Raw genomic sequence first — 54,940 nt, 5'->3', positions numbered from 1 at the left:
TGGTGATGATTCTGCTGGATTCGGCTGGGCGCATGACCCGCGTAGGCGATGCGATCCGGGTCCGGCGTTGGCTAGAGCGTAATCCGGCTGCCCTGCATCAGAAAGTAGCACTGGTCAAACCGCAGGCACCGCGCAGCTAAGTGCTTCACCCCGAGGCAGGCGCGGTTTAGCGGCGGTCGTTGGCGGGCTGGGCGCGACGCAAGCCTGCCAACCATAGCAATGCTTGAATAAGATGCATAAGGCCTCCCGTAGTGGAGGCCTTATTGTATTTTAAATGAGAATTATTTTCAAATATACCACTGCCGGCACAGTCGTGCCCTCTGGCATCAGCTGCGTGCATCAGATCATCTGGAAGAGCTGCTGGAAATTCACCACCTGGAACACTTCCAGAACAAAGCCGGTGCAGTTGGACAGCACCACGCTCTTGCCACTGACCGCCGCTTTTTCCTTCAACAGCAACAACATGCCCAAGGCCGAGCTGTCGACATACTCCACCTGTGAGAAATCAATGGTCAGCTGTTTGCAATCAGCCAGTTCGAGCGGTGCCTGATAGGCTTCACGGAAATCACGGTGTGCACTGAAGTCAAAACGACCAGACAGGTGCAGGATGGCAGTATCGCCTTGGGTCTGAGCTTCGATATGCATGGGCGGCTCCGGGGGCATTGCAGATAATGTGCTTCACTCTTATTGTGGCATGGATTCAGCGGATTGCCACTGCTGCACCACCAATTGCAGGCGGCTGCGTCCGGCATAGCGGTTGATGCTGATGCGATAGGCAATGCTGATACGGTCGGGCAGGAAGTCTACCTGGTTGAACAGGATGGCATCAAAAGCCTGACCGTCGGCACTGGTCAGTTGCAGCTTGAGGTGGCGTTCACCCACCACCCGCTGGCTGCTGACCCGGAAATACCCACGGTAAACGGGCTCGGCAAAGCCCTGCCCCCAGACTTGCGATTCCAGCGCTTCCGCCAGTGGCAGAGTCAATTCATGAGGCGGTAGTGTGCCATCGGTTTCCAGTTGGCGTTGCAACTGGGCGGGCTGCAGCCACTGCTGGGCAACGTCTTCAAAGCACGCTGCAAAGCGGGGAAAGTCCGCTTCCGCCAGGGTGAGACCTGCCGCCGCCGCATGCCCGCCAAACTTGTGCAGCAAGTCGGGATGCTGCTTGCTGACCCAGTCCAGCGCGTCGCGCAGATGGAAGCCCGCAATCGAGCGTCCCGAGCCTTTGAGCAGGCCATCCTGCCCGCGTGCAAATACCAGTGTCGGACGGTGAAAGCGCTCTTTCAGTCGGCCAGCCAGCAGGCCCACCACACCCTGATGCCAGTCGCGGTCATACAGCACGATGCTGTGTTGTTGGCCGAGCTGTTCCAGATCGACCCGGTTCAGCGCCACCTCCTGCATGTCGGCTTCAATGTCCTTGCGTGCCTGGTTCAATTGCTCCAGTTCACTGGCCCAGCGGCGGGTCTGCGCCGGGTCGTCAGATAGCAGACACTGGATGCCAATCGTCATGTCTTCCAGGCGGCCTGCGGCGTTCAGGCGCGGCCCCAGCACAAAGCCCAGCTCATAGTGTCCGGCAAAGTCCAGCGAGCGTCCGGCGGCCTCCGCCAGAGCCCGGATGCCGCTGCAGGCCTGGCCCGCACGCATGCGGCGCAAGCCCTGATAAACAAGGCTGCGGTTGAGCGCGTCCAGTGGCACCACATCGGCGACCGTGCCGAGCGCCACCAGATCCAGCAAGGTGGCCAGATTCGGTTGATTCTCCGGGGTGAAGTGCCCGCGTTCGCGCAAGGCCGCGCGGGTGGCCAGCAGCACGTAGAACATCACCCCAACGCCAGCAAGCGCCTTGCTGGGAAAGTCACAACCGGGCTGGTTGGGGTTAACGATGGCCGCCGCTTCCGGCAGCTGAGGCCCTGGCAAGTGATGATCGGTAATCAGGACCGGCAACCCGCGTGCCTGAGCGGCGGCCACGCCGTCCAGGCTGGCGATGCCGTTATCGACGGTCACCAGTAGATTCGGTTGGCGCTTGGCTGCCAGCTCCACGATTTCGGGGGTCAGGCCGTAACCATATTCGAACCGGTTAGGCACCAGAAAATCAACGATGCCCCCCAACATGCGCAAGCCACGTACCGCCACCGCACAGGCGGTGGCGCCATCGGCATCATAGTCGGCAATAATGAGGATGCGTTTGCCTTGCTGCAGACAGTCTGCCAGCAACTGGCCTGCGGCTGCAGCCCCCTTCATGCGGGTAAAGTCCGGCAGTTGTTGCAGCCGATAGTCGAGCTGTTCCAGCTGGGTCACGCCCCGGGCGGCGTATAGCCGAGCCAGTGCGGGCGGAATGCGGGCAGCCAGCAGACGCTGCAGGGCGTCGCCGGGAATGGGGCGGTCGATGAGTTGCATGGGCGGCATTGTACGGCAGAAGCTAGTGGGCTGCTCGTGCCGGCTTAGCTCAGGCGGTAACCTTCGGCACGCAAGGCGGCCTTGAGCCACTCGCAAGCGGCGTCGGCCTCGGCAGCAGGACCGGTGACGCCAAACTCGATGACCGGTGGCTTGGGCTGCTGCGGGTCGATGCTATGAGGCAGGCTGGAGAGCCGCAGAGCCGGGTAACGGGCGACAAACTGCTCCATCAGCGGCAGCAGCACGCTTTCGCGCGCGTCATGGCAGAGGAAACTGCGGGTTTGCTGCCGAGGTGCGTGCAGGTCCGGGTACACCTGTGCCAAGACCCAGCGCACCATGGGCCAGGCCATATTGGGGAAGCCGGGCACAAAATGGTGATGTTGCCAGGAAAAGCCTGGCACCCGGTTGACGGGGTTGGGAATCAGTCGCGCGCCTTGCGGGAATTCGACCATGCGCACCCGGTTGGGCCAGGCTTCTGCACCAAACTGTGCCTCCAGCTCGCGGATACCTTCCGGGTGCTGCAACAAAGGCACACCTGCCGCAAGCGCAAAAGCTTGTCGGCTCTGGTCATCCGGCGTGGCGCCGATGCCGCCGAAGGAGAACACGATGTCATCGGTTTGCAGGGAGCGGGCATAGGCGGCTGCCTGCTGTTCACGGTCATCACCCAGATACTGGCACCAGCCCAGCTGCAGCCCCCGCTCGCCCAGAATGTCGATCAGCGCAGTGAGATGTTTGTCCTGGCGGCGACCGGACAGAATCTCATCACCAATGATGTAGGCACCGATGGCAGGCATGGTAAAGCTCGTTCAAGTCAAGACGGCATAGCTTAGCGCATGAAGCGGGCCGCTGTCAGGACTTGGGTGTCGTCCAGGTGGGCAACAGTGCGGTGATGCCTTCAAGGGGCTGGATGCGGGTCGCTGATGAAGCCGATTTGCTTCACGCCCTGACGCGAGGCTTCGGCCATGATGTCGGCCAGCGCCTGGTAGCGGGTAGACTGGTCCGCCCGCAGGTGCAGGGCAGGCTGAGGTTGCTGCCGGGCCAGCTGCTGCAGGCGCGGGCCCAACTGCTCGCGCGGAATCTGCGCGCCATCCCAGAACAGCTGCCCCTGCGCATCCAGCGACAATTCCACCTTGGCGGGCTCAGGAGGCGTGGCACTGGATTGTGCGTTTGGCAGGGACAAGCGTACGGCGTGGGTCATCAGCGGGGCAGACAGCATGAAGATCACCAGCAGTACCAGCATTACGTCGATCAGCGGCACCATATTGATCTCAGCCTGCGGGCCTTGCGCTTGGCCGCCAAATCGTCCAAATGCCATGGCTAACTCCTCAGGCCTGACCGGCGACCAGTTTCAGCTCGGGATGCGGGGTAGCAGGTGCCCGCACCGGCTCGCCGCTGACCATGAAATTGAAAAGGTCATAGGCAAAGGAATCCAGCCGTGCCTGCAGCACCCGGTTGCGCCGGGTCAGGGCGTTGTAGGCGAGTACAGCGGGGATGGCGACACCGAGCCCGATACCCGTCATGATCAGGGCTTCACCTACCGGTCCTGCCACTTGCTCCAGCCCCACCATGCCGCTGCTGCCGATGGACACCAACGCCCGGTACACCCCCCACACCGTGCCGAACAGGCCCACAAACGGTGCCGTGGCGCCGACGGAGGCGAGCAGGGTCAGGCCGTTTTCCATGCGTGCAGTTTCTTCGTCGATGGACTTGCGTAGCGTACGGGTCAGATAGTCCCCCAGCGAACCTGCCTCCGCCAGGCGGGTAGCGCCATGGCGTTTGTGCTGGCTGCGTGCATGCAATGCGTGCTGGGTCATCAGGGTAAAGCTGTCACGCGCTGGTGCCTGCTCCAGCGTGCGAGCAACTTCATCCAGTGAGGGTGCTGCCCAGAAGCGCTCCAGGAATTGTTGCGCGAGCTGACGCTCCTGCCAGGTCTGCCACAGTTTCATCAGCACCACATACCAGCTGCCCACCGACATCAGCAGCAAGACCGCCAGCAGGGTGTGCCCCACCGCATCGGCCTGGGAGAGAAAATGCAGGATGCCGGTTTCCGGAGTGTTCATGAGCTGACCTCTTCTGCTGCTTCCAGCTTGAAATGAATGGGAACGATGGTCCACGCTGACTGGGCGCGACCATTGATGCTATAGGGGCGGAACACAGCCTGGGCTACCGCGCGGCTGGCGGCACGGTCCAGGCGGTTGAAGCCGGAGGAACGGTGGATCTGCACTTCGGCGGCGTGGCCTTGCTCATCCACCAGCACCTTGACCATGACGGTGCCTTGCTCCCCCAGCCGGCGCGAGGCAGCCGGGAATTCCGGTGCGGGCTCGCGCAGGTAGGCCACCCCACTGACCAGCCGCGGCCCAGGGGTTTCATCCTCGCTGCTGCGGTTGTTGCCTGCAGCCGAGCCTGGGGCGGGGCCCGTGGTGGGTGGTGTGGCGGGTTTGGCCACTGCGGTTGCAGCAGGCGCACTCTCCGGCGCGGGCGACGCAGCCGGAGGCGTGGCGGGTGCTGGTGCGGCAGGGTCCGGGGTGATACGAGTGGGGGGCACGACCGGGGAAACGGGCTCCGGGCGAGCAACTGGCGTAGCGGCCGTAGGGCGTGGTACGGGCGGATGCTTGACCTGCGGGGCCGCTGCCGGGGTGATGGTGGGGGCGGCGGCAAGGGGCGGCGCGGGTGTGGCTGGTTTGGGCGGATCTTCGACCAGACTGACCATCATCACACTGGCAGGTGAGGTTGCCGGGTGTGCGACCGTGAGCCGGGACATGCCATACAGCAGGGCCGCATGCAGGCTGATCAAAAGAGCCAGCAGTGCCGGTCTGCGCCACCCTGGCAGGGTAGGCAGACGGGGTGCGGTCAGGGCAAGGCTGGCATTCATATTTAAATGATAATGGTTTTTGTTAACCTTATCAATCGCATATCTTGCCCAAAAAAACAGGCCGCTTAACGCGGCCTGCCTGCCGGATCGAACTCAGCGGGTACGTCCGTCTGCATGCAGGCGAGCTTGCACGTAGCGCTGCACTCCTTCCTGCACAGTCAGGAATTCACCTTCATAACCGGCTTCACGCAGCAGTACGGTATCGGCCTCGGTGAAGCTCTGGTACTTGCCCTTCAGGGCATCGGGGAAGGCAATGTATTCCAGGATGCCTTGCGCCACCAGCTCGCCGAGCGGCAGTGCCGGTTTGCCCTCGGCTTCGCGGCAGGCATTGGCAACCGCCACGGCGACATCATTGAAGCTCTGCGCCCGACCGGTGCCACAGTTGAAGATGCCGCCCACTTCCGGGTGATCCAGAAAGTGCAGGTTCACCTTCACCACGTCTTCCACCGAGATGAAATCACGCAATTGCTCGCCATCGGCGTAGCCATCATTGCCTTCAAACAGCTTGATCTTGCCGTTTGCCCAGTACTGGTTGTACAGATGGAAGGCGACGGACGCCATGCGGCCTTTGTGCTGCTCGCGCGGGCCATACACATTGAAGTAGCGCAGGCCGACCACCGGAGCAGTGAGTTCCTCCATGCGGCGACGTACCACCTGGTCAAACAGGAATTTGGAGTAGCCGTAGACGTTGAGCGGGCCTTCAAACTCGCGATCTTCGCGGAAGGTGGTGGTTGCACCGTAAACCGCCGCACTGGAGGCATAGATGAAGGGGATTTCTTCCTGCTGGCAGAAGTCCAGCAGGTGCAGCGAATAGCGGTAGTTGTTTTCCATCATGTACTGGCCGTCGTGCTCCATGGTGTCGGAGCACGCACCCTGGTGCAGGATGGCGGTAAGTTGATTATCCAGCTCGCCGTTTACCGCCTTGATGATGAAATCATCACGGTCCAGATAGTCGGCAATGTCGCAGTCCACCAGATTGCGGAATTTGTCGCCTTCCTTCAGGTGATCGACCGCCAGAATGTCGGTAATGCCACGCGCATTGAGAGCTTTGACCAGATTGGAGCCAATAAAGCCTGCTGCCCCGGTAACCACATACATATTTGCATCCTTTCCATGGGCAGCGACTGCCCGTCGTGCCTGTCAGGCAAACAATTCATCCGGCAGTGCGACTGCAGTGCCCAGCTTGCCCACCACGATGCCTGCAGCGCGATTGGCCCACTCCACGGCGTCTGGCAGCGGTTGGCCTGCCGCCAGCATCAAGCCCAGGGTACCAATCACGGTATCCCCGGCACCGGTCACGTCGAACACTTCGCGCGCCACCGTTTGCTGATGCCAGCTTTGATCGGCGCCGAACAGGGTCATGCCTTCTTCGCTGCGGGTGACCAGCAGCGCATCCAGCCCGAAGCGCTGCCGCACTTCACGCGCCTTGTGGGTCAGCTCGGCCTCGTTCTGCCAGCTGCCTGCCACTTCGCGGAATTCGCTGCGGTTGGGGGTAATCAGGCTGGCGCCGTGGTAGCGTTGCCAGTCCGAGCCTTTGGGATCGACCAGCACCGGCTTGCCTGCGGCGCGGGCGGTCTGGATCATCTGCTGGATGTGGGCGAGCCCACCTTTGCCGTAGTCCGACAGGATCACCACATCATGTTTGGGCAGACGTGCTTCAAAATCGGCCAGCTTGGCGGCCAGGATCTCGTGGCTGGGCTGGGTTTCAAAGTCGATGCGCAGCAATTGCTGCTGGCGACCAATCACCCGCAGCTTGACGGTGGTGACAAAGTCACGATCACGCAGCAGGCTGGTATCCACTCCTTCTTCCAGCAGCAGGCGCTGCAGGGTGCTGGCGGGTTCATCATCTCCTGCTACGGAGAGCAGGCTGACCTTGCCGCCCAGTGCGGCAATATTGCGCGCCACATTGGCCGCCCCACCGGGGCGCTCTTCGCTGCGGTCCACCTTGACCACCGGTACCGGGGCCTCCGGCGAAATGCGGTTGACGTCGCCGAACCAGTAGCGGTCCAGCATCACGTCGCCAACCACCAGAACGCGCGCCGATTTCAACCGTTCGCGCAGTGCGGCTGCTTGCACAGTCATGCGTATCCTGCTTGAGTACGTCAAAAGAAGAATTGTAGCGCGAAAGCGGGTGCAGCGGCGCAGCACACGCAGTGGGTCACAGTGCTTGTCGCCAGCGGGGCAGGCCGGTAAACTCCGCCTATTTCAAGGCGTTATTACAATATGGCCCTTGCCCCGACTTCCAACGCACCTGCGCTGTATGAGCTGAAAAGCGCCACGCTGACCTTGATCGCGGTGGTGCTGAAAAGCGTCGATCTCGACTTGCTGGCCCGCGAGCTGGCCGAGCATCTGGGTAAAACCCCCAATTTCTTCAGCCACGATCCGGTGGTGATTGATCTGGGTGCCGTACGTGATGAAGGCGTGCCTGATTTTGCAGTCCTGCTGCCGCTGTTGCAGCAGTACAAGATGGTGCCGGTGGCGGCGCGTGGGGGCAATGACGCGCAAATGAATGCTGCGCTGGCCGCCGGGCTGACCGAAGCGCCGGAAACCACTGCGCCGCGTGGCGAGCCGGTGGAGGTGGTGCGCGAAGTGGTCAAGGAGGTGGTGAAGGAAGTGGTACGTGAGGTACCGGTTCCTGCTGCTGCCGCCACCACAGTGGTGGTCGACAAGCCTTTGCGCTCCGGCCAGCAAGTCTACGCCAAAGGGGCGGATCTGGTGGTGCTGGCCATGGTCAGCCATGGGGCGGAAGTGATCGCCGATGGCAGCATTCATGTCTATGCGCCCTTGCGTGGCAAGGCGATTGCCGGTGCGCGTGGCAATACGGAAGCGCGGATTTTCAGCACCTGCCTGGAACCGGAACTGATTTCGATTGCCGGTATCTATCGCACCATGGAAACGCCGCTGCCCGCTGACATTGCCGGCAAACCGGCCCAGGTGCGGCTGGAAGGTGAAAAAATGGTGATGCTGCCGCTCAACCTGTGAGCAGCATCCTGCCGGGTGAACCGGCGCTGGCAACCGGGCAAGCAGTCGGGTTGCATGTTTGATCTGGAAAGGAAGAAGATTCGATGGCCAAAATCATCGTGGTGACCTCAGGCAAGGGGGGGGTGGGCAAGACCACCACCAGCGCCAGTTTTGCCTCCGGTCTGGCCCTGCGTGGCTTCAAGACAGCGGTGATCGACTTTGACGTCGGCCTGCGTAATCTGGACCTGATCATGGGCTGCGAGCGTCGGGTGGTGTACGACCTGATCAACGTAATCCACAACGAAGCCAATCTCAACCAGGCGCTGATCAAGGACAAGCAGTGCGACAACCTGTTCGTGCTGCCCGCCTCGCAAACCCGCGACAAGGATGCCCTGACGCAAGAGGGGGTGGAACGGGTACTGAAAGACATGGCTGACACGGGCTTTGAGTACATCGTGTGTGACTCGCCGGCCGGGATCGAAACCGGTGCCTTGCTCGCCATGCATTTTGCCGATGAAGCGCTGGTGGTGACCAACCCGGAAGTTTCGTCGGTGCGCGATTCCGACCGCATCCTCGGCATGCTGGGCTCCAAGACCAAGCGTGCCATTGAAGGCCTGCCGCCGGTGAAGGAGCACTTGCTGATTACCCGCTATAACCCGCTGCGGGTGGAGGACGGCCAAATGCTGTCGCTGGAAGACATCCAGGAGATCCTGCGTATCGACCTGATCGGGGTGATCCCGGAGTCGGAGGCGGTGTTGCAGGCCTCCAACCAAGGGGTGCCAGCGGTGCACATGCATGGTTCCGATGTATCGGAAGCCTACAAGGATGTGGTGGCCCGTTTCCTTGGTGAAGACAAGCCGCTGCGCTTTATTGAGGCCGTCAAACCCGGCTTCTTCAAGCGACTGTTCGGCGGGAGGTAAGCATGTCCTTCCTGTCTTTTCTGCTTGGCGAGAAGAAGAAGTCGGCCAGTGTGGCCAAGGAGCGTCTGCAGATCATCCTGGCGCATGAGCGCGGCAGCCGCAGCGATGCCAGCCCGGATTATCTGCCTGCCTTGCAGCGCGAGCTGGTGGCGGTGATTTCCAAGTATGTGTCGATCAACCCGGATGACATCAAGGTGAATCTGGAGCGTCAGGACAATCTGGATGTGCTGGAAGTCAAAATCGAGCTGCCGGAAGTCAGTCGCTGATTCAGGCTTTGCCCCATGAAAAACGGCACCTGCGGGTGCCGTTTTTCATGGGGGGCGCCACAAAAGACAACGCCCCGCAATGCGGGGCGTTGCGTTACCGATTGCGGGCCGATCAGGCAGCGGCAGCCGGTTTGCGACGGGTGCTGCTGGTCTTAGCGGTTTCGCCTGCGGTGCTGACACCGGCTTCCACCAGATCGGTGGTGACCTTCTTGGCGGCCTGGCTCACGGTGTCGTAAGCGTTGCTGGCGGCAGCCAGGGCTGACTTGATGGCAGCCACGGCCACATCGGAACCGGCCGGCGCACCCTTCAGCAGACCATCCAGCGAACCGGTGAACTGCTTGTGGGCTTCCTGGGCTTCGCTTTCTACGAAAGCGCTGAACTGGCTTTGCAGTTCGGCCAGGGTTTCGTACACGGTGCGCGAAGCGGCAACCGACTTTTCCATGCTCGGCTGAGTCAGGTTACCCTGGAAGGCAAACAGGGCTTGCACGTCTTTGATATCAAACAGGGACTTGAACAGCTGGGCTTGATCAGCCAGAAAATCCTTCGACAGATTCAGCTGCAGCTGGGCCAGTTTTTCGGCGCCATTCAGGCCGATGTTGGCGAAGCGCAGGGTTTTGTCGAACTGGTTTTGGCCCAGTTGCACCCATTGTTCCAGCGAAGTAACAGCGTTAAACATGTCACACCCTTTCCTTGTTGGGGGGTCGTCATAAGGTTCGCACTTTGTGCAGTGCAATATTTGCTCGAATTGTATAGGTGTGGTCAACAATGTCAAGCGTTATTTTGCAATGCAACAATAATGCAGTGGGCTGATGATAAAGCACTTTTCTGAAAAGTACATGACAAATGTGTTGCGCTGCTGCTGTGCTTTAGTTCAGGCCGTGCACCGGGTCGTAGTTCAGCAGGATGACGCGGCGCACCTTGACGGTGGCACCTTGCATGGTGGCGGGAATGAAACAGCTGCTCTGAATGGCGTTGCCCGCGAATTCAGCAAACTCGGGGGGCAGGGTGCTGCTGAGGGTGCGGGTGGCAACCGCCTGACCAAACTCATTGATCAGGATTTCCATCTCCAGTACCCCGCTTTTGGCGCGCAGGGCAGGGTCATCCGGATAGAGGAACTGCAAGGTGCAACCCGGAATGATGCCACGGTCGACAAAGCGCGAGTAAACAAAGCCATCAGCCAGGGAGTCCCATGGCAGCTTGAGAAAATCCGGGTTGACGGCGGTATGGGCGTATGCGACGGAAGCTTCTGGCTGCGTATTGGCCTGGCCGGGCGTCGGCAGGCTGGCTGCCAGTGGCAGTGAATCTGGCAAGGGATCCGGCACGGAGGCGATCGGGTCGGGCAGGCTGCTGGCAATGTTGGGCCGCTCGCGACTCAGGCCTTGGCCGTTACCCGGTGTGGCGGTCCGTACGGTAGACGGTGAGGCCAAGGCTTCGGTGTTGGGGCGTTGCGCCAGCAGCACGGGGGCGGCTGCGTCGCCCGCGTGTTGGAGGGTGACCTGCATGGGGGCCAGCCGGACGGCCAGGCTCGGCGGGGCAGGGCGCAGGTAGCCGCCACTGGGCAGCAGCAACAGCATGTGCACTCCCCAGGATACCACCAGGGCGATGGCCATCCGGTTTTCATGCGGCTTGCTCTGCCACCAGCGTGCAGACATCAGCCTTCCTTTACCCTATCCATGTATGCCAGAGGTGCCCACCGCATGCCGGGCATCACTGGCCACTCAGGGCCTTCTCGATTTCTGCCAGCGGATACGCGCCCGGCATGATGCGGCCATCGGGCAGCACAATCGCAGGGGTGCCATCGACGCCCCAACGCTGGCCGGTTTCGGCAATGCGTGCCAGCGGGCTGATGCAGCTGGCAGCAGCCTCAGGTAATACCTTGTTGTCCATCCAGTTGCGCCAGGCGGCCAGCCGGTTGGGCTGGCACCAGATCAGGTCTGATTTGCGTGCTGCATCCGGATGCAGCTGGGGGATCGGGTACAGCAGCGTATAGATGGTCACGTCTGTCATTGGCTTCAGGTTTTGCTCCAGCTGGTGGCAAAACGGGCAATCCGGGTCGGAGAACACCACCAGCGTGCGTGCGCCTGTACCGCGTACCTCACGGATGGCCAGGTCCAGCGGCAGCTCCGAGTAGGCCGCCTTGCGCAAGCTGGTCAGCCGCTGCTCGGTCAGGCTTTGCTTGTGCTGGACATCAATCATCTCGCCCTGGATCAGGTAATTCACCTTGCTGTCCACATACAGCACGGTGCTGCCATTGACCACCACCTCATACAGATTCGGCAGCGGGGTGGTGTACACGCCGTTGACGATGGCACGGGGCATTTTTTGGGTGACCAGGGTTTTGATCTTGTCCAGGTTCGCATCCTGCTTGCCCGCAGCCAGCGCGGGAGCGGTCAACAGCAACAGGGGCAGGGAGCAGGCAAGCAGGGCCAGGCGCTGCAGAGGGCGCAGCGAGGTCAGAGACACAGTCATGAAAGAGATATCCAGTACGGGTTAACCGAGGGCGTGACGAATCAATTCCTGCTTCAACAGGGGCAGCCTGTCGGTCAGGGTCAGCCCGGTGTTGCGCAGCCAGCGGGGTAGCTGGCCCGGCTGATTGAACAAGCGGTGCAGGGATTTGGTCACACCATGCATGGCTAGGATATCGAAACGGCGCATTCGTTCATAGCGCTGCAAGAGAGACGGCAGGCCGGGGTCGACGGACGGGTGCTGCAACAGCACCTGCGCCAGATCCCGTGCATCCTGAAAGCCGAGGTTGACCCCTTGGCCCGCCAGCGGATGTACCAGATGCGCCGCATCGCCGATCAAGGCCAGACGGGGTGAAGTCAGCTTGGGCAGAACCAGCGCCCGCAAGGGGAAGGCCGCTGCCGGGGTGATCAACTGCAAGTCCCCCAACTGGTGTTGCCCTGCTGCTGCAACCTGTTCAGCCAGCGACGCCGGGTCCAGTGCTAGCAGCGATTGCGCCCGTTCGGGTGAACAGGACCACACCATGGACATGCGCTGCCCCGGTAGCGGCAGCCAGGCCAGAATGCTGCCATCCGGCTGGAACCACTGCCAGGCGGTGCCTTGATGGGGCTGGCTGCAACTGAAATTGGCCACCACGCCGGATTGACCATAGGCTTCGGCCTGTTGCTGGCTGCCGGACAAGCGTTGCCATTGCTGGCGTACCCAGGATTGCGCCCCGTCTGCCCCCACCAGCAGCTTGCCATGCAAGGTCTGGCCCTGGTCCAGCGAGAGGCTGACCCGGTCCTGGGTCATGTGCAATTGCTGGGGGCGGGCGGGCTGAATGAGTGTTAGCCGGTCACGGTCCAGGCCCTGCCAGATGGCGTGCTGCAGATGACGGGACTCGGTAATGATGGCCAGCTCGTTCAGGCCGGCGCCGTGTGCATCGAAACGCAATTCTGCACGCTGGTCGCCAAAAATGCGCATCTGGCGGATCGGCGCGAGTCGGGCAGGGTCCAGACGTTGCCAGGCACCACAGTCCTGCAGGAAGCGACGGCTGGCGCGGCTGATGGCGTAAATGCGCTGGTCCCAGTCGCCCACCGTTTCAAGGGATGAATGGCCTTCAATCAAGGCAACCCGGTGTTGACCTGCGCTCAGGCGACTGGCCAGACTGGCACCCACCAGCCCCCCGCCGACGACGATGATGTCAACCTGCAATTCACTCATACGCGACGGACTCCCAGAGCCAGATGCTGCAGCAAGCGGCGCTTGACGCCTGGCAACAGATTGAGGGCGCTGAGGCCCGCGCCGCGCACATGGCCCAGACCCGGTTGGGCAAACAGGCGGATCAGGCTGTCGGTAAAGCCAACCCCATTGAGCTTGTCCAGACGACGACACGCCGGGTAAGCGGCCAGCACCTGCGGGTGATCCAGGTGCGGGGGCGACAAGGGGGCCAGCAGCTGGGTCAGTTCCCAGGCATCCCGCAGCCCCAGATTCAGACCCTGCCCGGCGATCGGGTGCAGCGACTGGGCGGCGTTACCGATCAGCACAAAACGTGGCCCGATCAGCTGGCGGGCATAGCGCAGCTTGAGTGGCATCACATGCCTGCGTTGCAGCTGGCGGAACTGCCCGGCCTTGTGTCCAGCCAGGCGTTGCAATTCCAGACACAGGGCAGTCTCCGGTGCCTGCTGCATTTCCTGCAAGCGGTTGAGCGGCTGGCTCCAGATCACGGCATAGCCACCGGGCTGGGGCAGCAAGGCCAGCGCCCCGCCGGGCACGAAGCGTTCAAAGGCAGTGTCAATGGGCGTCTGATCTGCCTCCAGCAGGCCAACCAGTGCACACTGCTGGTAGTCCCGCTCGACACAGGGTACCCGCAGCTGCTGCAACAGGCTGCCACCATCGGCCAGTACCAGCAGGCGGCTGGTCAATTGCCGGGTTTGTCCCTGCCACTGGAACTGGACACTGGCGTAACCCGCATTGCTGTGTACCAGCTCAACGCGGGCACCGCCCAGCAGGGTGGCATTGTCCGGCAGGGCTTGTGTCAGCACGGTTTGCAGCGCCGGATAAGGCACCACATAGCCCAGCTGCTCGGCATCCATGTCAGTTGCCTTCAGGCGGGTATGGCCAAAAAAACCCTGCTGCGACACGTGCACATGACGAATGGGGGACTGCATCAGCGATGCAGACCAGCAGGCTTGCTGTTCCAGCAATTGCTGGCTGCCCACCGAGAGGGCCAGCATGCGCGGGTCATCACGAACCAGCGCGTGCTCTGCTTCCAGCACCACCACGCGGTGGGCGCTGTGTCGCAGGGTATGGGCCAGGAAAAGACCGACCGGACCACCGCCAATGATGGCGATGTCGCAGTGGCTGGGGGGCAGGGTCGCAGCAGTCATCTCGCGCGCTCCGGACGGCCCGGCTTGGGCCGCCATGTGATGGGCTCAGGCGGCCAAAGCCGCCCTGGCCTTATTCCTCGATGATCAGGGCCGAGGTGTAGACTTCCTGCACGTCGTCCAGTGATTCCAGTGCGTCCAGCAGTTTCTGCATGCGGACCGCATCGTCACCGGTGAACTCGGTGACATTGTCCGGCTTCATGGTGACTTCACCCATTTCCGCCTTGAAGCCCGCTTGCTCCAGCGCTTCCTTGATCTGCACGAAGTCGTACGGCGGGGTGATGACTTCAATCGAGCCGTCATCGTTGCTGATCACATCGTCCGCACCCGCTTCCAGCGCCGCACCCATCAGGGCGTCTTCATCGGTGCCGGGGGCAAACACCAGCGTTCCACAGTGCTTGAACAGGAAGGACACACTGCCATCGGTGCCGAGGTTGCCGCCGTATTTGGAGAAGGCATGCCGTACATCGGCCACCGTGCGCGTCTTGTTGTCGGTCATGCAGTCGACCATCACCGCCGCACCGTTGATGCCGTAGCCTTCATAGCGCAGCTCGATGTAGTCCACGCCTTCCAGCTCACCGGCGCCGCGCTTGATGGCGCGCTCGATGTTGTCCTTGGGCATGTTGGCGTCCAGCGCCTTGTCGACCGCCAGCCGCAGCCGCGGGTTGCTGCCGGAATCACTGCCACCCAGCTTGGCGGCGACGGTGATTTCCTTGATCAGACGGGTGAAGATCTTGCCGCGCTTGGCGTCCGTTGCGGCTTTCTTGTGTTTGATGTTGGCCCATTTGGAATGACCTGCCATGGTCCTTACCTCTGTAACTTGCCGGATTGAAAATCAGGCCGACATTCTAGCACAATGGCCTGCAGCCTACCCAGCCTTGCCGGTCAAACCAGCAGCATGGCCGCCACCACACGACGGCCTTCGCTCATCAGGATATTGTAGGTGCGGCAGGCGGCACCGATATCCATCACGTCGACGCCAATGCCCTGACTGCTGAGCGGTGCCAGCAGGCGCGGATGCGGGAAGCGCAGCTGGGTGCCGGTGCCGAGCAGTACCAGCTCCGGCTGCAAGACCAGGATGTACTCAAAGTGGGCCGCCTCCAGGCTGTCAAAGTCGCGGGCGGGCCAGTCGGTGTCGATCCGGTCCGGGCTGAGCAACAGGTTTTGCCGGAGGATCTGATCGTTGACCTTGAGGAAGTCCGGGCCGTAATCGGCGAACAGGTAGCCCTGTTCCCGTTGTTCGTGCAATTTCATGGATATGGTCCTGCGAAGTGACGGTGTCTGCCGAACCCGATGCGCTGTAGCTATTGCAGTGCAATAAACAAGCGTTGTCGGGGCTGGCTGCTTACAGTAGGATTATACCCAACACCGCCTTTTTCTTTGAAAACCATTGCGTTAGCAAACAGGATCGCCCACACCATGTCTGACCTTGGCCTACCTTCAGGAATCTCCACCATGCGCCCGCTCGTCAAGTCCAGCAAACTGGCCAACGTCTGCTACGACATTCGCGGTCCGGTGATGGCGCAGGCCAAGCTGATGGAAGAGGAAGGTCACCGCATCATCAAGCTGAACATCGGCAATACCGCACCTTTCGGGCTGGAAGCGCCAGACGAGATCCTGCAGGACATGATCCGCAACCTGCCGCAAGCCAGTGGATATTCTGATTCGAAAGGCTTGTTTTCAGCGCGTAAGGCGGTGGTGCATTACACCCAGCAAAAGCAGATCAAGGGTGTGGGCATTGACGATGTCTATATCGGCAACGGCGTGTCCGAGCTGATCGTGATGGCCATGCAGGCATTGTTGAATGACGGTGACGAGGTGCTGGTGCCTGCGCCGGATTACCCGCTGTGGACCGCGGCCATTGCCCTGTCGGGTGGCACGCCGCGCCACTATATCTGCGACGAGGGCAGCGACTGGCTGCCGGATCTGGACGATTTGCGCAGCAAGATCACCCCGAACACCAAGGCACTGGTGGTGATCAACCCGAACAACCCCACCGGCGCGCTGTATCCGGACGATATGCTGCGTGAGCTGGTAGAGATTGCCCGTCAGCACCAGTTGATCATCTGCGCCGATGAAATCTACGACAAGGTATTGTTTGATGGCCTCAGCCACACCTCGATTGCGGCCTTGGCGGACGATGTACTGTGCCTGACCTTCAATGGTCTGTCCAAAGCCTACCGTGCCTGTGGTTATCGCACCGGCTGGATGGTGGTGTCCGGCGACAAACGTCACGCCCAGGACTATATCGAGGGCCTCAACCTGCTGGCCTCGATGCGGCTGTGTGCCAACGTACCAGCGCAGTACGCCATCCAGACCGCGCTGGGCGGCTACCAGAGCATCAATGAATTGGTGAGCCCCGGTGGGCGTCTGCGCAAGCAGCGTGATCTGGCCTATGACCTGTTCAGCGCCATTCCCGGTGTCAGTGTGGTCAAGCCGAAGGGTGCGCTCTACCTCTTCCCCAAACTGGACCCCAAGCTGTACCCAGTGGTGGATGATCAGCAGCTGATCCTCGAGCTGCTGCAAGAGGAAAAGGTGCTGCTGGTGCAAGGGACGGGCTTCAACTGGCCACGGCCTGACCACTTCCGGGTGGTGTTCCTGCCGAATATGGACGACCTGAGTGAGGCCATCGGGCGGATTGCCCGTTTCCTCGACCATTACCGAAAGCGGCATAGCAAGGGATGAAGCTGATTACGGTCGCCGATGCCGCAGGGCGTGTGCTGGAGCCGGAGTGGCTGAGCCGTGCCGAGCCTTTGCACCGGCAGTTGCGCCCGCAGCTACCCGTGGACTATGCGCTGACCCTGTACGGCATCATTGCCGATGGGGCCGAGATGGTGCTGCTGGTGGATGAAAGCACGCAACAGGTACTTGGTCTGGCGCTGTTTCGCTGTTACCGTAACACCTTTAACGGCATTCACTTCTACGTCGACGATCTGGTCGTCGACGCATCCCGTCGCTCACAAGGCTACGGCAAGTGCCTGCTGGACCATCTGTCCACGCTGGCGCTGCAACGCGGTGCAACCGTCCTTACCCTGGATTCCGGCACCCACCGTGGCCGTGCGCATGCCTTTTATTTCCGCGAGCAATTCGAGATTCGTTGTTTTAACTTTGAAAAGAAGCTGCAACCATGAAACCGATCAAGGTAGGCCTGTTGGGCATAGGGACAGTGGGCGGCGGTACCGCCGCCGTATTGAAACGCAACGCGGCGGAGATTACCCGCCGGGCCGGTTGCACCATTGAGCTGACCCATGTGGCCACCCGTACCGTGGCGCGCGCGCAAGGTGTGGTCGGTGATGAAGTGCAGGTGTCGGACGATATGCTGGCCGTGGTCAACCATCCGGATATCGACGTGGTGGTGGAGCTGATTGGCGGTACCACGCTGGCCAAAGAACTGATGCTGGCCGCCATCAACAACGGCAAGCACGTGGTGACCGCCAACAAGGCGCTGATTGCCACTCACGGCAACGAGATCTTTGCCCGCGCGCGGGAAAAGAACGTGATGATTGCCTTTGAGGGGGCGGTGGCCGGTGGCGTGCCCATCATCAAGGCGATCCGCGAAGCGCTGACCGCCAACCGCATCGAGTGGGTGGCCGGCATCATCAACGGTACCAGCAACTTCATCCTCAGCGAAATGCGCGACAAAGGCAGCAGCTTTGCCGAGGTGCTGGCAGAGGCGCAGCGGCTGGGTTATGCCGAAGCGGACCCGACGTTTGACATTGAAGGCAATGATGCCGCCCACAAGCTGACCATTCTGTCGGCACTGGCGTTTGGCATTCCTTTTCAGTACGACAAAGCCTATATCGAAGGCATCAGCACGCTGGATGCGGCGGATATCCGCTATGCCGAGCAGCTGGGCTACCGCATCAAACTGCTGGGCATGACCCGGCGTACCGCGCAAGGCATCGAGCTGCGGGTACACCCGACCCTGATCCCGGAAAAGCGCCTGATTGCCAACGTCAACGGCGTGATGAATGCGGTGCTGGTGAAAGGCGACGCAGTGGGCTCTACCCTCTACTATGGCCCGGGCGCCGGAGCGGAACCGACCGCCAGCGCTGTGGTGGCCGATCTGGTGGATGTGGCGCGCCTGCTGACCGCTGACCCGCAGCACCGGGTGCCGCTGTCTGCCTTCCAGCCGGACATGCTTTCTGACGAGCCCATCTTGCCGATGGACGAGGTCGTCACCAGCTACTACCTGCGCTTGCAAGTGGCAGACAAGACCGGGGTGCTGGCCAATGTGACCGGTATTCTGGCCCGCTATCGCATTTCGATTGAAGCCATGCTGCAGAAAGAAGCGCAGGGTGGTGCCGCCGAGATTGTGATCCTCAGCCATCTGGCCAGGGAAAAGGACGTGAATGCCGCCATTGCCGAGATCGAGGCGCTGGACGCGTCACGCGGCAAGGTGGTGCGCTTGCGCATGGAAACGCTGGGTTAATCGGGAGAACGCATCATGAAAAAGTGGTTTGTGGCATTGTGCTTGTTGCCTGTAGCGACAGTGGCGATGGGTGAGACGGCCTTCGAAAAGACGATGTACACCTCGTGCACAACAGAAGGTACCTTCAAGGAAATCCAGCAGCTGATCTTGCAGCAAAACGGGCAATACAGTGTGGAGCAGACCTGCCGCTGCCTGGCTTCCCGCGTGGCCGCCCAGCCTGGCATGGTGACCGCCATGGCCAGTGGAGATACGCAGTCGCTGGCGCACCGCCGGGCCATGCTGCAGATCTACCAGCAAACCTTTGCCTGCTCTGCCGAGGCGGCAACCCGCGCCCTGAAAGCCCTCAAGTAAACTGCGGATACTTTATGCGTTATGTTTCCACCCGGGGAGAGATGGCTCCCCGCGAATTCTCCGACATCCTGCTGTCAGGGCTGGCGCCAGATGGCGGTCTGGCCATGTGCGAGCAGTACCCGCAGGTGACTGACGCCGAGCTCAGCGCCTGGCGAAGCTACAGCTATGCCGAGTTGGCCATGGCCATCATCCGCAAGTTTGCCACCGACATCCCGGAAGCCGATCTGCGGGCCATGATCGAGCGGACCTATACTGCCGAGGTGTTTGGCAGTGCCGACATCACGCCACTGAAAACCCTGGCGCCCGAGCTGCATGTGCTGGGTTTGTCCAATGGGCCGACCCTGGCCTTCAAGGACATGGCTATGCAGCTGCTGGGCAATCTGTTCGAGTATGCGCTGGCCAAGCGTGGCGCTTCACTGAACATCCTGGGGGCCACGTCGGGCGATACCGGCTCCGCCGCCGAGCACGCGATGCGCGGCAAAGCCGGTATCCGTGTGTTCATGCTGTCGCCCCATGGCAAGATGAGCCCGTTCCAGACCGCGCAAATGTTTGGTCTGCAAGACCCCAATATCTTCAACATCGCCATCGAAGGGGTGTTTGACGATTGCCAGGACATCGTCAAGGCGGTGAGCAACGATCACGCTTACAAGGAAGCCCATCAGATCGGTACGGTGAACTCCATCAACTGGGGCCGCATTGTGGCGCAGGTGGTGTATTACTTCCGTGGCTACCTGATGGCGACCAGCGAGAATCAGCAGAAGGTCTCCTTCGCCGTGCCAAGTGGTAACTTTGGCAATATCTGTGCGGGCCATATTGCCCGACAGATGGGGCTGCCGATCGACAAGCTGGTGCTGGCCACCAATGAGAACGATGTGCTGGACGAATTCTTCCGCACCGGCATCTACCGGGTGCGCAAATCTGCCGAAACGCAGCAGACCAGTAGCCCGTCGATGGACATTTCAAAGGCCTCCAACTTCGAACGCTTCATCTTTGACCTGACCGGACGGGATGGTGCGGCGACCGCGGCCTTGTTCCGCAAGGTCGACCGTGAAGGGGGCTTTGACCTGCGGGATACGCCGTACTGGTCCAAGGTGGCCTGCTATGGCTTTGTGTCGGGTCGCAGCAGCCATGCAGATCGGGTGCAGACCATCCGTGAGGTGTGGTCGCGCTATGGGATGGAAGTGGATACCCACACGGCGGATGGCCTGTTTGTGGCGCAGCAGTACCGCGAAGCCGGTGTGCCGATGATCTGCCTGGAAACCGCGCTGCCCGCCAAGTTTGAAGCCACCATGGTGGAAGCACTGGGGCGTCGGCCAGCGCGACCACAAGCCTACGAAGGGCTGGAGGCGCTACCACAGCGCTTTGAAGTGATGGCTGCGGACGCGGAAGCGGTCAAAGCGTATATTCATCAGCATACGCGCTGAACGAAGGTCTGCCCCGTGAGCGGGGTAAAGATCAAGCGGCCCGGCACTGACCGGGCCGTTGTTTCATTTGCGTTTCTTCTTGCTGACAGTCTCTTTGGCCACTGTCTTGCTTTTGCTGGCCTTCTCCGTTTTGCCAGACTTGCCTTTGCGTTCGTCCTCTGCGGCGGCTTTACCCTTCTTGCTGCGGCTGCTGGAGGTGGCTTCGTGCTTGCTTTGCGCGCAAGTGGTAGCTTTACGCCCTTTGCGACTGCTGGCAGGTTTGCAATCTGGCTCACTACGCAGTGATGCGGCGGTGCTGCCGTGTTCGCTGCGAGCTTCTGATGCGCGGCTGCTGCTACCACTGCAGCGGGTTTCGGCCACGGCTTTGCTGCGGCGGGTTTTCTTCACCATCACGGTCTTGCAGTGACGCTCACCGTCTTCTGCGCGTGTCTCAGATGGCTCTGCGGTGCGAGATGGCTTGCTGCAGCGAGTCACTGGTACGGGCTTGGCACGGCGGGATTTCTTGACCATGACCGTCTTGCAGTCGGGTTTGTCGCTGCTGGCCTCTCCCGTTGGGGCCAACGGCTGAGGCGTTACAGCGGGCGGGGTGTAGTTGGGGTCGTCAAACGGGAGTGGCGCCGGGCCTTCGGCATGCAGGGCAAGGGGCAGGGACAGCAAGCTGCTGATCAGCAGCGTACGCAAAAAAACCATAGGGCGTCCATGAGTCAAATCGGGGCCCCCCGTCACTCACTGGTTGCCCCGGTTAAATGTCTGCGTGATTGCACGATGATGACAGACCGGAGGGTGTTGTGCCGCCCCGGCCAGGATGACATGCTGCGATCGTGGGGTCAGTAGCGGCCCGTGACAAAGCGCGGCTTGCCGGGTGTGAGGGTAACAGAAACCCGACCATTTGGCATGCTCACGGTTTGCACCTGACCATTACCCTGGGCTCGACCCATGTGATCCAGTACTTTGGGAACGTATGCCTGGGTTTCCTTGAACTTGGGAATGGCATAGCCGGCACGGATCACCGAGCCTTCGCCCGCATTGTAGGCGGCGATGGCCAGCGACAGATCCTGATTGAACATCTTCAACAGATCACGCAGGTATTTGGCACCGGCGCGCAGATTTTGTTCCGGATTCAGCGGATCACTGGCACCATAGCGTTCGGCGGTGGCCGGAATCAGCTGCATCAGGCCCATGGCGCCTTTGGGCGAGATGGCATCCGGGTTGTAACCGGATTCCGCTGTAATCACCGCGTCCAGCAGGGCGGGGTCGATCTTGACCTCACGCGCCACCTTCTGCACCAGCTTGGCAAATTCCTTGCGGCGCTTGACCAAGGTGGTGGATTCCGGCTTGCGTTTGGGCAAGTCGGCCTTGCTGGCAGGCAGGGGCAGGCTGTCCGACAGCGGGGCTTCCACCTCGCGTTTGAACAGCGTGTATCGATCGTCAACCTGGGTGTTGCTGTAGTGCGTGACCCCGTCATCGTCGACATAAGCATAGATGTCTGCGTGGGCGGTACCAGCCAGCAACAGCACGGCCAGTGCCCAGCTTTTATATGCAAAAGTCATAACGTGAAGAATGCTTTTAAAACGGCATTCTACCTGAAAACTGATATTTTTCAAAAACTTGGCATCAACTCTGTGGTGAATTTGCCAATGACAAAGGCGTAGAGTAAGGTATGACGGGGGCTGCGGTGGTGGCAGGGGTGCGGAAAAAAACCGCGCAAAACGGGTCATAATTGCTGCTGTGCAGCATAAAATGACCCGTGGTCATGAAGTGAATTGCCGAATGAGAAGCGCCTCAGGCAGCGGGCAGCGTGGACAAATCCCAGCGTGGTTTTACGGAAAACGCATAGTCGTGATTGGCAAAGCGCAAGCGCTGTGCACCGGCGAAGGCAATCATCGCCCCATTGTCGGTGCAAAAAGCCAGCGGCGGGTAAAACACCTTCAATCGACGCCGTTCTGCCGCAAGGTCCAGTTGCTGACGCAGCTGCCGGTTGGCTCCCACACCACCGGCCACCACCAGCTGCTTCATGCCGGTTTGCTTGAGGGCGGCCAGAGACTTTTTCACCAGCACCTCGACAATGGCTTCCTGAAACGCCAGCGCAATGTCAGCCTGCGTCTGCGGGTCCAGTGTGTCTTGCTGGCGTACCAGGGTCAATACGGCGGTTTTCAGACCCGAGAAACTGAAGTCCAGATCGCCCGAGTGCAGCATGGGGCGGGGTAGGGTAAAGCGCCCGGTCAGCCCCTGGTCGGCCAATCGGGACAAGGCCGGGCCGCCCGGATAACCGAGGCCCAGCAACTTGGCGGTCTTGTCGAAGGCTTCACCGGCGGCGTCGTCGACGGTCTCCCCCAGCAATTCGTACTGCCCCACCCCGCGAACGGCCATCAACTGGGAGTGACCGCCGGACACCAGCAGCGCCACAAACGGAAATGCCGGTGCCGGGTCTGCCAGCAGCGGGGACAACAAATGTCCCTCCAGATGGTGTACCGGGATCACCGGCTTTTGCAGCGCAAAGCCGAGGGCATTGGCAATGCTGGCCCCAACCAGCAAGGCACCGGCGAGTCCAGGCCCTTCGGTATAGGCGATAGCATCAATATCACTGCGCTGGCAGCCCGCATCCTGCAAGCAGCGCTCGGTGAGTGGCAGTACACGGCGGATATGGTCGCGCGACGCCAGCTCAGGGACCACGCCACCGTACTCGGCGTGCATGGCAATCTGGCTATGCAGGTGGTGCGCAAGCAGGCCGCGTTCTGTGTGGTAAAGCGCGATGCCGGTTTCGTCGCAGGAAGATTCAATACCCAGAACAAGCATGATGAGAGAAGCAGGTCATAATCTGGCAAGTCTAGCAGAAACGGGGCTCTTACCGGCGACGGAAGAGACTGGCGGTGCGTGTTCCGATTTCTTCCGCGCCAGCCGCTATGATCCCCCGTCATGGCTATGGCATACTGCTACCACCCATGTCATCAGCATGGGCTGACCGACAAGGGAGCGAAAACAATGAAACTGAAACACAAACTGGGTGCACTGGCTGCGGTTGCGGCAATGGCCTTGCCGATGGCGGCACAAGCCAAGGGCATTTTCATCATCAATACCGGTGATGAACTGTTTGAAGTGAAGGATTTGCCTGCGGCTGAAGTGGCCAACTACCCGGCCAATACCAAACTGGGTTTCAAGTGCAGCCGCTTTGGCGTGTTCTGGGCGGATGTCTGGACCTGGGATTGCCAGCAGGCGCTGGTCGATGTCGCCGGTGAAAAATATGGCGATCTGCCGCCAGAGCTGAAGAGCGAAGCCAACTACACCATGTCGGATGCCAAGCGCGGCCTGTGGGAGCACTATGGCATGGTGGCCATCGTGGGTGGTTTGCTGTTGCTGACCTTTGGTGGTCGCTTGCTGCGCGGCAAGAAAGACGAAGCCAGCGCAGAGGCCTGAGCGTCAACCGTGTCGCCTGGCCCTGCGGGGTCAGGCGAAATAGCGGTTGGTAATCGGGTAACGCCAGTCCTTGCCAAAGCTGCGGGGCGTGATGCGGATGCCCACCGGCGCTTGCCGCCGCTTGTACTCATTGATTTTCAGCAGTTTCACCACCCGCTTGACATCGGCTTCTGCAAAGCCCGCCGCCATGATTTCGGCCATGCTCTGGTTGTGTTCGACGTAGCGTTCCATGATGGCGTCCAGCACCGCATACGGCGGCAGGCTGTCCTGATCGGTCTGGTCGGGGCGCAGCTCGGCTGAAGGTGGGCGCGTAATGATCCGCTGCGGGATCGGGTTGCTCAGCCCGCGCACCGAGATGCCATTGCGGTACTCGCACAACTGGTACACCCACATCTTGCTGACATCCTTCAGCACCGCAAAGCCACCCGCCATATCGCCATACAGTGTGCAGTAGCCGGTGGTCATTTCGGACTTGTTGCCGGTGGTCAGTACCAGCTTGCCGCTCTTGTTGGAGAGCGCCATCAGCAAAGTGCCCCGGCAGCGTGCCTGGATATTTTCTTCCGTCGTATCTGCCGCCAGTCCGCTAAACTCGGGTGCCAGCGCGCCGACAAACTGCTCGTAGATGGGCCAGATGTCGATTTCCGAATAACGGCAGCCCACCCGTTCGATCATCTCGCGTGAGTCGGTCACACTGATGTCGGCGGTATAGCGCGAGGGCATCATCACCGCGTGCACCTTGTCTGCACCCAGCGCGTCGATGGCCACCGCCAGCGTCAGCGCAGAATCCACGCCGCCAGAGAGACCCAGCAAGACACCCGGGAAGCCATTCTTGCGGATGTAGTCGCGCACGCCGACCACCAGCGCCTGGTAGACGGCGGCTTCGTCTTCGGGCCAGGCATCGACTTCCGCACTTTGTAGCAGACCATGCTGATAGTCCACGCAGCGCAGGCTGCTGTTGAACATTGGCAGCTGGCAGGCCACGCTGCCGTCGGCATTCATGGCAAAGGAGCCGCCATCAAACACCAGCTCGTCCTGACCGCCGACCCAGTTGCAGTACAGCAAGGCGAGGCCGCTTTCTTGTGCCCGCGCGCGGGCAATCTCCAGCCGCTCCTGCTCCTTGCCACGGTGAAATGGTGAGGCATTGGGCACCAGCAGCAGTTCTGCACCTGCCTCGCGAGCCAGTCGCGGTGCAGTGGCGTGCCAGATGTCTTCACAGATGTTGAGGCCCATGCGCACCCCGTCCAGCGCAAACACGGTGGCGTGCTCGCCTGCGCTGAAGTAGCGACGCTCGTCGAACACTTCATTATTGGGCAGGTCCATCTTGCGGTAGTGAGCAATGCACTCACCACCATCGAAAACGCTGACAGCATTGTAGCGGTGACCATCTGCCCACTCTGGCCAGCCGACAGCCAGCGCAATCTGCACGCTGGCCGCTCGCAGGCGGGCCAGTTGCACCTGCACATCCTGATAGAAGGAGGGCCGCAGCAGCAGGTCCTCCGGCGGATAGCCGCTGATCGCCAGCTCGGGGAACAGCACCAGTCGAGCGCCCTGTTCACGGGCCTGCTCTGCCAGTTGCAACATCTGCTCGGTATTGTCGGACAGGTCACCAACGGTGGCGTTGAACTGGGCGAGGGCGATACGCATGGTCAAACTCGTTCTGATGAAAGCGGGAGATTCAGGCCTGCAGCCACCTCAGACATCACCGCAGGTAAAGGCGCACGGTCTGGCGGCAGGAAGCGGGCACGGGCTGCCGCCTGTTCGCGGCACGCCGGGCTGTAATGGTAGTCGAAAAGCGCCTGGGCTGCATCTTGCCATGCGAGGTGTTGGTGTAGCAGGGCCGCCCAACCCAACGCCGGTTGATGCTGGAGGGCCTCGGCCAGCAGCGTCAACCACAAACCGGTGAGCGTGGCGTGGTACTTCTCCGGCGCACCCAAGGCGGTGGCATAGCCTTGTAACAGCTGCGCAAAGGTCTGGCTGCCGCGCTGAATGCCATCACGTTGCAGGCAAGCCCAGCCGGCACGAAGGTGGGCGGCATGGTTGAAGTCCGCCCCCGGCAGGCTGTGATCCGCCAGTTGTGCCAGCAGGGTATGGTCTTGCGGGGTGAGCGGGCTCATCCTTGCACCGCCTCCGCCAGGCGATGGGCAAACTGCTCGTCATAGTGCATGCCATAGACGGTTTTCAGCTGCTGAATCACAGCGAGCAGCTCGGGTTTGCCCGCAAAGGCAGAGCGCCCGGCAAAAGCGTGCAGCACAATCCCTTCCAGCAAGTCCCCCAGACTGATGTCCAGATACTCGGCCAGCCCTTTCAGGACTTTCAGCATGCTTTTTTCCAGCCGGACTCCGGTCTGGAGGCGTTCAATTAACAGCGTATCGTTCATGGTGGTGTTCCTTTTTGTTACTTTGGTAACAATATAACATGCTACCTGCAAATGGCAAGGCTTGCCGTCGCCAAAGCGAGCCGCTAGGCTGCGGGCATGACGACCCTGAAAATCATCCATCGCCTGGCTGAGCTGGACGCAGCGCAGTGGGATGCGCAAGCACCGGATCACCTGTTTGTCCGCCACGCCTACCTGAGCGGGCTGGAGGAGAGCGGCTCGGTGAACGCTGAGCAAGGCTGGCAGCCCTGCCACCTGACCTTGTGGGAAGGTGAGCAGCTGTGCGGGGCCATGCCGCTCTATCTGAAAAACCATTCCTGGGGTGAGTTTGTCTTTGACTGGGCCTGGGCACGTGCCTACGAGCAGCATGGGCTGGTGTATTACCCCAAGCTGGTGGCGATGGTGCCGTTCACGCCAATCACCGGGCCGCGGCTGTGGGCACGCGATGCCGACGGTCTGCAGCGCCTGCAGCAGGGGGCCTTGCAATGGGCGGAGGAGGTCGGGGCATCCAGTCTGCACATCCTGTTTCCGGCCAGTGACAGTATGGCCGGTTGGCAGTCGCAGGGACTACTGACCCGGCAAGATGTGCAATTCCACTGGCAGAACGCGGGCTATGTGGACTTTGAACATTACCTCGAGCACCTGCAGCGGCATAAGCGCAAGAACGTGCGGCAGGAGCTTCGGCGCTTGCAGGAGCACGGCTTTCGCTTTCAGGTCTGGCAGGGCGACGCCATTGACGACAGCCTGTGGGCGTTTGCCTGGCGCTGCTATGTGCGCACCTATGCAGTGCGGGGTCGCCAGCCCTACCTGACGCCGGATTTCTGGCAGTACTTGCGTGCGCAACTGGCGGCACATCTGGTGCTGGTGGTCGCGTTGCGTGCCGGTCAGCCGGTCGCCATGGCGCTGAACCTGCGGGACGGCGACACGCTGTACGGCCGCTATTGGGGCACGCTTGAGGAATGGTCTGGCCTTCATTTTGCCACCTGCTACCATGAGAGCATCCGCTTCGCCATCAGTGAGGGCATTCAGCGCTTTGAAGGCGGGGCGCAAGGTGAGCACAAGCTGGCGCGGGGCTTGCTGCCGGTGACGACCCACTCTTTGCACTGGATCGCGCAGCCGGATTTTCGCGCAGCGATTGCCCGGCATGTGGTGCAGGAGTCACAGGGGGTGGGGGCGTATGTTGACGAGCTGAATGATCATTCACCTTTTCGTGCGTAGTGCGTTTGCCTGCTGTAATCTCTGTGCTATGCTGGTGAAAGCGTATTCAACCAAACGCTTGTTTGAAATCACGAACATGTCCGCTGGCACCTCAGGCTGGCGGTGACAATCCGGAGAACACTGACATGGCCATGCCGCAAACCGTAGACGAGATTTTCAACACCCTGCCGGGTCGCCTGAAGGCCGAAGAAGCCGCAGGCCTGACCTCGGTGTTCCATTTCAAGATCAGCGGCCCAACTGGCGGCGATTACACCGTAGCACTGGCAGACAATGTTTGCACCGTGAGCAAGGGGCTGGAAGGCTCGGCCAAGTGCACCGTGTCCATGTCTGATGAAACCTATGTGAAGGTGGAAACCGGCCAGAGCGCACCGGAAATGGCCTTCATGATGGGCAAGATCAAGGTGGACAATATTCCGGAACTGATGAAGTTCATGAAGCTGTTTCGCAAGCTGAGCTGATCGCTGCGCGTGCGGCTGCACGTCAGACGATACGATAACAACCCGCCCTCGAGGCGGGTTGTTGCATTTGATATAAGGCCGCACGGTGTACGAGGCCTGATGTTGTACACTGTTACATCGGTTTAAACCAGCAGAAAGAAGCTACAGATGTCTGTGTTGCGTAAAATCCTGCTGCTGCTGGGCATTGGGTTGATATTGCCGGTGGCTCAGGCTGAGCCCGCCAAAGAGGAAACCATCCGGAAACTGATAGCCCTGCACGATATGTCGGGCTTGCAGGATGCCATGAGCCAGCAGGTTCTGGTCGAGATTCGCCAAGGGCTTAAGGCCAAAGGCCTGATTGCCGAGCCGATGACGCCGCAACAACAGCAGATTGTCGAGCAGGCTGAGCTGCGCACACTTGAGGTGCTGCATCGCCATATGAATGAGCAGACGCTACAGTCGCTTGCTATCAAGGTACAGTCCCAAGTCTATACCGAAGAAGAGTTGCAGGCCATCATCGCATTCCTGCAGACTCCAGCCGGGCAAGCCATGTTGAAGAAAGAGCCGGTGGCTTTGACACTAATGATGACAGAGATGCAATCAAAATTGGCAGACATGCGCCCGGAGGCGGAGCAGATTGGCAAGGAACTGGGTGCGGCTCTGCTCGCTTTGAGAAGCAAGCCAGGTAAGCCGGCCATGCCAGCCAAGCGTAAACCCTGATTTGTGGCCGCACCTGATGCGTCAGGCAGGCCGCTGCAGTGGTGGTGTACCCGCGCGCTTGCCTGGTGGTGGGGTTGAAGGAATTACGACATCCCGATATACCGCCCGGGACGGTGGTTGACGGCAATCACCAGATTCATGGCCGCCGCGCCGAGGATGGACAGCAAGACTTGCCGCACCGGCAGGGCGGCAAAGGCGCCCAGCAGAATCAGCGCGTCTGCGCCCATTTGCAGCTTGCCCGCACGCCAGCCTTTCTTCTCCTGCAGATACAACGCCAGCACCCCGATGCCTCCCAGGCTGCCACGGTGGCGAACCAGCATCAGCAAGCCGGTACCGGCCAGCAGGCCTGCCGCGATGGCGGCAAAGGCGGGATGTAGCCGGTCCAGGTGGAAGACTTGGGGCAGCCACTCGCTATACAGGGACAACAGGCTGACGGCAGCAAAAGTTTTGAGGGTGAAGTCTCGCCCCATCGCACGCCATGCAAACACATAAAACGGCAGGTTCAAGGCAAAGAACTGGTAGCCAAACGGGATATGGCTGAGGTAATGCCCAAGGAAGGTCAGCCCGGCCGTGCCACCGGTCAGCAGCTGGGCATGGCGTAGCAGCTGCACGGACAGGGCCACGAACAGGCTGCCGATCAGCAGCGCCTGTATGTCTTCCGAGAGGCTGTGCCGCTCCGCAAGATGATCCGCTTCCATCATGATGATTCTCCTTCGGCGGCCATTATGATGTACCTCACCACGATGCGTAGCAGGCATCGCCAGCGGGTTGACCTGAGTCAAACCGGGCAGGGGCAGGCTGTTGCCTTCCTGCCAATGAGGTGAGTGGGGTGGGTGCATATGGCCGGTCTTTGACCTGTGTCATGGCGTATAAGGGGCATATATCGAATCATTCTCAATATCATGCTCATAAAGGTTTCCCCGTGACGTCCGATACCCTCGATTCCTTGCCAGTGGGCAGCCGGGCCAAGGTGCTGGCTTATCGCATTGCCAGTTCGCCCTTGCGGCGGCGGCTGTTGTCCTTGGGCCTGCTGCCCGGTGCAGAGCTGGAAGTACTGCGGCGGGCGCCGCTGGGGGACCCGATCGAGATCCGCATCCGCCACACGCATCTGGCGCTGCGGGCGCATGAGGCCGCTGTGCTGTCGGTTGAACGTTTGGGAGAGGTGTAATGCGGATGCTGGAAATCGCCCTGATTGGCAACCCGAACTGCGGCAAGACCAGCCTGTTCAATCAGCTGACCGGCAGCCAGCAAACGGTAGGCAACTGGCCGGGGGTGACGGTGGAACGCAAGACCGGCCGCCTCACCCTGGGTGGTGTGAGCCATGAGTTGGTGGATTTGCCGGGGCTGTACAACCTGAGCGAAGGTGGGGCCGAGGACGAGGCACTGGTGCGTCGTTATCTGGGAGAAACGGCGCCCGCGCTGGTGCTCAACCTGCTGGACGCACGCCAGCTGGACCGCCAGCTGTACCTGACGCTGCAGCTGATCGAAATGGGGCTGCCACTGATCGTGCTGCTGGGCATGAGTGATCTGGCTGCGCAAGACGGCATCCAGATTGATGCCCCCAGCTTGTCTGCACGCCTCGGGGTGCCGGTGATCCCGGTGATGGCGCACCGCGCCGAAGGGGTGGCAGTCTTGCGGCAACAGTTGCAGCAAAGCTGGCCGCCTGCACCTCCGGCGCTGCCCTATGCCCCCATGGTGGAGGCGGCCCTATCCGGTTTGCTCGCACAGGGCATGAGCCGTTTTGATGCCCTGAGTTTGCTGGAAGGGCGAGAAGCGGCACACGCACTGCAGGCCGAGGTGACGGCGGCACGTCAGCAACTGGCCGCCGATTATGGTGATGACCCGGACATTGCCGTGGCCGATGCCCGCTACACCCGCATTGCGCAAGTAACCGAAGGGGTCCTGCGGCGACAAGGCGCGGTGCTGCCCGAGCGTGGACTGGACCGCTGGGTGCTGAACCGCTGGCTGGGTGTGCCGGTATTCATGTTGGTGATGTACCTGATGTTCAGCTTCTCGGTGCGCTTTGGTGGCGCGCTGGTGGACGCGTTTGATGGGATTGCCGGTGCTCTGTTTGTCACCGGTGTCGGACAGTTGTTGCACAGCATGCACACCCCGGACTGGCTGGTGTTGATGCTGGCGGGGGGGCTGGGCGAAGGGGTGCGAACCGTTGCCGGCTTCATCCCGACCCTCGCTTGCCTGTATCTGGCCATGGGAGTGCTGGAAGACTGTGGCTATCTGGCGCGCGCAGCGTTTGTGATCGACCGCCTGATGCGGGCGCTGGGCCTGCCGGGACGGGCATTTGTGCCGATGATGGTGGGTTTCGGTTGCAACGTGCCCGCCATTACCGCCACCCGCACGCTGGACAGCCGCGCCAGCCGCATCCTCGCCAGCATGATGATCCCCTTCATGTCCTGCGGCGCACGTCTGCCAGTCTACATGCTGTTTGCCACGGCTTTTTTCCCGCAGCAGGGGGGCATGCTGGTGATGAGCCTGTACCTGGCCGGGCTGGCGGTGGCACTGGCAACCGGCCTGCTGCTGCGCCCGCTGCTGCCGCAGCAGGGTGCGCCGTCCATCATGGAGCTGCCGCGCTGGCATTGGCCCAATGCGCGCAATGTGCTGCGACAGAGTTTGACCCGGCTCTCCGGTTTTGTATTTGGTGCGGGCAAGCTGATCGTACCGATGGTGCTGGTGGTCAACCTGCTGTCCAGTATCGACACCCAAGGTCGGCTGCGACCAGAGGCACCGGATGACTCCCTGCTGGCCGCGACCTCGCGTCTCGCGACGCCGCTGCTGAGCCCGCTGGGCATCCGGCAGGATAACTGGCCCGCAACAGTAGGATTGTTGACCGGTGTACTGGCCAAAGAGGCCGTCGCCGGTACGCTGGTGGCCAGCTACAGCCGCCTGTCCGGCAAGCAGGACAGTGAGGGCGGGGAAGCCACGGTCACCGGTGACCTGCGCAACGCCTTGGCCACCATTCCGGCCAACCTGAACGATCTGGCGCACAGCTTGCTGGACCCGATCGGGCTGGGTAAGGCCATTTCCGATAGCCAGGCCCAAGCCGATGAAGCCGGTGGCGCCATCCAGATGCTGCAGCAACGTTTTGGCAATGCGCAAACCGCGTTTGCCTACTTGCTGCTGGTGCTGCTGTATACCCCATGTGTCGCCGCCCTGTCGGCCCTGCGCAGCGAAGTGGGCACCCGCTGGATGCTGGTGTCTGCTGTCTGGACCTTGAGTGTGGCCTGGTTGCTGGCCTGGCTGTATCAATGTAGCGCGGCAGTGATTGGCGTCATTCCACTCTGGGCGGTAGCCGGATGCCTGCTGCTGCTGACCCTGATCGGATTTGTCCAGCCGCAGCGCCAGCAGCTGCAACGCGCTTGAGGTAGCAGAATGATGTTGCTTGCCGCCATCCGCCAGAGCCTGCAGACCCATCACGCCTTGCCGCTTACCCAGCTCGCCGCCTTGCATGGCTTGACCGTTGATCGGCTGCTACCGCTGCTGGAGCCATGGCTGCAGCGCGGCAAGCTGCAACTGCAGCCGCCGCCCAAAGCCTCATGCAGCAAGGGTTGTGGCCAGTGCCAGTCCACGTCACCTTGCGAAGACCCGCGCTGGGTGCACTGGCTGGGCTGACCGACTGTCCAGTTCAGGTGGCCGGGTGATTGACGCACCGGCCATTTCCCGGCACGCTCTGCGCTAACCGCATGGCCTGAACCAGCAGGCCCGTGTGCTTCGGGGTTGAATCCCGGATACCGTACCCATAACAAGCCCACGCCCTGCTTGGCGTGGCACGACTGGTCTCTCAACGATACGTCATAGTCTGTTCTTGTGAAGACAAGGAGTGATGATGTTCGTCCCCGATCTCTATTCGCAGCTGGATGCCCGTCAAGCCGATGCACTGGACGCCCATATTCTGCAAGCCGGGCTGGATTCCGGGTTTCGTGCGACTGCAGACTGGCACATGTTGGCGGAGCCGGTTCAGGTATCGCGCGCGGCATTGAAGCAATTGAGTCAAGACTTGCAGCGTTGCCTGGACAGTGCGGTGCTGTTGTCTCGCCTGCTATTCCCCACCCCCGAGGCGTTTTATCGCTACTGCGGCATTGCCGAAGAAAAATTGCCTTTTCTGGCGGCCTTGGCCGAGGTGGGCGACCCGTTTTTCTACCCCAAGCGCTGGGATGTGATTCCTGGTGCAGATGGGCCGATGAAGGCGGTGGAAGTCAACATCGGGCTGGCCATTGCCGGTATCAATCAGCGCAGTATTCAGCAAGTTTACGATGGTGTCCCCAACGTCTCACCGGCATGGACCGACACTTCCGGCTTCTATGTCCGGCGTGTGGCCGAGTGGGCAAAACGCCATCCGGGCCATCGTCTGGTGGTGTGTGACTGTGATGCCTGGTTTGATGATGACCTGAATTTCCTGCAGTCCCTGCAGCATTTGTTGCAAAGTCAGGACATTGAGGCGGAGCTGGTCCGCATGAGCGACTGGGAGGCCTTTGCCGAAGAGGATCGCTATGGTCTGATCGAGGTGTTCAATGCCCTGGATTTCACCTCCATGCAGCAAGTGGAGCGCTACCTCCGCTACCATCGCCGGGTAGGGCAGGTGTTCTGCTCACCGGCGCAGATGCTGTGGTCGAGCAAGGCGATCTTTGCCTTGCTGTGGCAAGGGGTGCAGGACGGGGTGCTGGGTGACGAAGCGGTAGCCGCCGTACGGCGAGCCATTCCGTTCACCCGCATTCTGCAGGCCGCCGAGCGTGCAGCGGTACTGGCGCGGCGTGCCGAGCTGGTGATCAAGCCTGCCACTGGCCTGGGAGGTGATCGGGTCACGGTGGGCGCCGCGGTGAACGATGCGGAATGGACGGCTGAAGTGGATGCCGGTCTGGCGAGTGCAGACGTGTTCGTGGTACAGGATTTTTACGCGCCTGCCAGCCTGCCGTTTACCCGTCTGGTCGAGGGGCAGCGCTTCCCGCGCACGGAGTCGCAACTGATTTTGGGCATTTTCCAGATGGATCAGGCCTATGCGGGTGGCTTTGCCCGCGCCTCCACCCGTAGCGGTGCCATCAATGTGATGCGTGGGGCCGCGCTCGGGGTGATGCGCGAGGTATAAAGCGACTTGGCAAGCTGCACTGCAGGCAAGGTGCGGTGACGGGGCCGGGTGGCCCCGGCCTGCTCGCTCAGCTGCCGCTGCACCCGCAGCCTTGACCGCCACCCCCGCACCCGCTGCCACTGGCAGGTGCCTGTTCCGGTACCACCGCAAAGTCGATCACCACTTGCTCCGGGCCGCGCTCCACATAGGCGTATTGCACCTGCTGCCCATAGCGCTGGGTGATTTGCTGTAACAGCGGCAAGGGGTCATGGTCGTTGACGAAACGCATGGTTTCCCCCCGGTGCAAGGACTCCAGCGCGCCAAAAATGGCCGCGTGGCGGAAGCGTTTGGCGACACCGCGGGCGTCAAACAGATAGGTCTCGGTGGTATGCAGGGTCATGGCGGATCAGCCTCCGTAAAAGCCCAGCTTACGACGCGGGTCGCAAGCGGGCCTTGATACGGAATAAGCAAATCAGCACCACGGCTGCTGCAGTAACACCCTGGCGTACATGTCATGGTCCACATTGCCGCCACTGATGACCGTGCCGACCTGTCGCCCCTGCAATGACGACTGCTGCTGCAGGATAGCGGCCAGTCCGGCTGCCGCTGCGCCTTCGGCCACCTGATGGGTGTCCAGGTACAGTGCACGCATGGCGTCGGCAATCTCCTGGTCACTGACCTGGACAATCCGGCTGACGCCCTCGCGAATCCAGGCGAGCGACTCCTCCGCTGTGCTGCGGCAGGCCATGCCGTCTGCCAGCTGGGTGGTCACGGGCGCGCTCTCTGCCTGGCCGCTGACAAAGGCGCGCGCATAAGCGGGTGCATGCTGCGACACCACCCCCACCACTTCCACCGGATGCTGCAAGGCGGCCTTCGCCGCCAGCATGCCGCAGATGCCGGAGCCCATGCCGATCGGCAGATAGACCACTTCCAGCTGCGGTACGGCGCGCAACCATTCCAGGCTGTAGGTGGCGACGCCCAGTACCAGATCTTCATGCACGGCAGGGATCGGGTGCCAGCCCCGGCTTTCCGCCAGGTGAGCGGCGTGCTCGCGGGCGCTCTGAAAGTCGCCGGGCACTTCGCACAGCTCGGCCCCCAGCGCCCGCATGGCTGCATTTTTTTCCACACTATTGCCTTCCGGCACCACGATGGTGACCGGGATGCCGCTTTGACGGGCGGCGAAGGCAATCGACTGGCCATGGTTGCCGCGGGTGGCGGTGACCAGCCCGCGGACTTCGCCTTTGGCCAGCAGACGGTTCAGATAGGTCAGCCCGCCGCGTACCTTGAAACTGCCGGTCGGGGTATGGTTTTCATGCTTCAGCCACAGGGTGCAGCCCGTCCGTTTGGCGAGCAAAGGCCAGGCATACTGCGGGGTGGGCGGAATCCAGGGGCGGATCAGCTGGCTGGCTTGTTCCAGCTCGCTCAGGGTAGGGTATCGCATGGGGTGCTCCTTGTGGTTGGCTTGGGCTATTATGTATGGTGTACTCTGGTAAATTGTATGCATGACAATGTGGATTCCTGACCTGAGTGTGTATTCGGGGCCGCGTCACCAGGCGCTGCTGATGGCCTTGCAAGACGCCATCCAGAGTGGCCGCCTGCCTGCGGGGGCGCGCCTGCCACCGCAGCGGCGGCTGGCCGAACTGCTGGGCTTGAATCTGAGCACCGTCACCCGCGCCTGGCGAGAGGCCGCGGATCGCCGCTGGATTGGCGGGGAAACCGGGCGGGGGACCTATGTGCTGGGGCCGCAGCCCGGCATCGGCCTGTTCGTACCGCAAGATGCGGACAGCGTGATCGACCTGACGGTCAATGGCCCGGCCTACCCCAATCCAGATCATGATCTGAGCGACAGCCTGCATCGCCTGATGCAACAAGACGGGCTGGCTGCCTGCCTGCGCTACCCCACGGCGCTGGACTGGCAGCGCAATCAACAAGCCCTGGTGCGCTGGCTGGCATGGCGCGGGATTGAGGCTGAAGCGCAGCAGGTACTGCTGTGCGGTGGCGCGCAACATGCGCTGGCAGCCGCCTTGATGCGGCATAGTCAGCGCGGGGACACCGTACTGGTGGAAGCACTGACCTACCCGGGCATGATGGCAATCGCACGCCAGCTGGGCTTGCACCTGCATCCGCTGGGCATGGACCGTGCCGGAGTCCGGCCCGATGCGCTGGAGCAGGCCTTGCGGCAAGGCATTGGTCACCTGGCGGTGTTGATGCCCACCCTGCATAACCCGACCACTATCACCATGCCCCTGGAGCGGCGCCGCGCGCTGGTCGACGTACTGGCCCGTTACCCCGCCGCGCGGGTGATCGAAGAAGATGCCTACGGCCACTTGCTGGCCGAACCACCGCCCGCATTGGTCAGCCTGCGGCCGCAGCAGGTCTGCCACGTTGGCGGGCTGTCCAAGACCATTGCGCCGGGGCTGCGCTTGGGTTACTTGCTGGAGCCCACCTTGACCGAAGCAGAGCTGCGCGACATGTTCCACCATACCAGCTGGCAGGTTACACCGCTGATGGCGAGGCTGGCGTGCCTGTGGCTGGAGGATGGCACGGCGGTGCGGCGCTTGCGTTGGCAGCAGGACGAGCTGGCGCAGCGGCGGCGCTTGGTGCAGGCCATTTGGGGAGACTCACAGGGGCAGCAGCTGTGGCTGCCCGAGGGCAGCCCTCACGGCTGGCTGACGCTACCACTGGCGCGGGATGCCGAGCGGGAGGCCAGTCGGCTGCGTCAGGCCGGGGTCGCGCTGACCGCCGCCAGTGCGTTTGCTGCCAGTCGGCAACTGCCGGTCAACGGCCTGCGCCTATGCATTGGCGCGCCGGCCAGTCGGGGTCTCTTGCAGCAGGCGATGCGGATCGTACGCGGCACGCTGTCTTGATACGGCTACGGCTCAGGGGGCGGCGCCCCCAAAGCGCAGTATCAGCTGCTCCAGCCGCTGTAATTGCTGTTGCTGCTGCGCCATCTGTTCGCGGATCAACTGGTGTCGACGTTGCAAGGCGGCCAGCAAGTCCGCGCATTGTTCGGGCGGTTGCCGCAGTTTGGGGATGGCCGGGCGGATGTCCTCCAGCGTGAAACCTACACTGCGGGCGGTACGGATGAAGTGCAGCTCGGTCAAGGTGTGCGCGTCGTAATCACGATAGCCGTTGGTCAGCCGCTTGGGTGGGCTGATCAGGCCTTGCTTTTCATAGAAGCGGACGGTGTCACGGCTCATGCCGCTGCGCTGTTCCAGTTCCTTGATGCGCATGGTGCTTGACTGTAGTGTAAAGTCCATACCCTACCATGCCTGTTCGACCCTTGGACAGGAGATGGGCATGGCATACCTGACGACCGAAGACGGCTGCAGTCTGGCCATTGAATGGATGCACCCTGAGCAAGCATCGCTGGGGGTGCTGGTGATTGCGTCCGCCACGGGGGTGCGTCGCCAGTTTTACCGGGCCTTTGCAGAAGCCCAGCGGCAACAGGGCTGGCGGGTGTTGCTGTGGGACCCGCGGGGTGTGGGCGACTCCCGCTTATCCGCGGAAGCGTTCTCTCGCGTTCGCATGCAGGACTGGGGTCAGCATGACCTGCATGCCATTCTGCAGCATGCCCGTGGTGAAGCCCAGGATGTACCGCTCTATCTGTTGGGCCACAGCGCCGGTGGCAACCTCGCGGGTCTGGCACCCAGCCTGCCCCTGTGCGACGGCCTGTTGCTGGTGGCGTCTGGCACCTGCTACTGGCGCGATTACCCTTTATGGCAGTGGCCGCGCGTGCTGTTCAGCTGGTGGGTCTGGTTGCCGCTGATTCTGGCGCTGTTCAAGGATGTACCCGCTTGGGCGGGGGTTGGGCAGCGCTTGCCACGCGGTGTCGCCCGGCAATGGCGTCAATGGTGTCTGCTCCCGGAGTATCTGTTTGACGATCCCGGGCTGAATGTCGCGGCGTATGCGCAGTTGCAGGTGCCACTACTGGCCTTGTCGATGCCGGACGACCACGATTTTGCGCCGCTGGTGACCACCCGCAAACTGATTGCACGTTACCGAGGTTGCATGTCCGAGCTTCGGCGATTACGGGCGCTGCCCGGTGGTGGCCGGCTGGGACACTTTGATTTTTTCCGCACCCGTCATGCCGGACTATGGAGCGAAGTCAGTGACTGGCTTGAGCTGCAGCGGCAACAGTATTCACCTCGCCGTGCAGCCCCTGATGCCGTATGACCTTTGTGACGGGGCAGGGTAAACCTTGGCCTGTGCTATGCTGGCTGGTCATTCTCCCTGCAGGAGCCGGTCATGCCGCACGCCCGTTTTGGACGCCAGATTCCACCACACCAGCGCTTGCCGGTGGCCTGGTATAACCCTGGCGTGTTGTGGCGCACGGTACGCGAGTTGCTGTCCAGTGATGAGCAATTGCGAACCTACGACCGGCGTGAGGTGCACCAAGGTCCCATCAAGGTGGCGGACCTGCGTGAGCGGGCTGGACCTGACGGCCTGCACTGGGATTTTGTGTCTGATCTGGGCGACGGGGGTTCGGCCACCTACGCAGTGGCTGAGGCGGTACAGCGCCCAGCTTTGCAATTGGCGGATGGCAAGACATTGCCTGCTGGGCAGGTGCTGGTATTTGGTGGTGATCTGGCCTACCCGGGGGCCAGTCCGGAAGAGTACCAGTTTCGCTTTACCGAGATGTGGGAGGCCGCTCGCCCGGCGGTGATGGCGGAGCGAACGGTGCTGGCCATTCCACAGAATCACGACTGGTTTGATAACGCCTCCACCTTTTACCGCTATTTTGTCGACCATCAGAGCAGCCCGCTGCACGCCAGCGAGACGCCACAGGAGCGAGGCTATTTTGTGGCGCACCTCTCAGCAAAGTGGTGGTTGATCGGGCTGGACTTTGCCCTCAAAGGCGATATTGACCGCAAGCAGTTTCAGGCGATTCAGGCGGCGCTGGACGATTTGCCGGAAGCCGCGCAACTGATCCTGCTCTACCCGGAGCCCTACTGGACCCGCCCCTTGGGCGACCATGCGGCAGAAGGCTATCCCAAACGCTATCAGCGGCTGGAAGCCTGGCTGGAGCAAGAAAAGCGGGCGGCCATCCGTATCCGGCTGGCGGGAGACAGCCACCACTACTACCGTCGCTCGAATGGGGAGGGTGATCAGGCAGACCACCTCATTACCTGTGGCAGTGGTGGTGCCTTCCTGCACCCGACGCATGGTCGCGTAGAGGAAAGCCCGCTCTGCCGGGACGCCAGTGATGATGATCAGGCGATGACGCCTGACCTGCGGCCACGGGTGCGGTTGGGTACGCTGGCCAGTGCCCAGCCCGACAGCCCGGACACCTTTACCGCCAGGTGCGGCTACCCCGATTTGGCAACCAGCCGCAAGCTGGCCTGGGGAAATCTGCTCTCCTTCCTGTGTCCTCCTGTCTCGGCAGGTGCGGTAGGCTGGCGTAGCTTGTTGCAGGGCAATGCGGCCTTCCTGCTGCTGCTGGCAACGCTGACCGGCGTGGCCAGCCTGTTCAACCATCTGGTGCTGCCTGCCCAGGCTTCGGCCACCGGGTGGGGCATCATTGGTGTGTGGCTGCCAACGCTGTGGCAGTCACCGCTGGCTGGAGTCTGGCAGCTGACGCCGCTGGTGCTGACTTGGGTACTGACGGATGAGCTGCAGGGCTGGCGGCGCTGGCTCGGGATCGTTTCACTCGGCATGGGGCTGTGGCTGTTGCAGCCGCTGCTTTACCTGCAATGGCTGGAACTGCATGCCGGGTGGCAGTTGCCGCTTATACCCAGCCTGCTGCTGTGGCTGCTGACGGCCATGCTGCTGGGTGGATTGGGCTGTGGCCTGTGGCTGGCGGTGATGTCGCGTTACCTGGGCTTGCGCAACAACGGCTTTTCACCGATGGCGATAGCGGATTACAAAGGCTTCCTGCGTTGCCGGATTGGCGCAGACGAACAGTTGCACCTGCATTTCATCGGCTGCGATCGGGTGCCGACCGAGTGGGTGGCTGCAGAGGGTTCACTTCCTCAGCCCTTGTGGCAGCCCAAAGCGGCGGCGGTCTGGCAGGTGCGTGACCAGCTTACGGTCGCGCCGCGCTCACCCAGCCCGCCTGCAGACGCGAACCGCTGACCCGCAGCTGGAACCAGTCTTCAATATCGCCCGCTACGCAGTCGCAGGCGCCGGGCAGGATATGGCGCACCAGTCGCACCCAGTAGCGTTGACTGCTTTGCTTGAGTAGCACAAAGCTGTCTTCGTTCGGCTTCAGCGCGCCCAAACGTGAACGCCGTGCCAATACCCGTGCCTGACGGGTGTCCACCAGCAGGGCTTCCAGTTGGTCGAGGCCCGGCCGGTCATCGCGTGACAGCAGCATCAATACACGGTGTGGCCCGACCGCGAAGGCGGCCACGCCTTCACACAGCGAACGGACATTCTCCAGCGTTCCTCGTGCATGATATTGCCCCGGCGGTAGCGCGAGTTGACGCTGCTGTCCATCCGGGTAGAGCAGGGTGATGGTCATGTCATCTTCGGCCAGATCGCCGGACAAGGAGTGAAAGCGGATACCTTGCAGGCCGCTCGACGGCTGGCAGCGTGCTGTCCAGTCCGGCGTGTCATCCGCCGCACGGGCGGTGGTGGCCAGCAGGCTGCTCAGCAGCATGAGCCAGATTAGGGGGTGGGAAAAGCGAGGCATGGTATTGGCTTTGTATGACAATGACAAATCATGTCATGCGGAGTCATCATCGGCAAGGTGGGGCATACCATCATCCAGGGCCTGCGCAACGTGCACCAACCAACGGCGAATCGCGGCATCCTCGTTTTCCGTTAGTCCTTGAACCAGAGCGGCTTCGAGGTGAGCCACCCTGATCTTGCACTGCTGCAGGACCTGCTGACCGGATTCGCTGAGCTGCAATTGCAAGATGCGCCCATGCTGGGTGTGGGCCTGCCGTATCAGCAAATCGCGCTTGAGCAGATTGCCCACGATCACGCAGACCGTGGGCGGGGACAGTTGTGACAGCCGCGCCAGATCGGCATTGGACAGCGCCGGGTAGGCTTGCAGCAAAGTCAGCACCGTGAACTGCGGCGGGGTAATCGCCAAATCTTGCAAGGCGCGTTCCATGCGCAGCCGCTGGGCGGCGGCTGCCTGGCGCAGCAGATAACCGATATGGCCGTCGACACCGCGCTTGCCTTCCCCCACCATGGGTAGAGCCGATCGTTTTGGCATGGTGTTTGAGTTCTAATAATATGTTAGAGTTGACATACTATCATGTTACTGAGGTCAGGAATGAGCATGCAGATGGAGTGGAAATCTTTTGCCGCAATGGCTCCCGCTGTCAACACAGCTTTGCTGGCCATGGGCAAGGCGATTGATGAATCCGGGTTGGAGAAATCGTTGACCGAACTGATGAAGTTGCGTGCATCCCAAATCAACGGGTGCGCTTTCTGCACCCAGACACATTTGAACATTGCACGCAAAATCGGGCTGCCAGAGTCCCAGCTCGGACTGGTGGCGGTATGGCGGGAAGCAGGGGTGTTCTCCCCCCGCGAGCAGGCTGCGCTGGCCTATACCGAAGCCCTGACGCTGGACCCCACTCACGGGGTCAGCGAGCGCATGCGAGAAGAATTGGCCAGCCATTTCAACGATCAGGAATGCGTATTCCTGACCGTTGCCATAGCCAACATCAATGCCTGGAACCGCATTGCCGGAGCCCTGCGCTTCAGCCCCCCGCTGCAGGGCTAGCGTCAGCGTCTGGCGGGTGGCTTATCACCCACCGCTTCCCGCAAGCGGGCATGCGCTTCGGGATCCACCGGCCGGTGAACGACCTTGTCACTGGCCGGATAATGGGTCAGGTCGTTGCCATTCTTCCAGTTATGGCGGGGCCGGATGGGGCGGGGCACGAAGCCGCCGCCGCAATTCGGACACACATTGTGCAGTACCATCTCGACACAATGGGTGCAGAAGGTGCACTCAAAGGTGCAGATCATGGCCTGCTCACTATCGGGTGGCAGCGCGGTGTTGCAATGCTCGCAGCTGGGGCGGAGTTCAAGCATGGTCAGGCTCCCTTTCGAGGTTCAAGGTTCCATGCCGGTTTTCAGCGTGAAACCCTCATCCAGCCAGCCGGTAATGCCACCGGGCATGACTTTCACCGGGCGGCCCAGCTTGGCCAGACGCACCGCACCGCGTGCTGCGCCGTTGCAGTGCGGGCCTGCACAGTAGGTCACAAACAGGGTGTCCTCCGGCCATCCGGCCAGTTTGCTCGGGACCAGCTTGCCATGTGGCAGGCTGATCGCACCGGGGATGTGTCCTTCAGCATACTTCTCATGGCTGCGAACATCCAGCAGGACAAAATCTACAACGCCACGATCAAACGCATCATGGACATCCCAGCAGTCGGTTTCGAACTCAAAGCTGGACGCAAAGCGCTCCAGTGCCTGGGCAGATGGGGCTGCGGCGACTTCGCTGACATATGAACGGCTCATGCGGTACTCCTTGTCGTGGGGTGAATGCGATGAGTGGCATTGTGCCGAGCCGGTAAAGGGTGCGAAACTGTCGCATAAGACAATATACGGTCAAAAAACGACAACATGGAATCTACCCTCCGACCCCGGCAAGTGACCGCACTGGTCTATGACCGGCTGTGCGCGTTTGAATATGGCTGCGTGGTGGAGCTGTTCGACCTGCACCGGCCCGAGCTGGGCGTGCCGTGGTACCACTTTGACCGCGTGGCGGCGGAGCCCGGCCCCTTGCAGGTGTCGGGTGGCATGAGCATGGACGCGCCCTATCAGTTGTCCCGCCTGGCGGAAACCGACCTGGTGGTGATCCCCGGCTGGCGTGATGCGGACGAGCGTCCGCCCCAAGCCCTGCTGGATGCAATACGTTATGCTTGGGATCAGGGCGTGGCATTTTGCACCATCTGTTCTGGCGTGTTTGTGCTGGCCGCCGCGGGTGTGTTGGCCGGCCGTCGCGTCACCACCCACTGGCGCTATGCAGAGCGGCTGGCCGCCCGCTACCCCGAGCTGGAAGTGGATGCCGATGCCTTGTACATCGACGAAGGTCAGGTGGTGACCTCTGCCGGGTCCGCAGCCGGGCTGGACATGCTGCTCTATCTGGTGCGCAAGGATTATGGCGGCAAGATTGCCAATCAGGTGGCGCAGCGGCTGGTGGTGCCGCCGTTTCGCGATGGCGGCCAGGCCCAGTTTGTACCGAGACCGGTGCCGGAGGAAGGGCCGGGGCGCTTGCAGGCCTTGATGGTCTGGCTGCGGCAGCACTTGCATGAACCCCATAGCGTGGACAGCATGGCCGCGCACGCCGCGATGAGTGCACGCACCTTGCAGCGTCAGTTTCTACAAGTCAGCGGCATGTCACCGCTGGACTGGTTGACCCGCGAGCGGGTGGCCCTGGCGCAGCATCTGCTGGAGAGCAGCCAGCTGGAGCTGGCCGAGGTGGCAGAGCAGGCGGGCTTTGGCTCGGAGGAGTCGCTGCGGCGTCATTTTCGGCGTGTGGTGCTGACCAGCCCGGCGCAATATCGCAAGCAGTTTGCGGCTGTGATGCCGCAGCTCACGTCATGAACCCGTAAAAAATCCTGTCCTGCCCTCTTGAAAACCGGGGTGGCATCGCCACCTTGGCAGCAAGGTTATTCAGGAGGCAAGCATGTCGCAGGACGTACACAACGATCAGCCGCAAGAACCCATCGAAACCGGTGACGGTGCGGCTACCCCTACACTGGACGAACAACTGGCTCGCGCCTTGGCGGACCTCGAACAGGCCAAGCAGGATGTGCTGTATGCCCGTGCGGAAGGCGAAAATGCCCGCCGCCGTGCCGCAGAGGAAGTCGACAAGGCCCGCAAGTTTGCAGTCGAGAAGTTTGCTGGGGAATTGCTGGCGGTAAAGGATTCGCTGGAGATGGCGATGAAGGACACCAGCAGTATCGAGAGCATTCAGGCCGGGGTAGAGCTGACCCTGAAGCAACTGGGCAGCGCTTTTGAGAAGTTTGCGGTACGCGAGATCAATCCGCTCGGCGAAAAGCTGGACCCGCACAAGCATCAGGCGATGACGGCGATTCCGGTGGCCGACAAGGAACCGAATACGGTGGTGGATGTGATGCAAAAGGGTTACACCCTGGCGGAGCGCGTGTTGCGCCCGGCGCTGGTGGTGGTATCCAAGGCAATGGATGCCTGATGACCCTGCTGCTGTCAGGGGCTTGAAAGCCCGACACAGCACCCCATTTACAGTACAAGACAATTGAAGCAGGCCCGAATGGCCTGAAGCGACAAAAGGATCAAGACATGGGCAAGATTATCGGTATTGACCTCGGTACCACCAACTCCTGCGTGGCGGTAATGGAAAACGGCGCGCCTAAAGTGATCGAGAACGCCGAAGGTGCACGCACCACCCCGTCCATCATCGGTTACACCGACGATGAAATTCTGGTGGGCGCCCCGGCCAAGCGCCAGGCGGTGACCAACCCGAAGAACACGCTGTTTGCAGTGAAGCGCCTGATTGGCCGCCGCTTTGAAGAAAAAGAAGTGCAGAAGGACATCGACCTGATGCCTTACGCCATCGTCAAGGCCGACAACGGTGATGCCTGGGTATCGGCCCGCGACAAGAAGATGGCACCGCCGCAAGTCTCCGCCGAAGTGCTGCGCAAGATGAAGAAAACGGCTGAAGACTATCTGGGTGAAGAAGTGACCGAGGCCGTGATTACGGTACCGGCTTACTTCAACGACAGCCAGCGCCAGGCCACCAAGGATGCCGGCCGTATCGCCGGTCTGGATGTGAAGCGCATCATCAATGAGCCGACTGCAGCCGCACTGGCCTTTGGTATGGACAAGAAGGAAGGCGATCGCAAGGTTGCCGTGTTTGACCTGGGTGGCGGTACCTTCGACATCTCCATCATCGAGATTGCCGAAGTCGATGGCGAGCACCAGTTTGAAGTGCTGTCCACCAACGGCGATACCTTCCTCGGTGGTGAAGACTTCGACCAGCGCCTGATCGACTATCTGGTGTCCGAGTTCAAGCGCGAGCAAGGCATCGACCTGAAGAACGATGTGATGGCACTGCAACGCCTGAAGGAAGCCGCTGAAAAGGCCAAGATCGAGCTCTCCTCCAGCCAGCAGACCGAAATCAACCTGCCGTACATCACCATGGACGCGACCGGCCCGAAGCACATGGCGCTGAAGATTACCCGCGCCAAGTTCGAGTCGCTGGTGGAAGACCTGATCGAGCGCACCATCGAGCCGTGCCGGGTGGCGATCAAGGATGCAGGCGTCAAGGTCAGCGACATTGAGGACGTGATCCTGGTCGGCGGCCAGACCCGCATGCCCAAGGTGCAGGACAAGGTGAAGGAGTTCTTCGGCAAGGAACCGCGCCGTGACGTGAACCCGGATGAAGCCGTGGCGGTGGGTGCTGCGATTCAGGGTGGCGTGCTGCAAGGTGACGTGAAGGACGTGCTGCTGCTGGACGTGACCCCGCTGTCGCTGGGTATCGAGACGCTGGGTGGCGTGATGACCAAGCTGATCCAGAAGAATACCACCATCCCGACCAAGGCCAGCAATGTGTTCTCGACCGCGGATGACAACCAGGGCGCGGTGACCATCCACGTGCTGCAAGGCGAACGCGAGAAGGCGTCGGCCAACAAGAGCCTGGGCCAGTTCAATCTGGAAGGCATCCCGCCTGCAGCGCGCGGCGTGCCGCAGATCGAGGTGAGCTTCGATATCGACGCCAACGGCATTCTGCACGTGTCGGCCCGTGACAAGGCTACCGGCAAGGAAAACAAGATCACCATCAAGGCGAATTCGGGTCTCTCCGAGTCCGAGATCGAACAAATGGTGCGCGACGCCGAAGCCAATGCCGACGAAGACCGCAAGCTGATCGAGCTGGTACAGTCGCGCAACCAGGCCGATGGTCTGGTGCATCAGGTGAAGAAATCGCTGTCTGAGCACGGCGACAAGATTGATGCCGAAGAGAAGGCCAAGATCGAGGAAGCCGTCAAGGGCGTGGAAGAGGTGCTGAAGTCGGATGACAAGGCCGCGATCGACGCCAAGGTGGAAACCCTGATGCAAGTCAGCCAGAAACTGGGTGAGCTGATGTATGGTCAGGCTGAAGGTGGCGAAGCCCCTGCCGGTGGCGAAAAGCCAGTGGAAGGTGACGTGGTGGATGCCGAGTACGAAGAAGTCAAAGACAAGAAGTAAGGGCTAAACCGGCGATGGCCGGTTTAGTCATGTCAGCCCGATGGCTGTCTGAGGCCGTGTTGCCGGGGTGGAGGCACCCCATAGAGGCAACGCGGCCTCGCCATGTCACCCGCAGTAGGTGACGGAAAGGTACCATGAGTTCAGCACAACCCTCCCGCATCGTGTTTCCACCACGAGGCGCCTTTTTTGAAACCCTCAAGCAGCGTACCGAGCAGTACTTTCAGGAGGCCGGCCTGCGTCAAACTGGCAACTGGCGGCTGTACCTGAAAACGCTGGTCTCGGTGGGCTTGATGCTGGGCAGCTATGTCAGCCTGGTCTGGTGGGTGGAGCACTGGTGGTCGGCGCTGCTGGCCGCATTCCTGCTGGTGCAGGGCTTCGTGCTGGTGGCCTTCAATGTAATGCATGATGGCGCGCATGGCAGCTATTCGCGCAAGCGCTGGGTCAATTTCCTGGCGGGAAGCGCTATGGATCTGCTCGGCAGCAGTCAGACCTTGTGGAAACAAAAGCACAATCTGCTGCACCATACCTATACCAATATCGACGGCAAGGACGACGACATTGCCATCGGGTCTTTGATGCGGCTGTCGCCCAGCCAGCCCTGGCGGCCATGGCATCGGCTGCAGCACTGGTATGCGCCGGTACTGTACAGCATGCTGTCGCTGTACCTGCTGGCGTTCAGCGATTTTCACAAGATCATCACCAACCGCATCGGCAACACGCAGATGCAACCACGCGCCGCGTGGGAGCTGCCCTGGTTTCTGGCTGCCAAGCTGTTTTATTTTGGCTACGCGCTGGTGATCCCGATGCTGTTTCACCCGGTGTGGCAGGTACTGCTGTGCTTTGTTGGGGTGCATTTGCTGTTTGGTTTGACGCTGTCGCTGGTGTTCCAGCTGGCACACACTGTGCAGGGCGCACACTTTCCGTTACCCGACCCGCAGAGTGGCAAATTGCCTGCCGAGTGGGCGGAGTTGCAAGTGCGGACCACAGCAGACTTTGCGCCACGCAGCTGGCTGGCCACCTTTTACATGGGTGGTTTAAATTTCCAGGTTGAGCACCATTTATTCCACAAGATCAGTCATATCCACTATCCGGCCCTGCGCCGGATTGTGCAGAAGACGTGTGAAGAATTTTCCGTGCCGTACTTGTGCTTCCCGTCGGTACGGGCAGCGCTGCGGGCGCATTTCGGCTTCTTGCGCAGCATGGGCCAGCGGCCACAGGCTGCAGTTTGACGAGCAGGTGAAAAACAGACATGTCCAAACGTGATTTTTATGAAGTGCTGGGCGTCAACCGCGATGCCAGCGACGACGAGATCAAAAAAGCCTACCGCAAGCTGGCGATGAAATTTCACCCGGACCGAAATCCGGACAGCAAAGATGCGGAAGACAAATTCAAAGAGGCCAAGGAAGCCTACGAGATTTTGTCAGACGAGCAGAAGCGGGCCGCTTATGACCAGTACGGCCACGCTGGGGTCGACCCGCAAGCTGGCATGGGCGGCGGTGCGGGCATGGGCGGCTTTGCCGATGCCTTTGGCGACATCTTTGGTGAGATTTTCGGTGGCGGCCGTGGCCGCAGTGGTGTGAGCCGTGGTGCCGACCTGAGATATAACCTGAAGATTACGCTGGAAGAAGCGGCGCGTGGCTGCGAGAAGCAGATTCGCATCCCCAGCATGGAGCAGTGCGAGGTGTGTCATGGCAGTGGCGCCAAACCGGGCACCCAGGCCAAGACCTGCCATACCTGCAATGGTCATGGCCAAGTGCGCATGCAGCAGGGCTTTTTCTCCCTGCAACAAACCTGCCCGACCTGCCACGGCAGCGGCAAGGTGATTTCTGACCCCTGCAAGCCTTGCCATGGTGCGGGCTGGATCAAGCAACAGAAAACCCTGTCGGTAAAGGTCCCTGCCGGGGTGGATGACGGCAACCGTATCCGCCTGTCAGGCGAAGGCGAGCCCGGGCAAGGCGGCGGCCCGCGCGGTGACCTGTATGTGGTGATCGACTTGATCCCGCACAGCATGTTCCAGCGTGACGGCAATGACCTGCACTGCGAGATGCCCATCAGCTTCGCCACCGCGGCACTGGGTGGCGAGCTGGAGATTCCGACGCTGGATGGCAAGGCGAAGATCAAGATCTCCCCGGAAACCCAGACCGGCAAGGTGTACCGCCTGCGCGGGAAGGGGATCAAGGATGTTCGTGGCAGCAGCTATGGCGATCTGATGTGCCATGTGGTGGTAGAAACCCCGGTTAACCTCACCGAGCGGCAGAAGGAGCTGTTACGGGAGTTTGAGGGTAATGAGGGCGAGGATGCCGCCAAGCATAACCCGCGTGCCCAGTCCTGGATGGACAAGGTCAAGGCCTTCTTCGAGTAAACCGCATCCAGACAAATAAAAACCGCCCGCCGGATTGCCCGGTGGGCGGTTTTTTATGGGGGTAAGGCGTCAGAAGTCCAGTTCCTGCGCTTTTTCAACGCTGGCGGACAAGGCCTCGACCACATCGACAGTGTATCGGTAGAAGTTGTCGCCTACCTCCACCTGATCCTTGATACGTACCATGCCTTTGTGGCCATGATAGTACATGCCGTATGACTTGCCGATGACCACTTCCGGCTTCTCCAGCAACAGCATGGCTTGCTCATGGCTGTGTACGGAAGGCGGGATCCACACCCCGAACACATTATCCAGTGCGCCACCGGCATTGGTTTGCTCCCATACCGTCAGACGCGCTTCCTCCACCAGCCGGATAGACTGTGGGGTCAGTGACAGGATTTCCACACCCATGTGCAGCTCGCTGGCAGTCTGGGTGTTGACCAAGCGTCGCACGACACCGACCACCCAGCGCGGATTGCCTTCAACCTGGATGCCCACCGCCAGCCCCACCTTGGCCCAGGCCTCGGCGGGTACACGCAGACCAATACCGCTCTGGCTGATGTCCTCCATCCGCGCCCGTTCGATGCCGAGGTTAATGGTGCGGGTTCCCGCTTGTTCAAACCCTGCCACCTTACGTCGGATGGCGGGCAGGTCCAGTGCCAGAAACACAAACTTGTCCATCAGCTTGCGCTCATGCCGACGGGTAGCCACCTTGCCCATCCATTTGTCACGCAATTGCCGCAAGGTCACTAGCACTTCTGTGCGGTGTAGATTGCCGTCAAAATTCAGCTTGGTGGGGAGTTGGGCTTGCTGGGCGATCAGGGTTTCCAGTGACAGCAGCTCGTCCAGTACACGCTCGAACTGGATGTAGATCAGGCCATTGGAAGGCGGCGGCAATTTACCTAGGTCCACCAGGGCGGGCGGGTGCGGCTGATGAATGTCCAGCCAGTACTGGATGCCGCTGCGCGGCTGCTGGCTGAAACTGACAAATGGCGCCAACATGCCGACCAGCCGGTCGACAATGTCTACTTGACGCACCTCCAGCTCGGCCGCCAGACCACTGCTGACCAGACAGAACTGGGCCAGCGCCAGCCGCGCTGCCGGTAAGGCACTGGCGGGTAACTTCTCGCCCAGAATGGCCGGAATGGCAGCGTACAGCTCCCGCCACTGTGTCTGCTGGGCCTGCCGTGTGGTGATGAACTCCATCACCAGGCGTCGCGTTCCCCAGAACAGAAAGCCGGCATGCGGCGGAAACTGCTCATGGGGTTTCTGTACCAGTGACAGTTTGTACTGCTGGACGCAGGGCAGATAAGCGCGGTAAAGCGCTTGCACATAGGGCTGAGCGGCATTGGCGTAGAGCTGCAGGCGCAGGCGGGTCAGCTGGCCGCGCATCAGCTCGCTGGCGGCCGCCGCTAGTCGTTCACGGCAGAGCGGATCCAAGCCCCACAAGGCTTCCTGCATGCGAGTGGGTTGTTCCAGCAGGTTCTGCTGCTGCGGCAACCATCCTGCAATGAATTCCATGGCAGCGACCGGCGTCAGGCTGGGTAAGCCTTGGGTTGCCTCCAGCGCACGTTGCACTGGGTTTAACTGCCGGGTCAACGCTTTCAGTTTGTCAAGCATGGGGTCCTTCAGTGGAAGGCAGTTGGACAGGGGTGTAGAGCGGCTCCCTACCCGACTATAGCAAAAGCGCAGCCTTTACGGAGGGGAGCAAATGTAAACCATTCCAAATTCCCCATCCACCCAGCACCATGACCAGCAGGCCGGAGAGGCGTCGCAGCATTGGACGTTGCAGCCAAGGTGCGAGCTTGCCCATCACCAGCAGGGTGGGCAGGGTTCCCAGTCCAAACGCCAGCATTTGTGCCGCCCCCAATACAGGGGTGCCGGAGAGGAGGGCGCTGCTTAATGCGGTATACACCAGCCCACAGGGCAGCCACCCCCAGAACAGCCCTGCCAGTAAAGCCTGACCGGGTGTGCGCAAGGGCAGCAATGCGCGGAAGCGGGGTTGTAGATGTCGCCAGAGCAGCGACCCCCACTTTTCCAGCCGGGGAATGAGGGTAGGGAGTCCGCTCAGATGCAGGCCCAGGAACACCAGCAAGAGTTGGGACAGCATATAGAGTAGCCATTGCAGGGGGAGCAGCCGCCCATAGCCATGCAGGGTGGCCCCCAGCAGTCCGGCCAGCACACCTGCCAGCATATAGCTGAGCAAGCGCCCGGTGTTCAACAGCCCCCAGTACAGCATCCGCCGACGCGCAGGCAGGCCCATGCTGAATGCTGCGACCAGTCCGCCGCACATGCCGATGCAGTGGGTGCCTCCGAGCAGTCCCACCAGCCACCATCCCAACCAGTCGTATTGTGCTGGCACCCGTCCGCTCCTGACCAAACGTGCCATTGTAGCGCGCTGTGCCGCGGCGTAGCGCAAGCGCGACGATTTGTCTCGAAAAACAAGGGCTTTTGCGGTATCATCGCGCCCGTCACGGTACCCCCGCTCCTAACCGTGCCATCGCGGTTTTATTGCGGTAAGGGCCTGACATGATTGCCGTCCCCCCGGTCGGCTCCGCTCATCTTGCCTGGTGCCCGCATGTCTCTGATCACGCCGCTGTTTGGCGCGCAAGCGCTGTCTGAATTTCGTCTGCAAAAACTCAACGCTACCCTGGTCCGCAACCTGTCCAGCGTGCCTGCTGTGCGTAGCTGCTGGGTGCATCTGGTCGAACATGTGCAGCCGCTGAGCAGTGCGGAGCAGGCAGTGTTGACCCGTCTGCTGACCTATGACGAATTCAAGCCGCACGTGGCGCAGTCCGGAAGCCTGCTGCTGGTGGTGCCACGTATCGGTACCATTTCTCCGTGGTCATCCAAGGCCACCGACATTGCGCACCACTGTGGACTGGAGAATGTGCAGCGCATCGAGCGGGGCATTGCCTATTATGTGGACAGCACGGATCCGCAGGTGCTGGCACAGGTTAGCGCACATATCCATGACCGCATGACTGAAGTGGTGTTGCGTGATCTGGCTGATGCGGCCCAGCTGTTTCAGCACCAATCTCCCCGTGACCTGCAAACGGTGGATGTGCTGCAAGGCGGGCGTGAGGCCTTGCAAGGGGCCAACCGTGACATGGGTCTGGCCCTGTCTGAGGATGAGGTGGATTACCTGCTGGAAAACTTCCAGCGTATCCAGCGCAATCCGACTGACGTGGAACTGATGATGTTCGCGCAGGCGAACTCCGAGCACTGCCGCCACAAGATTTTCAACGCCGATTTCATTGTCGATGGTGAGCCGCAGCCGCATTCTCTGTTCGGCATGATCCGCCATACCCACAAGACCCACCCGCAAGGAACGGTGGTGGCCTACTCGGACAACTCTTCGGTGATCGAAGGCGCACGTACCGCCCGTTTCCACCCGCAGGGTGAGGGGCACGCCTACGGCTACCACGAGGCCGATACCCATATCCTGATGAAGGTGGAAACCCACAACCACCCGACCGCCATTTCGCCCTTCCCCGGTGCGGCTACCGGTTCCGGCGGTGAAATTCGCGATGAAGGTGCCACCGGCACCGGCTCCCGCCCCAAGGCGGGTCTGTGCGGCTTTACCGTGTCCAACCTGAATCTGCCGGAGGCGCGCCAGCCTTGGGAAACCTATGCGGGCGCGGATGCGGTGGAGGGGCAGTATGGCAAGCCGGAGCGCATTGTCACTCCGCTGCAAATCATGTTGGACGGCCCGATCGGTGCCGCTGCTTTCAACAATGAATTTGGCCGCCCCAATCTGGCCGGTTATTTCCGGACCTACGAGCATACGGTTGCGGGTGAGATGCGCGGCTACCACAAGCCGATCATGATCGCCGGTGGCTTGGGTAATATCGACGCCCGCCATGTGTTCAAGCAAGAAGTCGTGGATGGTGCGCTGCTGATCCAGCTGGGTGGTCCCGGCATGTTGATCGGCCTGGGTGGGGGGGCTGCTTCGTCCATGGACACCGGCGCCAATACCGCTGACCTGGACTTCGACTCAGTGCAGCGTGGCAATCCGGAGATGCAGCGGCGGGCACAGGAAGTCATCGACCGTTGCTGGCAGCTGGGCGACGCCAACCCGATCCTGAGCATTCACGACGTCGGTGCCGGTGGCCTGTCGAACGCCTTGCCGGAGCTGGCGCATGGCTCAGAGCGCGGTGCGGTGTTCCAGCTGCGCGACATCCAGATCGAAGAAGCAGCCATGTCGCCCAAGGAAATCTGGTGCAATGAGTCGCAAGAGCGCTATGTGCTGGCCATCCGTCCGCAAGACCTGCCGCAATTGCAGGCGATGGCAGCGCGAGAGCGGTGCCCAATGGCGGTGATCGGGACTGCCACCGTAGAAAAGCAACTGCGGGTGGAGGACAGCCTGCTGGGTACCCCGGCCGTCGACATGAGCATGGACGTGCTGCTGGGCAAGCCACCCAAGATGACGCGTGATGTCCGTCGTGTCCAGAACCCGCTGCCGGACTTGCAGCTGCAAGGTGTCAGCCTGCGTGAGGCGGTGTACCGTGTGCTGCGCCTGCCTGCCGTGGCGGACAAGCACTTCCTGATCACCATTGGCGACCGCTCGGTGGGTGGCCTCACCGTGCGCGATCAGATGGTCGGGCGCTGGCAGATTCCAGTAGCCGATGTGGCCGTCACCCTGATGGGCTTCCAGAGTGATGCGGGTGAGGCGATGGCGATGGGCGAACGTACCCCGCTGGCGTTGATCGACGCTCCGGCTTCTGGCCGCATGGCGATTGGCGAGGCGATTACCAATATTGCTGCAGCCCGGATCGGCAAGTTGTCCGACATCAAGCTCTCGGCCAACTGGATGGCTGCGGCGGGACATCCCGGCGAGGACGCCAAGCTGTTTGATACCGTGAAGGCCGTCGGGCTGGAGCTGTGCCCGGCGCTGGGTATCAGCATCCCGGTGGGCAAGGATTCCTTGTCGATGAAAACCGTCTGGCAACAAGACGGCAAAACCAAGACAGTGACCTCCCCGCTGTCGCTGATCATCTCCGCCTTTGCCCCAACCCCGGATGTGGCCCGCACCCTGACCCCGGAGCTGAAGGACGAAGACAGCCTGCTGTTGTTGCTGGATCTCGGGCAAGGCAAGCAACGTCTGGGCGGCTCGGCGCTCGCACAGGTGTATCAGCAGACTGGCAACTGTGCGCCTGATCTGGATAACCCGGAGCTGTTGCGCGGTTTCTTTGATGCAGTACAGGCGTTGAACGCGGCTGGGCTGTTGCTGGCTTATCATGATCGCTCGGATGGTGGTTTGCTGGCGGCGGTGGTTGAAATGCAGTTTGCCAGCCGTCTTGGCGTGGCCCTGCAATTGCCGGTGGCGGGCGATGCTGCCGCCTTGTCCATGCTGTTCAATGAAGAGCTGGGTGCGGTGCTGCAAGTTTGCCGCACGGACCTGGCCGCAGTACAAGCCGTTTGCCAGCAGCATGGGCTGGCGGAATGCCTGTTGGAAATCGGTGCGGTCAATCGCAGCGACCGCTTGCTAGTGCGGGGCAGCCAGGGAGTGTTGCTGGATGAGGCGCGTACCGATCTGCAACTGGCCTGGTCGGAAACGTCCTGGCACTTGCAACGCCTGCGTGACAACCCGCAAGGCGCGGATCAAGAGCGGGCACGTATCAGTGATGCTGCCGATCAAGGCCTGTTCGCCAAGCTCAGTTTCGACCCGCAGCCCGAAGCACCAGTGGTACTGAGTGGTGCGCGTCCACGCATGGCCATCCTGCGTGAGCAGGGGGTCAATGGTCATGTCGAGATGGGCGCCGCTTTTGATGCGGCAGGCTTCCTCGCGGTGGATGTCCACATGAGCGACATCATCAGTGGCCGCGTCACCTTGCAAGATTTTGCCGGCGTGGTCGCCTGCGGTGGCTTCTCTTATGGCGATGTGCTGGGCGCAGGGGAGGGCTGGGCCAAGTCCATCCTGTTCAATGCGCGTGCGCGTGACGAGTTTGCTGCCTTCTTTGCGCGGCCAGACAGCTTTGCACTGGGTGTCTGCAATGGCTGCCAGATGATGAGCAACCTGAACGAACTGATCCCCGGCGCGCAAGCCTGGCCCAAGTTCGTGCGCAATGCTTCGGAGCAGTTCGAAGGGCGACTGGTCATGGTGGAATTGCCGCCGAGCCCGTCCTTGTTCTTCCGCGACATGCAGGGTAGCCAGTTGCCGGTGATCGTGTCGCACGGTGAAGGTCGTGCCTGGTTCCGTCAGGATGGAGACCGTGCCATGAGCCTCACCGCCATGCGCTATATTGACAGCCAAGGGCAGGTGACCGAGCGCTACCCGTTCAACCCTAATGGCGCACCAGCGGGTATTGCCGGTGTGACCACAGAAGATGGCCGCTTTACCATCATCATGCCGCACCCGGAGCGCACCCTGCGCCGCGAGAACTTCTCCTGGCATCCGGCAGAATGGCCACATCACAGCCCCTGGCTCAAGATGTTCCACAATGCCCGCCGTCAGTTGGGCTGATGCAGCAATATATATAAGCACATACAACAACACCGCCTGATGGCGGTGTTGTTGTATGTGAAGTCAGGAAAGACACCTTGAGAGGTGATTGGGGCGGCTTATCGAGGCAAAAAACGCGCAACGCGCCGTCGAATTTCCAGTCAGGACTGGCCACACAGCACGTTTTGCAGAGAAAAAGCCGTGAAGCCGCAAAAAACTTTTGCTGAATAAACGCTGCCGCATCAATGGTTTGTCTTGGTTTGGTGGTGGGGTGCTGCAAAAAGTGCGTGTTGGGGTGTTGACGGTTGATGCTGGTGTGCG

At 61.3% G+C, this 54,940-nt stretch carries 59 protein-coding genes (1 of these 59 cut by a window edge); 27 read left to right on the top strand and 32 right to left on the bottom strand.

The genetic code is table 11. The features are described 5' to 3' along the window. Window positions 1-140, top strand: partial view of a serine hydrolase gene (locus HF682_RS12930; RefSeq protein ID WP_168877739.1) — the 3' portion only. 874 nt of this gene lie to the left of the window's left edge; 140 of the gene's 1,014 nt are visible here — the last part of the coding sequence; its start codon lies off the left edge, out of view; its stop codon occupies window positions 138-140. Between the two features lie 199 nt (window positions 141-339). Here the strand turns inward: HF682_RS12930 and HF682_RS12925 are convergent, their stop codons facing one another. From HF682_RS12925 to rfaE1, 8 genes are all read right to left on the bottom strand, one after another. Beyond that, window positions 340-645 (bottom strand): STAS domain-containing protein, encoded by a 306-nt coding sequence (locus HF682_RS12925; protein WP_168877738.1) that lies wholly within the window; start codon window positions 643-645, stop codon window positions 340-342. A gap of 39 nt (window positions 646-684) precedes the next feature. Further along, a complete protein-coding gene (gene recJ, locus HF682_RS12920; RefSeq protein WP_168877737.1) occupies window positions 685-2,391 on the bottom strand; it encodes a single-stranded-DNA-specific exonuclease RecJ in 1,707 nt (568 codons plus the stop codon). A 44-nt stretch (window positions 2,392-2,435) separates the two neighbouring features. Then, entirely contained in the window at window positions 2,436-3,182 is a 747-nt protein-coding gene (locus tag HF682_RS12915) for a competence/damage-inducible protein A (RefSeq protein WP_168877736.1), read from the bottom strand. Window positions 3,183-3,283: 101 nt separating this feature from the next. After that, entirely contained in the window at window positions 3,284-3,703 is a 420-nt protein-coding gene (locus HF682_RS12910) for an ExbD/TolR family protein (protein WP_168877735.1), read from the bottom strand. Between the two features lie 10 nt (window positions 3,704-3,713). Continuing rightward, on the bottom strand, window positions 3,714-4,448 hold the full coding sequence (locus HF682_RS12905; protein ID WP_168877734.1) for a MotA/TolQ/ExbB proton channel family protein: 735 nt from the start codon (window positions 4,446-4,448) through the stop codon (window positions 3,714-3,716). After that, window positions 4,445-5,260, bottom strand: coding sequence for an energy transducer TonB (locus HF682_RS12900; protein WP_168877733.1), 816 nt, complete (start codon window positions 5,258-5,260; stop codon window positions 4,445-4,447). The genes HF682_RS12905 and HF682_RS12900 overlap by 4 nt, the downstream gene beginning before the upstream one ends. 93 nt (window positions 5,261-5,353) lie before the next feature. Continuing rightward, entirely contained in the window at window positions 5,354-6,358 is a 1,005-nt protein-coding gene (gene rfaD, locus HF682_RS12895) for an ADP-glyceromanno-heptose 6-epimerase (protein WP_168877732.1), read from the bottom strand. A gap of 42 nt (window positions 6,359-6,400) precedes the next feature. Next, window positions 6,401-7,342 carry a D-glycero-beta-D-manno-heptose-7-phosphate kinase gene (gene rfaE1 / locus HF682_RS12890; protein WP_168877731.1) on the bottom strand — a complete coding sequence of 314 codons (942 nt, stop codon included), beginning with the start codon at window positions 7,340-7,342 and terminating at the stop codon, window positions 6,401-6,403. 141 nt (window positions 7,343-7,483) lie between these two features. Between rfaE1 and minC the strand changes: the two genes are divergently transcribed. The 3 genes from minC (at window position 7,484) to minE (ending at window position 9,407) form a co-directional block, all read left to right on the top strand. Beyond that, complete coding sequence (gene minC / locus HF682_RS12885; protein ID WP_168877730.1) at window positions 7,484-8,242, top strand: septum site-determining protein MinC; 759 nt, start codon at window positions 7,484-7,486, stop codon at window positions 8,240-8,242. 83 nt (window positions 8,243-8,325) lie between these two features. Further along, on the top strand, window positions 8,326-9,141 hold the full coding sequence (gene minD / locus HF682_RS12880) for a septum site-determining protein MinD (RefSeq protein ID WP_168877729.1): 816 nt from the start codon (window positions 8,326-8,328) through the stop codon (window positions 9,139-9,141). 2 nt (window positions 9,142-9,143) lie between these two features. After that, window positions 9,144-9,407, top strand: a complete 264-nt coding sequence (minE, locus tag HF682_RS12875; RefSeq protein ID WP_168877728.1) for a cell division topological specificity factor MinE — start codon at window positions 9,144-9,146, stop codon at window positions 9,405-9,407. A 112-nt stretch (window positions 9,408-9,519) separates the two neighbouring features. Here minE and HF682_RS12870 read toward each other — a convergent pair whose 3' ends face one another. The 7 genes from HF682_RS12870 to HF682_RS12840 all read right to left on the bottom strand — a co-directional run bounded on the left by HF682_RS12870 (window position 9,520) and on the right by HF682_RS12840 (window position 15,490). Next, window positions 9,520-10,083 (bottom strand): phasin family protein, encoded by a 564-nt coding sequence (locus HF682_RS12870; RefSeq protein WP_168877727.1) that lies wholly within the window; start codon window positions 10,081-10,083, stop codon window positions 9,520-9,522. A gap of 190 nt (window positions 10,084-10,273) precedes the next feature. Next, window positions 10,274-11,059 (bottom strand): energy transducer TonB, encoded by a 786-nt coding sequence (locus HF682_RS12865; RefSeq protein ID WP_168877726.1) that lies wholly within the window; start codon window positions 11,057-11,059, stop codon window positions 10,274-10,276. A gap of 55 nt (window positions 11,060-11,114) precedes the next feature. After that, a complete protein-coding gene (locus HF682_RS12860; RefSeq protein WP_168877725.1) occupies window positions 11,115-11,876 on the bottom strand; it encodes a DsbC family protein in 762 nt (253 codons plus the stop codon). A gap of 21 nt (window positions 11,877-11,897) precedes the next feature. Next, on the bottom strand, window positions 11,898-13,073 hold the full coding sequence (locus tag HF682_RS12855; protein WP_168877724.1) for a UbiH/UbiF family hydroxylase: 1,176 nt from the start codon (window positions 13,071-13,073) through the stop codon (window positions 11,898-11,900). Beyond that, window positions 13,070-14,239, bottom strand: coding sequence for an FAD-dependent monooxygenase (locus HF682_RS12850; RefSeq protein ID WP_168877723.1), 1,170 nt, complete (start codon window positions 14,237-14,239; stop codon window positions 13,070-13,072). Before HF682_RS12850 ends, HF682_RS12855 begins: the two co-directional genes overlap by 4 nt. Before the next feature lie 70 nt (window positions 14,240-14,309). After that, window positions 14,310-15,038, bottom strand: coding sequence for a YebC/PmpR family DNA-binding transcriptional regulator (locus HF682_RS12845; protein ID WP_168877722.1), 729 nt, complete (start codon window positions 15,036-15,038; stop codon window positions 14,310-14,312). 83 nt (window positions 15,039-15,121) lie between these two features. Further along, entirely contained in the window at window positions 15,122-15,490 is a 369-nt protein-coding gene (locus HF682_RS12840; RefSeq protein ID WP_168877721.1) for an Mth938-like domain-containing protein, read from the bottom strand. 201 nt (window positions 15,491-15,691) lie between these two features. Between HF682_RS12840 and HF682_RS12835 the strand changes: the two genes are divergently transcribed. The 5 genes from HF682_RS12835 to thrC are packed head-to-tail and all read left to right on the top strand — an operon-like array spanning window position 15,692 to window position 20,443. After that, window positions 15,692-16,921 carry a pyridoxal phosphate-dependent aminotransferase gene (locus HF682_RS12835; protein ID WP_168877720.1) on the top strand — a complete coding sequence of 410 codons (1,230 nt, stop codon included), beginning with the start codon at window positions 15,692-15,694 and terminating at the stop codon, window positions 16,919-16,921. Continuing rightward, a complete protein-coding gene (locus HF682_RS12830) occupies window positions 16,918-17,367 on the top strand; it encodes a GNAT family N-acetyltransferase (protein WP_168877719.1) in 450 nt (149 codons plus the stop codon). The genes HF682_RS12835 and HF682_RS12830 overlap by 4 nt, the downstream gene beginning before the upstream one ends. Then, window positions 17,364-18,668, top strand: coding sequence for a homoserine dehydrogenase (locus HF682_RS12825; RefSeq protein ID WP_168877718.1), 1,305 nt, complete (start codon window positions 17,364-17,366; stop codon window positions 18,666-18,668). The genes HF682_RS12830 and HF682_RS12825 overlap by 4 nt, the downstream gene beginning before the upstream one ends. Before the next feature lie 15 nt (window positions 18,669-18,683). Beyond that, window positions 18,684-19,019 (top strand): hypothetical protein, encoded by a 336-nt coding sequence (locus tag HF682_RS12820; protein WP_168877717.1) that lies wholly within the window; start codon window positions 18,684-18,686, stop codon window positions 19,017-19,019. A 14-nt stretch (window positions 19,020-19,033) separates the two neighbouring features. Next, window positions 19,034-20,443 (top strand): threonine synthase, encoded by a 1,410-nt coding sequence (thrC, locus tag HF682_RS12815; protein WP_168877716.1) that lies wholly within the window; start codon window positions 19,034-19,036, stop codon window positions 20,441-20,443. A 63-nt stretch (window positions 20,444-20,506) separates the two neighbouring features. Here thrC and HF682_RS12810 read toward each other — a convergent pair whose 3' ends face one another. The 3 genes from HF682_RS12810 to tsaD form a co-directional block, all read right to left on the bottom strand. After that, a complete protein-coding gene (locus tag HF682_RS12810) occupies window positions 20,507-21,133 on the bottom strand; it encodes a hypothetical protein (RefSeq protein WP_168877715.1) in 627 nt (208 codons plus the stop codon). Between the two features lie 137 nt (window positions 21,134-21,270). After that, complete coding sequence (locus HF682_RS12805; protein ID WP_168877714.1) at window positions 21,271-21,993, bottom strand: lytic transglycosylase domain-containing protein; 723 nt, start codon at window positions 21,991-21,993, stop codon at window positions 21,271-21,273. A 232-nt stretch (window positions 21,994-22,225) separates the two neighbouring features. Beyond that, window positions 22,226-23,239 carry a tRNA (adenosine(37)-N6)-threonylcarbamoyltransferase complex transferase subunit TsaD gene (tsaD, locus tag HF682_RS12800; protein WP_168877713.1) on the bottom strand — a complete coding sequence of 338 codons (1,014 nt, stop codon included), beginning with the start codon at window positions 23,237-23,239 and terminating at the stop codon, window positions 22,226-22,228. 186 nt (window positions 23,240-23,425) lie between these two features. Here tsaD and HF682_RS12795 point away from each other — a divergent pair, with 186 nt between their 5' ends. Next, window positions 23,426-23,857, top strand: a complete 432-nt coding sequence (locus tag HF682_RS12795; protein WP_168877712.1) for a hypothetical protein — start codon at window positions 23,426-23,428, stop codon at window positions 23,855-23,857. Window positions 23,858-23,887: 30 nt separating this feature from the next. Here HF682_RS12795 and HF682_RS12790 read toward each other — a convergent pair whose 3' ends face one another. From HF682_RS12790 to HF682_RS12780, 3 genes are read right to left on the bottom strand one after another with little or no spacing between them, the layout of a single operon-like run. Next, window positions 23,888-25,501 (bottom strand): NAD+ synthase, encoded by a 1,614-nt coding sequence (locus HF682_RS12790; protein ID WP_168877711.1) that lies wholly within the window; start codon window positions 25,499-25,501, stop codon window positions 23,888-23,890. Window positions 25,502-25,503: 2 nt separating this feature from the next. Further along, window positions 25,504-25,971 carry a hypothetical protein gene (locus HF682_RS12785; RefSeq protein WP_168877710.1) on the bottom strand — a complete coding sequence of 156 codons (468 nt, stop codon included), beginning with the start codon at window positions 25,969-25,971 and terminating at the stop codon, window positions 25,504-25,506. Next, the gene (locus tag HF682_RS12780) at window positions 25,968-26,234 is read right to left on the bottom strand and encodes a hypothetical protein (protein ID WP_168877709.1); all 267 of its coding nucleotides are present in this window, start codon (window positions 26,232-26,234) and stop codon (window positions 25,968-25,970) included. The genes HF682_RS12785 and HF682_RS12780 overlap by 4 nt, the downstream gene beginning before the upstream one ends. Window positions 26,235-26,330: 96 nt before the next feature. Between HF682_RS12780 and HF682_RS12775 the strand changes: the two genes are divergently transcribed. From HF682_RS12775 to HF682_RS12765, 3 genes are all read left to right on the top strand, one after another. Next, complete coding sequence (locus HF682_RS12775; RefSeq protein ID WP_168877708.1) at window positions 26,331-27,449, top strand: GNAT family N-acetyltransferase; 1,119 nt, start codon at window positions 26,331-26,333, stop codon at window positions 27,447-27,449. Window positions 27,450-27,574: 125 nt separating this feature from the next. Next, window positions 27,575-27,907 (top strand): SCP2 sterol-binding domain-containing protein, encoded by a 333-nt coding sequence (locus tag HF682_RS12770; protein ID WP_168877707.1) that lies wholly within the window; start codon window positions 27,575-27,577, stop codon window positions 27,905-27,907. Window positions 27,908-28,054: 147 nt separating this feature from the next. Beyond that, a complete protein-coding gene (locus tag HF682_RS12765) occupies window positions 28,055-28,606 on the top strand; it encodes a DUF2059 domain-containing protein (protein ID WP_168877706.1) in 552 nt (183 codons plus the stop codon). Window positions 28,607-28,689: 83 nt separating this feature from the next. On the opposite strand, the gene HF682_RS12760 is transcribed toward HF682_RS12765, so the two are convergent. Continuing rightward, window positions 28,690-29,445 (bottom strand): YitT family protein, encoded by a 756-nt coding sequence (locus HF682_RS12760; protein WP_240947273.1) that lies wholly within the window; start codon window positions 29,443-29,445, stop codon window positions 28,690-28,692. 83 nt (window positions 29,446-29,528) lie between these two features. On the opposite strand from HF682_RS12760, the gene HF682_RS12755 reads away from it, so the two are divergent. The 4 genes from HF682_RS12755 (at window position 29,529) to HF682_RS12740 (ending at window position 33,704) form a co-directional block, all read left to right on the top strand. Next, window positions 29,529-29,774 carry a FeoA family protein gene (locus tag HF682_RS12755; protein WP_205882081.1) on the top strand — a complete coding sequence of 82 codons (246 nt, stop codon included), beginning with the start codon at window positions 29,529-29,531 and terminating at the stop codon, window positions 29,772-29,774. After that, window positions 29,774-31,984 carry a ferrous iron transport protein B gene (gene feoB / locus HF682_RS12750; RefSeq protein WP_168877704.1) on the top strand — a complete coding sequence of 737 codons (2,211 nt, stop codon included), beginning with the start codon at window positions 29,774-29,776 and terminating at the stop codon, window positions 31,982-31,984. The genes HF682_RS12755 and feoB overlap by 1 nt, the downstream gene beginning before the upstream one ends. A gap of 9 nt (window positions 31,985-31,993) precedes the next feature. Next, window positions 31,994-32,233 carry a FeoC-like transcriptional regulator gene (locus HF682_RS12745; protein ID WP_168877703.1) on the top strand — a complete coding sequence of 80 codons (240 nt, stop codon included), beginning with the start codon at window positions 31,994-31,996 and terminating at the stop codon, window positions 32,231-32,233. A 211-nt stretch (window positions 32,234-32,444) separates the two neighbouring features. Next, a complete protein-coding gene (locus tag HF682_RS12740) occupies window positions 32,445-33,704 on the top strand; it encodes a glutathionylspermidine synthase family protein (protein ID WP_168877702.1) in 1,260 nt (419 codons plus the stop codon). A 67-nt stretch (window positions 33,705-33,771) separates the two neighbouring features. Here HF682_RS12740 and HF682_RS12735 read toward each other — a convergent pair whose 3' ends face one another. Together HF682_RS12735 and HF682_RS12730 are read right to left on the bottom strand one after the other, a co-directional pair. Next, on the bottom strand, window positions 33,772-34,083 hold the full coding sequence (locus HF682_RS12735; protein WP_168877701.1) for a DUF2249 domain-containing protein: 312 nt from the start codon (window positions 34,081-34,083) through the stop codon (window positions 33,772-33,774). 72 nt (window positions 34,084-34,155) lie between these two features. Further along, a complete protein-coding gene (locus HF682_RS12730; RefSeq protein WP_168877700.1) occupies window positions 34,156-35,124 on the bottom strand; it encodes a threonine dehydratase in 969 nt (322 codons plus the stop codon). Between the two features lie 61 nt (window positions 35,125-35,185). Here HF682_RS12730 and HF682_RS12725 point away from each other — a divergent pair, with 61 nt between their 5' ends. After that, window positions 35,186-36,550, top strand: a complete 1,365-nt coding sequence (locus HF682_RS12725; RefSeq protein ID WP_168877699.1) for an aminotransferase-like domain-containing protein — start codon at window positions 35,186-35,188, stop codon at window positions 36,548-36,550. Window positions 36,551-36,562: 12 nt separating this feature from the next. Here the strand turns inward: HF682_RS12725 and HF682_RS12720 are convergent, their stop codons facing one another. Beyond that, entirely contained in the window at window positions 36,563-36,916 is a 354-nt protein-coding gene (locus tag HF682_RS12720; RefSeq protein ID WP_168877698.1) for a MerR family transcriptional regulator, read from the bottom strand. Between the two features lie 67 nt (window positions 36,917-36,983). Here HF682_RS12720 and HF682_RS12715 point away from each other — a divergent pair, with 67 nt between their 5' ends. Beyond that, window positions 36,984-37,859: an alpha/beta hydrolase family protein gene (locus HF682_RS12715; RefSeq protein WP_168877697.1), complete on the top strand. Its 876-nt coding sequence runs from the start codon at window positions 36,984-36,986 to the stop codon at window positions 37,857-37,859. A gap of 72 nt (window positions 37,860-37,931) precedes the next feature. Next, the gene (locus HF682_RS12710) at window positions 37,932-39,758 is read left to right on the top strand and encodes a metallophosphoesterase (protein ID WP_168877696.1); all 1,827 of its coding nucleotides are present in this window, start codon (window positions 37,932-37,934) and stop codon (window positions 39,756-39,758) included. Here HF682_RS12710 and HF682_RS12705 read toward each other — a convergent pair. Then, window positions 39,709-40,284 carry a hypothetical protein gene (locus tag HF682_RS12705; protein WP_168877695.1) on the bottom strand — a complete coding sequence of 192 codons (576 nt, stop codon included), beginning with the start codon at window positions 40,282-40,284 and terminating at the stop codon, window positions 39,709-39,711. The two genes, HF682_RS12710 and HF682_RS12705, sit on opposite strands and share 50 nt — an antisense overlap. A 66-nt stretch (window positions 40,285-40,350) precedes the next feature. Further along, window positions 40,351-40,848, bottom strand: a complete 498-nt coding sequence (locus HF682_RS12700) for a MarR family winged helix-turn-helix transcriptional regulator (protein WP_168877694.1) — start codon at window positions 40,846-40,848, stop codon at window positions 40,351-40,353. A gap of 72 nt (window positions 40,849-40,920) precedes the next feature. On the opposite strand from HF682_RS12700, the gene HF682_RS12695 reads away from it, so the two are divergent. Continuing rightward, entirely contained in the window at window positions 40,921-41,364 is a 444-nt protein-coding gene (locus HF682_RS12695) for a carboxymuconolactone decarboxylase family protein (RefSeq protein WP_205882080.1), read from the top strand. A gap of 2 nt (window positions 41,365-41,366) precedes the next feature. On the opposite strand, the gene HF682_RS12690 is transcribed toward HF682_RS12695, so the two are convergent. Further along, complete coding sequence (locus HF682_RS12690) at window positions 41,367-41,675, bottom strand: DUF1272 domain-containing protein (RefSeq protein WP_168877692.1); 309 nt, start codon at window positions 41,673-41,675, stop codon at window positions 41,367-41,369. A gap of 21 nt (window positions 41,676-41,696) precedes the next feature. Then, complete coding sequence (locus HF682_RS12685) at window positions 41,697-42,104, bottom strand: rhodanese-like domain-containing protein (protein WP_168877691.1); 408 nt, start codon at window positions 42,102-42,104, stop codon at window positions 41,697-41,699. 105 nt (window positions 42,105-42,209) lie between these two features. On the opposite strand from HF682_RS12685, the gene ftrA reads away from it, so the two are divergent. From ftrA to dnaJ, 5 genes are all read left to right on the top strand, one after another. After that, entirely contained in the window at window positions 42,210-43,193 is a 984-nt protein-coding gene (gene ftrA / locus HF682_RS12680; RefSeq protein ID WP_168877690.1) for a transcriptional regulator FtrA, read from the top strand. A gap of 82 nt (window positions 43,194-43,275) precedes the next feature. Then, a complete protein-coding gene (grpE, locus tag HF682_RS12675; RefSeq protein ID WP_168877689.1) occupies window positions 43,276-43,803 on the top strand; it encodes a nucleotide exchange factor GrpE in 528 nt (175 codons plus the stop codon). A gap of 107 nt (window positions 43,804-43,910) precedes the next feature. Next, window positions 43,911-45,815, top strand: coding sequence for a molecular chaperone DnaK (gene dnaK / locus HF682_RS12670; RefSeq protein ID WP_168877688.1), 1,905 nt, complete (start codon window positions 43,911-43,913; stop codon window positions 45,813-45,815). 134 nt (window positions 45,816-45,949) lie between these two features. Beyond that, window positions 45,950-47,044 (top strand): fatty acid desaturase family protein, encoded by a 1,095-nt coding sequence (locus HF682_RS12665; RefSeq protein ID WP_168877687.1) that lies wholly within the window; start codon window positions 45,950-45,952, stop codon window positions 47,042-47,044. Window positions 47,045-47,064: 20 nt separating this feature from the next. Further along, window positions 47,065-48,177: a molecular chaperone DnaJ gene (gene dnaJ, locus HF682_RS12660; protein WP_168877686.1), complete on the top strand. Its 1,113-nt coding sequence runs from the start codon at window positions 47,065-47,067 to the stop codon at window positions 48,175-48,177. 69 nt (window positions 48,178-48,246) lie between these two features. Here the strand turns inward: dnaJ and HF682_RS12655 are convergent, their stop codons facing one another. Both HF682_RS12655 and HF682_RS12650 read right to left on the bottom strand, forming a co-directional pair. Beyond that, a complete protein-coding gene (locus tag HF682_RS12655; protein ID WP_168877685.1) occupies window positions 48,247-49,794 on the bottom strand; it encodes a PilZ domain-containing protein in 1,548 nt (515 codons plus the stop codon). 55 nt (window positions 49,795-49,849) lie between these two features. Next, entirely contained in the window at window positions 49,850-50,536 is a 687-nt protein-coding gene (locus tag HF682_RS12650; RefSeq protein WP_308418738.1) for a sulfite exporter TauE/SafE family protein, read from the bottom strand. Window positions 50,537-50,752: 216 nt separating this feature from the next. Between HF682_RS12650 and purL the strand changes: the two genes are divergently transcribed. Continuing rightward, window positions 50,753-54,640, top strand: coding sequence for a phosphoribosylformylglycinamidine synthase (gene purL, locus HF682_RS12645; protein ID WP_168877683.1), 3,888 nt, complete (start codon window positions 50,753-50,755; stop codon window positions 54,638-54,640). On the opposite strand, the gene HF682_RS17710 is transcribed toward purL, so the two are convergent. Beyond that, a partial coding sequence (locus HF682_RS17710; protein WP_205882079.1) for a hypothetical protein occupies window positions 54,603-54,940 on the bottom strand: 338 nt, incomplete at its 5' end. The genes purL and HF682_RS17710 overlap by 38 nt on opposite strands.

Origin of the sequence: Leeia aquatica (assembly GCF_012641365.1) — a bacterium.
In the GTDB taxonomy this organism is placed as follows: domain Bacteria; phylum Pseudomonadota; class Gammaproteobacteria; order Burkholderiales; family Leeiaceae; genus Leeia; species Leeia aquatica.
This window is presented reverse-complemented; position numbering and strand designations above follow the sequence as displayed.

Coding starts and splice junctions, on each gene's coding strand:
- HF682_RS12925 (WP_168877738.1), bottom strand. CDS start 645: ATGCATATCGAAGCTCAGACCCAAGGCGATACTGCCATCCTGCACCTG.
- recJ (WP_168877737.1), bottom strand. CDS start 2,391: ATGCAACTCATCGACCGCCCCATTCCCGGCGACGCCCTGCAGCGTCTG.
- HF682_RS12915 (WP_168877736.1), bottom strand. CDS start 3,182: ATGCCTGCCATCGGTGCCTACATCATTGGTGATGAGATTCTGTCCGGT.
- HF682_RS12910 (WP_168877735.1), bottom strand. CDS start 3,703: ATGGCATTTGGACGATTTGGCGGCCAAGCGCAAGGCCCGCAGGCTGAG.
- HF682_RS12905 (WP_168877734.1), bottom strand. CDS start 4,448: ATGAACACTCCGGAAACCGGCATCCTGCATTTTCTCTCCCAGGCCGAT.
- HF682_RS12900 (WP_168877733.1), bottom strand. CDS start 5,260: ATGAATGCCAGCCTTGCCCTGACCGCACCCCGTCTGCCTACCCTGCCA.
- rfaD (WP_168877732.1), bottom strand. CDS start 6,358: ATGTATGTGGTTACCGGGGCAGCAGGCTTTATTGGCTCCAATCTGGTC.
- rfaE1 (WP_168877731.1), bottom strand. CDS start 7,342: ATGACTGTGCAAGCAGCCGCACTGCGCGAACGGTTGAAATCGGCGCGC.
- minC (WP_168877730.1), top strand. CDS start 7,484: ATGGCCCTTGCCCCGACTTCCAACGCACCTGCGCTGTATGAGCTGAAA.
- minD (WP_168877729.1), top strand. CDS start 8,326: ATGGCCAAAATCATCGTGGTGACCTCAGGCAAGGGGGGGGTGGGCAAG.
- minE (WP_168877728.1), top strand. CDS start 9,144: ATGTCCTTCCTGTCTTTTCTGCTTGGCGAGAAGAAGAAGTCGGCCAGT.
- HF682_RS12870 (WP_168877727.1), bottom strand. CDS start 10,083: ATGTTTAACGCTGTTACTTCGCTGGAACAATGGGTGCAACTGGGCCAA.
- HF682_RS12865 (WP_168877726.1), bottom strand. CDS start 11,059: ATGTCTGCACGCTGGTGGCAGAGCAAGCCGCATGAAAACCGGATGGCC.
- HF682_RS12860 (WP_168877725.1), bottom strand. CDS start 11,876: ATGACTGTGTCTCTGACCTCGCTGCGCCCTCTGCAGCGCCTGGCCCTG.
- HF682_RS12855 (WP_168877724.1), bottom strand. CDS start 13,073: ATGAGTGAATTGCAGGTTGACATCATCGTCGTCGGCGGGGGGCTGGTG.
- HF682_RS12850 (WP_168877723.1), bottom strand. CDS start 14,239: ATGACTGCTGCGACCCTGCCCCCCAGCCACTGCGACATCGCCATCATT.
- HF682_RS12845 (WP_168877722.1), bottom strand. CDS start 15,038: ATGGCAGGTCATTCCAAATGGGCCAACATCAAACACAAGAAAGCCGCA.
- HF682_RS12840 (WP_168877721.1), bottom strand. CDS start 15,490: ATGAAATTGCACGAACAACGGGAACAGGGCTACCTGTTCGCCGATTAC.
- HF682_RS12835 (WP_168877720.1), top strand. CDS start 15,692: ATGCGCCCGCTCGTCAAGTCCAGCAAACTGGCCAACGTCTGCTACGAC.
- HF682_RS12830 (WP_168877719.1), top strand. CDS start 16,918: ATGAAGCTGATTACGGTCGCCGATGCCGCAGGGCGTGTGCTGGAGCCG.
- HF682_RS12825 (WP_168877718.1), top strand. CDS start 17,364: ATGAAACCGATCAAGGTAGGCCTGTTGGGCATAGGGACAGTGGGCGGC.
- HF682_RS12820 (WP_168877717.1), top strand. CDS start 18,684: ATGAAAAAGTGGTTTGTGGCATTGTGCTTGTTGCCTGTAGCGACAGTG.
- thrC (WP_168877716.1), top strand. CDS start 19,034: ATGCGTTATGTTTCCACCCGGGGAGAGATGGCTCCCCGCGAATTCTCC.
- HF682_RS12810 (WP_168877715.1), bottom strand. CDS start 21,133: ATGGTTTTTTTGCGTACGCTGCTGATCAGCAGCTTGCTGTCCCTGCCC.
- HF682_RS12805 (WP_168877714.1), bottom strand. CDS start 21,993: ATGACTTTTGCATATAAAAGCTGGGCACTGGCCGTGCTGTTGCTGGCT.
- tsaD (WP_168877713.1), bottom strand. CDS start 23,239: ATGCTTGTTCTGGGTATTGAATCTTCCTGCGACGAAACCGGCATCGCG.
- HF682_RS12795 (WP_168877712.1), top strand. CDS start 23,426: ATGAAACTGAAACACAAACTGGGTGCACTGGCTGCGGTTGCGGCAATG.
- HF682_RS12790 (WP_168877711.1), bottom strand. CDS start 25,501: ATGCGTATCGCCCTCGCCCAGTTCAACGCCACCGTTGGTGACCTGTCC.
- HF682_RS12785 (WP_168877710.1), bottom strand. CDS start 25,971: ATGAGCCCGCTCACCCCGCAAGACCATACCCTGCTGGCACAACTGGCG.
- HF682_RS12780 (WP_168877709.1), bottom strand. CDS start 26,234: ATGAACGATACGCTGTTAATTGAACGCCTCCAGACCGGAGTCCGGCTG.
- HF682_RS12775 (WP_168877708.1), top strand. CDS start 26,331: ATGACGACCCTGAAAATCATCCATCGCCTGGCTGAGCTGGACGCAGCG.
- HF682_RS12770 (WP_168877707.1), top strand. CDS start 27,575: ATGGCCATGCCGCAAACCGTAGACGAGATTTTCAACACCCTGCCGGGT.
- HF682_RS12765 (WP_168877706.1), top strand. CDS start 28,055: ATGTCTGTGTTGCGTAAAATCCTGCTGCTGCTGGGCATTGGGTTGATA.
- HF682_RS12760 (WP_240947273.1), bottom strand. CDS start 29,445: ATGCACCCACCCCACTCACCTCATTGGCAGGAAGGCAACAGCCTGCCC.
- feoB (WP_168877704.1), top strand. CDS start 29,774: ATGCGGATGCTGGAAATCGCCCTGATTGGCAACCCGAACTGCGGCAAG.
- HF682_RS12745 (WP_168877703.1), top strand. CDS start 31,994: ATGATGTTGCTTGCCGCCATCCGCCAGAGCCTGCAGACCCATCACGCC.
- HF682_RS12740 (WP_168877702.1), top strand. CDS start 32,445: ATGATGTTCGTCCCCGATCTCTATTCGCAGCTGGATGCCCGTCAAGCC.
- HF682_RS12735 (WP_168877701.1), bottom strand. CDS start 34,083: ATGACCCTGCATACCACCGAGACCTATCTGTTTGACGCCCGCGGTGTC.
- HF682_RS12730 (WP_168877700.1), bottom strand. CDS start 35,124: ATGCGATACCCTACCCTGAGCGAGCTGGAACAAGCCAGCCAGCTGATC.
- HF682_RS12725 (WP_168877699.1), top strand. CDS start 35,186: ATGACAATGTGGATTCCTGACCTGAGTGTGTATTCGGGGCCGCGTCAC.
- HF682_RS12720 (WP_168877698.1), bottom strand. CDS start 36,916: ATGCGCATCAAGGAACTGGAACAGCGCAGCGGCATGAGCCGTGACACC.
- HF682_RS12715 (WP_168877697.1), top strand. CDS start 36,984: ATGGCATACCTGACGACCGAAGACGGCTGCAGTCTGGCCATTGAATGG.
- HF682_RS12710 (WP_168877696.1), top strand. CDS start 37,932: ATGCCGCACGCCCGTTTTGGACGCCAGATTCCACCACACCAGCGCTTG.
- HF682_RS12705 (WP_168877695.1), bottom strand. CDS start 40,284: ATGCTGCTGAGCAGCCTGCTGGCCACCACCGCCCGTGCGGCGGATGAC.
- HF682_RS12700 (WP_168877694.1), bottom strand. CDS start 40,848: ATGCCAAAACGATCGGCTCTACCCATGGTGGGGGAAGGCAAGCGCGGT.
- HF682_RS12695 (WP_205882080.1), top strand. CDS start 40,921: ATGGAGTGGAAATCTTTTGCCGCAATGGCTCCCGCTGTCAACACAGCT.
- HF682_RS12690 (WP_168877692.1), bottom strand. CDS start 41,675: ATGCTTGAACTCCGCCCCAGCTGCGAGCATTGCAACACCGCGCTGCCA.
- HF682_RS12685 (WP_168877691.1), bottom strand. CDS start 42,104: ATGAGCCGTTCATATGTCAGCGAAGTCGCCGCAGCCCCATCTGCCCAG.
- ftrA (WP_168877690.1), top strand. CDS start 42,210: ATGGAATCTACCCTCCGACCCCGGCAAGTGACCGCACTGGTCTATGAC.
- grpE (WP_168877689.1), top strand. CDS start 43,276: ATGTCGCAGGACGTACACAACGATCAGCCGCAAGAACCCATCGAAACC.
- dnaK (WP_168877688.1), top strand. CDS start 43,911: ATGGGCAAGATTATCGGTATTGACCTCGGTACCACCAACTCCTGCGTG.
- HF682_RS12665 (WP_168877687.1), top strand. CDS start 45,950: ATGAGTTCAGCACAACCCTCCCGCATCGTGTTTCCACCACGAGGCGCC.
- dnaJ (WP_168877686.1), top strand. CDS start 47,065: ATGTCCAAACGTGATTTTTATGAAGTGCTGGGCGTCAACCGCGATGCC.
- HF682_RS12655 (WP_168877685.1), bottom strand. CDS start 49,794: ATGCTTGACAAACTGAAAGCGTTGACCCGGCAGTTAAACCCAGTGCAA.
- purL (WP_168877683.1), top strand. CDS start 50,753: ATGTCTCTGATCACGCCGCTGTTTGGCGCGCAAGCGCTGTCTGAATTT.